29 protein-coding genes (1 of these 29 running past the window's edge) are annotated in these 57,671 nt (G+C 45.3%); 19 read left to right on the top strand and 10 right to left on the bottom strand.

Annotated elements, in window-relative coordinates; genetic code table 11:
- Positions 1–1,208: the 5' portion of a Gfo/Idh/MocA family protein gene (locus tag AAA938_RS16910; RefSeq protein WP_338229943.1), read on the bottom strand. 100 nt of this gene lie to the left of the window's left edge; only the first 1,208 of its 1,308 coding nucleotides appear in the window; its start codon is at positions 1,206–1,208; the stop codon falls past the left edge of the window.
- 199 nt (positions 1,209–1,407) lie between these two features.
- On the opposite strand from AAA938_RS16910, the gene AAA938_RS16905 reads away from it, so the two are divergent.
- Complete coding sequence (locus tag AAA938_RS16905; protein WP_338229942.1) at positions 1,408–2,340, top strand: hydrogen peroxide-inducible genes activator; 933 nt, start codon at positions 1,408–1,410, stop codon at positions 2,338–2,340.
- A gap of 3 nt (positions 2,341–2,343) precedes the next feature.
- On the opposite strand, the gene AAA938_RS16900 is transcribed toward AAA938_RS16905, so the two are convergent.
- Both AAA938_RS16900 and AAA938_RS16895 read right to left on the bottom strand, forming a co-directional pair.
- Entirely contained in the window at positions 2,344–2,811 is a 468-nt protein-coding gene (locus tag AAA938_RS16900; protein ID WP_338229941.1) for a copper resistance protein NlpE, read from the bottom strand.
- Between the two features lie 37 nt (positions 2,812–2,848).
- On the bottom strand, positions 2,849–3,301 hold the full coding sequence (locus AAA938_RS16895; RefSeq protein WP_338229940.1) for a hypothetical protein: 453 nt from the start codon (positions 3,299–3,301) through the stop codon (positions 2,849–2,851).
- Between the two features lie 195 nt (positions 3,302–3,496).
- Between AAA938_RS16895 and AAA938_RS16890 the strand changes: the two genes are divergently transcribed.
- The 3 genes from AAA938_RS16890 to AAA938_RS16880 are packed head-to-tail and all read left to right on the top strand — an operon-like array spanning position 3,497 to position 5,115.
- Positions 3,497–4,072 carry a hypothetical protein gene (locus AAA938_RS16890; protein ID WP_338220115.1) on the top strand — a complete coding sequence of 192 codons (576 nt, stop codon included), beginning with the start codon at positions 3,497–3,499 and terminating at the stop codon, positions 4,070–4,072.
- On the top strand, positions 4,065–4,346 hold the full coding sequence (locus tag AAA938_RS16885; RefSeq protein WP_338220114.1) for a winged helix-turn-helix domain-containing protein: 282 nt from the start codon (positions 4,065–4,067) through the stop codon (positions 4,344–4,346). The genes AAA938_RS16890 and AAA938_RS16885 overlap by 8 nt, the downstream gene beginning before the upstream one ends.
- A 43-nt stretch (positions 4,347–4,389) precedes the next feature.
- A complete protein-coding gene (locus tag AAA938_RS16880) occupies positions 4,390–5,115 on the top strand; it encodes a hypothetical protein (RefSeq protein ID WP_338229939.1) in 726 nt (241 codons plus the stop codon).
- Positions 5,116–5,170: 55 nt separating this feature from the next.
- On the opposite strand, the gene AAA938_RS16875 is transcribed toward AAA938_RS16880, so the two are convergent.
- Complete coding sequence (locus AAA938_RS16875) at positions 5,171–7,057, bottom strand: DUF4139 domain-containing protein (protein ID WP_338229938.1); 1,887 nt, start codon at positions 7,055–7,057, stop codon at positions 5,171–5,173.
- 142 nt (positions 7,058–7,199) lie between these two features.
- Between AAA938_RS16875 and AAA938_RS16870 the strand changes: the two genes are divergently transcribed.
- Positions 7,200–7,982 carry an undecaprenyl-diphosphate phosphatase gene (locus AAA938_RS16870; protein ID WP_338229937.1) on the top strand — a complete coding sequence of 261 codons (783 nt, stop codon included), beginning with the start codon at positions 7,200–7,202 and terminating at the stop codon, positions 7,980–7,982.
- A gap of 620 nt (positions 7,983–8,602) precedes the next feature.
- Positions 8,603–9,796 carry an ATP-binding protein gene (locus tag AAA938_RS16865; RefSeq protein ID WP_338229936.1) on the top strand — a complete coding sequence of 398 codons (1,194 nt, stop codon included), beginning with the start codon at positions 8,603–8,605 and terminating at the stop codon, positions 9,794–9,796.
- 65 nt (positions 9,797–9,861) lie between these two features.
- Here AAA938_RS16865 and AAA938_RS16860 read toward each other — a convergent pair whose 3' ends face one another.
- Positions 9,862–12,276 carry a S9 family peptidase gene (locus AAA938_RS16860; protein ID WP_338229935.1) on the bottom strand — a complete coding sequence of 805 codons (2,415 nt, stop codon included), beginning with the start codon at positions 12,274–12,276 and terminating at the stop codon, positions 9,862–9,864.
- A 131-nt stretch (positions 12,277–12,407) separates the two neighbouring features.
- Here AAA938_RS16860 and AAA938_RS16855 point away from each other — a divergent pair, with 131 nt between their 5' ends.
- Entirely contained in the window at positions 12,408–13,442 is a 1,035-nt protein-coding gene (locus AAA938_RS16855) for a DUF481 domain-containing protein (protein WP_338229934.1), read from the top strand.
- Positions 13,443–13,608: 166 nt separating this feature from the next.
- The gene (locus tag AAA938_RS16850; RefSeq protein ID WP_338229933.1) at positions 13,609–14,487 is read left to right on the top strand and encodes a hypothetical protein; all 879 of its coding nucleotides are present in this window, start codon (positions 13,609–13,611) and stop codon (positions 14,485–14,487) included.
- Positions 14,488–14,542: 55 nt separating this feature from the next.
- Here the strand turns inward: AAA938_RS16850 and AAA938_RS16845 are convergent, their stop codons facing one another.
- Positions 14,543–16,159, bottom strand: a complete 1,617-nt coding sequence (locus tag AAA938_RS16845) for a helix-turn-helix domain-containing protein (RefSeq protein ID WP_338229932.1) — start codon at positions 16,157–16,159, stop codon at positions 14,543–14,545.
- A gap of 147 nt (positions 16,160–16,306) precedes the next feature.
- Here AAA938_RS16845 and AAA938_RS16840 point away from each other — a divergent pair, with 147 nt between their 5' ends.
- The 5 genes from AAA938_RS16840 to AAA938_RS16820 all read left to right on the top strand — a co-directional run bounded on the left by AAA938_RS16840 (position 16,307) and on the right by AAA938_RS16820 (position 47,022).
- Positions 16,307–16,876, top strand: coding sequence for an outer membrane beta-barrel protein (locus AAA938_RS16840; protein WP_338229931.1), 570 nt, complete (start codon positions 16,307–16,309; stop codon positions 16,874–16,876).
- Between the two features lie 66 nt (positions 16,877–16,942).
- On the top strand, positions 16,943–17,524 hold the full coding sequence (locus tag AAA938_RS16835) for a hypothetical protein (protein ID WP_338229930.1): 582 nt from the start codon (positions 16,943–16,945) through the stop codon (positions 17,522–17,524).
- Between the two features lie 26 nt (positions 17,525–17,550).
- The gene (locus tag AAA938_RS16830; RefSeq protein ID WP_338229929.1) at positions 17,551–43,539 is read left to right on the top strand and encodes a DUF7507 domain-containing protein; all 25,989 of its coding nucleotides are present in this window, start codon (positions 17,551–17,553) and stop codon (positions 43,537–43,539) included.
- A gap of 100 nt (positions 43,540–43,639) precedes the next feature.
- Positions 43,640–44,614: a PorP/SprF family type IX secretion system membrane protein gene (locus AAA938_RS16825; RefSeq protein ID WP_338229928.1), complete on the top strand. Its 975-nt coding sequence runs from the start codon at positions 43,640–43,642 to the stop codon at positions 44,612–44,614.
- A gap of 2 nt (positions 44,615–44,616) precedes the next feature.
- Positions 44,617–47,022, top strand: a complete 2,406-nt coding sequence (locus AAA938_RS16820; protein ID WP_338229927.1) for an OmpA family protein — start codon at positions 44,617–44,619, stop codon at positions 47,020–47,022.
- 66 nt (positions 47,023–47,088) lie between these two features.
- On the opposite strand, the gene AAA938_RS16815 is transcribed toward AAA938_RS16820, so the two are convergent.
- From AAA938_RS16815 to mfd, 3 genes are all read right to left on the bottom strand, one after another.
- Complete coding sequence (locus tag AAA938_RS16815) at positions 47,089–47,697, bottom strand: YdeI/OmpD-associated family protein (protein WP_338229926.1); 609 nt, start codon at positions 47,695–47,697, stop codon at positions 47,089–47,091.
- A 46-nt stretch (positions 47,698–47,743) separates the two neighbouring features.
- A complete protein-coding gene (gene gldJ / locus AAA938_RS16810) occupies positions 47,744–48,967 on the bottom strand; it encodes a gliding motility lipoprotein GldJ (RefSeq protein ID WP_338229925.1) in 1,224 nt (407 codons plus the stop codon).
- A gap of 179 nt (positions 48,968–49,146) precedes the next feature.
- Positions 49,147–52,497, bottom strand: coding sequence for a transcription-repair coupling factor (mfd, locus tag AAA938_RS16805; protein ID WP_338229924.1), 3,351 nt, complete (start codon positions 52,495–52,497; stop codon positions 49,147–49,149).
- A gap of 115 nt (positions 52,498–52,612) precedes the next feature.
- On the opposite strand from mfd, the gene AAA938_RS16800 reads away from it, so the two are divergent.
- Both AAA938_RS16800 and AAA938_RS16795 read left to right on the top strand, forming a co-directional pair.
- Positions 52,613–53,227 carry a cytochrome c oxidase subunit 3 gene (locus AAA938_RS16800; protein ID WP_338229923.1) on the top strand — a complete coding sequence of 205 codons (615 nt, stop codon included), beginning with the start codon at positions 52,613–52,615 and terminating at the stop codon, positions 53,225–53,227.
- 73 nt (positions 53,228–53,300) lie between these two features.
- Positions 53,301–53,750, top strand: a complete 450-nt coding sequence (locus tag AAA938_RS16795; RefSeq protein WP_338229922.1) for an SRPBCC family protein — start codon at positions 53,301–53,303, stop codon at positions 53,748–53,750.
- Here the strand turns inward: AAA938_RS16795 and AAA938_RS16790 are convergent.
- Complete coding sequence (locus AAA938_RS16790) at positions 53,728–54,207, bottom strand: Fur family transcriptional regulator (protein WP_338229921.1); 480 nt, start codon at positions 54,205–54,207, stop codon at positions 53,728–53,730. The genes AAA938_RS16795 and AAA938_RS16790 overlap by 23 nt on opposite strands.
- A 288-nt stretch (positions 54,208–54,495) precedes the next feature.
- Here AAA938_RS16790 and AAA938_RS16785 point away from each other — a divergent pair, with 288 nt between their 5' ends.
- The 4 genes from AAA938_RS16785 (at position 54,496) to AAA938_RS16770 (ending at position 57,502) form a co-directional block, all read left to right on the top strand.
- Positions 54,496–55,668 (top strand): pepsin/retropepsin-like aspartic protease family protein, encoded by a 1,173-nt coding sequence (locus tag AAA938_RS16785; RefSeq protein ID WP_338229920.1) that lies wholly within the window; start codon positions 54,496–54,498, stop codon positions 55,666–55,668.
- A 103-nt stretch (positions 55,669–55,771) separates the two neighbouring features.
- Positions 55,772–56,362: a LemA family protein gene (locus AAA938_RS16780; protein WP_338229919.1), complete on the top strand. Its 591-nt coding sequence runs from the start codon at positions 55,772–55,774 to the stop codon at positions 56,360–56,362.
- Between the two features lie 5 nt (positions 56,363–56,367).
- Positions 56,368–56,802: a TPM domain-containing protein gene (locus AAA938_RS16775; RefSeq protein WP_338229918.1), complete on the top strand. Its 435-nt coding sequence runs from the start codon at positions 56,368–56,370 to the stop codon at positions 56,800–56,802.
- Positions 56,783–57,502 (top strand): TPM domain-containing protein, encoded by a 720-nt coding sequence (locus AAA938_RS16770; protein ID WP_338229917.1) that lies wholly within the window; start codon positions 56,783–56,785, stop codon positions 57,500–57,502. The genes AAA938_RS16775 and AAA938_RS16770 overlap by 20 nt, the downstream gene beginning before the upstream one ends.
- Positions 57,503–57,671: the final 169 nt, after the last annotated feature.

Raw genomic sequence — 57,671 nt, 5'->3', positions numbered from 1 at the left:
CTACCCAAGTCCTGGGTGATATTTCCAATTGTGCAACTCGTACAGGTGCTATGTCCTACTTCTACCGGAACGATCGGGTCTTTTCGCTTGCGTATACAATCAATGAAGTCCACATGATGGGCTCCAAAGCTGAAGTTTTCAGGCTCTTTGCCCAATTGCAGCTCCTCAATGGATGTATCATAACTTCCTCTTGAAACTTTGATCCACCCCTTTTCTCCAAAGAATTTCACTCCCTGTCTTCCTTCATCAAATTTGGTGATCAGCATCTCCACCCCGTTGGCAAACTTGTAGGTCAAAGATGAATCTCCCGAAGCAGGAATGATTTCCACAGGTCCATTTCGGTCCATGCCTAATCCCCACTGGGCCACATCGATCATATGGGCTCCCCAGTCAGTCATCAAACCTCCCCCTGTTTCCTTGTACCATCTCCAGCCGGCCCAGGCTTTTTCGTTTTGCTCTGGGTTGATTGAAATTCCCGGATTGAGTTCCTCATTGAAAGGCAAACTTGGAATCGGTCCCAGCCATTTTTCCCAATTTAAGCCATCCGGAATAGGCTGAGCGGGGTGGTTGTATGGTTTGGGGAAGGGATTGTCGCCCACATGGACCAAGACCTGAGAAATTTTCCCAAGCTTTTCTCTTTGCACATGCATTGCCGCTGTTTGAAAATTGACAGCAGCTCTTTGCATGGATCCGACTGCTAATACCACTCCGTTTTGACGCACTGCTTTTACGAGTTCCTGACCTTCTTTGACTGTAAATGTCAAAGGCTTCTCTAGGTAGATATCCTTTTTGGCCTTGCAGGCATCTATTGCCATCAGTGCATGCCAATGGTCAGGGGAAGCGATGACCACGGCATCTACTTCTTCGTTTTGAAGTAGCTCGCGGTAGTCTTCATATAGCTTGGGTGCTGCAGGGGATTTGGCTGCCTCACTTAAGTTTTTTTGTACCCGTAGTGCAAATCGTTCTCGTTTGACCGCATATACATCTGCTCCTGCGACCACTTCCACTCCGGGTATTCGCATGAAATTGTTCAATAATCCCAGGGACTGCCTTCCCAAGCCAATGAATCCCAGCCTCACCCTTTCATGGGCTGTTTGGAAAAGTGGGGTAGCGGAAGCAAATGAAAGGCCCGGTATCAAACTGGCCCCTGCAGTGGTCAAAAGACTGGCGCCGAGGAATTTTCTTCTGGAGAATTTTGAATTGTTCATAAGAGCTATTTTGGATTTGTTTTTTCTAATCAGGGAGAAATAAATTACTGTTTTTCTGCGGTTAAGGAAAATTACCTTTCCCCATTTTGATAAGCGTCCTGTACTTGAAGTTAAATGGATGTCTGTGCAGGCTTTATGGGCTGGGACCGAACTCTTTTCGATTCTTTTTACTTTCTTGTGATAGAAAATTTCTATCAAAATGACGATCCAACAGCTCGAGTACCTGATTGCAGTAGATAAGTTCAGACATTTTGGACAAGCGGCGGAGTCTTGCTTTGTCACCCAGCCTACATTAAGTGCTCAATTGAGCAAATTGGAGAAGGAGCTGGAAGTTATTCTTTTTGATCGGAGCAAAATGCCCGTCATTCCTACCGAAATCGGCGTACAGATAATCGCTCAAGCCAAGCGGGTGGTCTCAGAAAGTAAAGGGATCTATGAATTGGTCGCCCAGCTTAAGGGGGACATCTCAGGCACGATCAAACTCGGCATTATTCCCACTTTGGCACCTTACCTGTTGCATCTTTTTATCCGGAAGTTTTTGGAAAAATATCCGAACGTAAAGCTGGAAGTACAGGAAATGGTCACGGAGGAAGTCATTCGGCATTTGAAAAATGATGAATTGGATCTTGGGATTGTGGTGACCCCATTGGATGAGCCCGGGATTTTGGAAAAGCCCATGTTCTATGAAAAGTTCTACGCTTACTTTTCCAAAAATCATCCGCTGCTCCAGAAGAAAACGGTTCGTCCGGAAGAGTTGAAGTCAAATGAACTCTGGATTCTTCAGCAAGGTCATTGCTTCCGGGATCAGGTGGTCAGTTTTTGTGATCAGTCCATGGCCGGACACTCTAATTTCCACTATGAAAGCGGTTCTTTGGAAGGACTTAGGAATATGGTCAATCGCTATCAGGGAGTGACTCTCTTGCCCGAGCTGGCTACTTTGGAACTAAGTGAGGAAGAGAAAAGCCGACTTCGCTCATTTGAGGGACAGGCTCCCATCCGGGAGGTGAGTATCATTCTCAATAGAAGTTTTCTGAAGCAAAAACTGGTCGAACTTCTGTTCCGGGAAATTACCGAAGCCATTCCTTTTGCCATGACGTCTAAGGCCCATGGGAAGATCGTAAGATTCAAATAGTGGTTATTGCTTTTGCAGAATATAAAATTCGGCTAAGTCCCCTTCGATTCGGTTCCCATCCTGATCCAAATGCCAGATCCGGTTTTCTCCGACCTTATATTTTCCGGGAGCATTTCCGATGAGACCTGTAAGCTGAACCATAGATCCTGTAGGATCCCATTCGAAAGTACCGGTGAAAATCTCCTCACGAGCATCATTCAGGCCCAGATAATTGGTCTTGAGTTCAAATGTTCCGTCGGCATTGAGAGTAACCCAGTTTTCAATTCCTTCGCAGCTTGCGCAGGGCAATACTCCAAAATAGGTTCCCGGCCAATCCAGTGAGGTTTGGGAATTGTCTCCTACTGGAAGCGATGAATTTCCTGCTTCTTGGGTTGATTCTTCATCGTTGGAAGAATTATCACTGCTGCTTCTAGTGCAGGAGTAAATCAAAGTCAGCAGCAAAAGGGGAAAATAAAAAACAGATTTTTTCATAACCATTCAATTAATGTTTAAAACGCATACCTAGGGACTAAACTCCAAACTGGGTCAAATGATGGTCCAAATGCTTGTAAAATAGATTGTTCCATTCCTGAGAGGTCATAGGACCAAAGGAAAGGGATTCTTTACCTTCAAAATGATCTGCTCCAAGAGAAAGCGTATGCTCCAGATATTTGATGAGTCGGCTTTTCTCTTCCTCAAAGTTTCTGCGGTCTGCAATAATAAAAACCGGGGCAGTCCGTGAATTTTTTGGATAAGGAACCTCATTGACCACTCCTTTTTTTACAAAAGCTTTCAGCAAAAACCGCATCAAAGCATTGGGCTTGGGATGCTTGTTGGTGTAGGCCATTTCATAGGCCACACAGCAATGGGCAAGCATCTGATCCACCGACATTTTTCCCCAAAGGGCCGGTGACTCAGGTTTGAGTTGATTGATTCTCTGAATCAGCTCATTGGTTACAGCAGGATCAAATAGGTTTTTCATGACGTTTGAGTAAGAAATGGCAGATCAAATATAGAGTTGAAATACGGACTGATCCTTTGGTTTTCAGCTCTTAAGACTCAAAAGTTAGGCAGATGAGGTTAAAGGCAAGAAAATTTTTGGGAAAAAATTGAAATAAAATTGTTTATAAAATAAACCTATTTATATTTGATCCGTTGATAAGACAAAAAACAGTTTATGGAAAAACAATTAAGCAGTTCGGAATCCTTGGCCCTGATCACGGAGATGATCAAAAAGGCCAAAAAGGAAGCCGCCGGAGATGGAAGCTTTCAGCTATTGCTCTGGGGTTGGGTTATTGCCTTGTGCAATTTTGGGCATTATTTCTTGGCCAAGTCAGGATATGAAATGCCCTATGTCGTTTGGTTGGCGGTGATTCCTGCCGCTATTTGGAGCTTTGTCCATGAATATCGAGAAAAAAGAAAAGCTAGGATAAAATCCCATTTGGATGAACTGCTGGGGCAGCTTTGGATTACGGTTTTTTCCGGGATGATCATCGTTTTGTCATTTATGGGGGTCCTTGGTTTCAATCATAATCCGGTAATCCTCATTTTGGCAGGAATAGGGGTATTTTGTTCCGGAGCGATAATCAAAGACAAATCCGTCAAAATAGGAGGACTGGTTTTGTTCCTGGGTTCAATAGTCGGATTTTTGATGCCTATGGAAGAGCAATATCTAGTAGGTGGAATAGCCATGATTTTAGGTTACCTCATGCCGGGCTATGTGTTAAAGAACAAATTCAAAAGCCGTGTTTAAGCCACTTGATCCCCTTCTTCATTCCCAGCTGAGACTGGCAATCATGTCCCTTTTACTTGGGTTAGAAGAGGCGGAATTTACATTCCTCAAAGAGAAAACGGAATCCACAGCCGGCAATCTCAGTGTGCAGCTCGACAAGCTCGAAAAGGCAGGATACATTACCATCCAAAAATCTTTTCGGGACAAGAGACCTCTCACTACTTGCCAAATCACACCCAAAGGGATCCAAGCTTTCGAGGAATATGTAGAAAATCTGAAAAACTATTTACCCTAAAAAATTTTCAAAATTAAGTTTACAATATAAACCAATTTACATCATGAAAACGAACTCTAGAATCTTCGCACTCCTAATGATGGTCACTTTGATGGCTATGGGTTTTCCTCAAGACCTCAAACGACTCAGCTATCAGGCATACCTCACCCAGGACAAAAATTCCTGGAAGCAAAATGTGGCACTTGCCACTCAGGCCCATCAGACTCAGCCCAATGAAAGGACTTCTTTTGACCTCGCCCTGATGGAATATGGTCTGATCAATGCTACGATGGTCGATCAGGATGAGCGCCTATTTGATGCCTATGTGGACGGCTTGGAAAAAAGACTTAAAACCCTGAGTTCATCCAAAACTTACGGGGCAGAGGCTAAGGCTCTTCTTTCTTCCCTCTATGGGTACAAAATTGCCTACAGTCCGATGAAAGGAATGTTTCTGGGACCAAAGAGCTCAGGCTTGCTGGAGGAAGCCTTTGCCCAAGCTCCCAATTCTCCGATCGTACTGAAAATGATGGCCGGGAATAAATATTTCACTCCGGAGACTTGGGGAGGGGACAAAAACGAAGCTCTGGCGCTTTTCCAAAAGTCAAATCAGGCTTTCGAAAAATCCGGAAAGGAGCAGGATTGGATGTATTTGGACAATATGGCTTGGATGGGAATGATCTATCTGGAGAAGGAAAATGAAGCCAAGGCAAAAGAAATTTGGACGGAAGCGGTGAAGCTTGAGCCTAACTTCCACTGGGTAGCTAAAGGCTTACTTGCGGATTTGAATTGAATTAGAGGTTTTACCATCGAAAAAGCAGCGGTCAGTGGCCGCTGCTTTTTTGGGTTTAGTCTAAAATTATCCGTTCACTTTTGGGATACTTGACTTCATATTGGAAAGAAACTTTCTGCTGTGCTCCCGGAGCCAAGCTTATTTCCCAAGTAATTATTCCCGTTTGTGGATCTAGTTTTCCACCGGTGAGTTCCCCAGGGGTCACTGTAATGTTTGAATTGACTGAAACCGGAATCTGATCCTTCACCAGGAGAGTGACGGGTTGGGATTTATTGTTTTTCAGGTTGATCTCATAGCCCCGGCTTTCGGTGATATTGGAGCCGATGGTTCGTTTTTTGGAGAATTGATCCACTTTTTCCCGCTGCATTACGATCGAGCGATCCCGGCCCATGGAGATTTGAAGCGTATCCTGAAGTGCGGCAGCATTGAGAATAGACCGACCGACAAAACCCTCCTCAAAGTACAGATTGCTTTCTCCCTCGAGCAGGCTGTATTGACTCCAATCGGTGATTTCCGCCAAGAGGAAGGCATCTTTGTCCAGTTTGGGGATAGCGGTGTAGCGATAATTTGCCGGTATTTCGTAGTTTTTCAAATCCACCAAAGTCCGCTCCCCGTTGGTTTTGATCGAATAGGGTTCGGCTACTTCGATTTCAACGGTGGTTTGGTTTTCGACAAAGCTGGTCAAAAGTGGAGCGGATTCTCTATCCTTAGTATTGCTCCCCGTAACCGAAACTCCTGCAACTCTCCCTTGAAGGCTTTTTTTTGCTTCTTGGCTATATCCTGTTACCAATACCTCTTGGAGTGCATAAACATCTTCTTGCATACTTACACTGACTGTGGAGCGCCCTTGGATAGCAATCTCTTGAGTAGAAAACCCTACAAAGGAAAAAACAAGGCTCTGAGCCGTCGAGGGTATGGTGATTGAATACCTCCCGTCCAAGTCAGTGGAGGTTCCGATGGTGGTTCCTTTGACCAAGACAGTGGCTCCGGGGATGGGCTCTCCATTGGAATCCAGCACCACTCCGCTGACCTGACCCGGTACGGGTGGCAAGGCAAACTTATTGACTGTCGTGTAGCGCGCATAGTTGAGTTCCCATTTTTCCAGAAGGGGTGCCTGTCCACTTTGGTTGGGGTTGGCATTGGAAAATCGAAGCTTGACATTTTTCCATTCTACCCCGGTGTTTTGGAATACCTCCGCTTTGTAATTGATTATCAAAGGATCGTTGATGGTTTTGACACGCACATCGTACTTGGGGTACCATCCTGCATTGGCTACCAGATAGTTGATTTGGAAATTGCCGTTTCCTGATGCAGGAGCTTTTACTCGTATCCGGATTTCGGACGTTGATTTATTTTGGCTCTCCTGCATGGCTAGAATCTGATTGCGAATGCGCTCAAGCTCCTTTTCTCCTTCGATAATTTTGGATTTTACTTCCAGTTCTTCGGCGGTGATTTTGGTGAGCTCAGCATCAAAAAAATCCAATGCGGTTCTTAATTCAGCCATAGTTGGTCCAGACTGAGTTCCGCCAAGGTCTTTATTGGCAGAAAGCAGGCTTGCTTTGTTGGATAGAATCTGAAGTCTGTTTTGGGCCAATGTGATAGACTTTTCAATGGATTCTATCTGTTTTTGAAGGTCTTTAACTTTTTCTCCGACCTCTTTTTCACTTAAATAATCCAATCTCTTATTGACTGCCTGGATGGAAAAATTGCCCTGAGCTTTTACCTGAATGCTTTTTTCATCGATATAAGGAGAAAGGCCCTTGATACTAATTACTGATTCGCCCGTAGGGATAGTCCCGCTGGCTGTTTCAAAAACTTGAGCCCCTGAGAGAAACAGCGTTACTTCCTTGATTTGGCTGTTCAGTGTTGTCTCTTTGATATCTTGGGCCTGAGCGATTGCGAGCAAGGAAAAAGCAATAAGTGAGGCAAAAATTCTTTTCATGTGTGGCTAGTTTAGTTTAAAAAGAACGAATTTTTTTCATCAAAAGGCAACAGAACAAGTATTAAAAATTGATTTCTATTCTTTCATTTCCCGGATTCCGGGTGAGATTGTTAGTTTTGCCGGATCAAATAATCTCCAATACATGTCTCTTTTTCAAAGTATCATCATTGCCATCATCGAAGGCCTCACCGAGTTTTTGCCGATATCTTCTACCGGACATATGATTTTGGCTTCGGCCGCTATGGGAATCCATGAAGATGAGTTTGTCAAAACCTTCGAGGTTTTTATTCAACTGGGAGCAATTTTGGCTATTGCGCTGATGTATATCAAGCGGTTTTTCCGAGGACTGAATATCTATTTCAAGCTTTTTGCAGCATTCTTGCCCACAGCAGTCATTGGTCTTTTGGCCTATGATTTTATCAAAGGCTACCTTTTTAATCCCATAGTGGTTTCCGTTTCCTTGATTCTTGGGGGCATCATTTTGATCTTCATTGACAAAAAGGTGGTCAATCAAGAGACTACGCTCAAGGAAGTAGAAGACATTTCCTACAAAAATGCCTTCTTCATCGGCCTTTGCCAGTGCCTTTCCATGGTGCCGGGAACCTCCCGCGCAGCAGCGACAATCATCGGCGGGGTGTTCAATGGACTGGACAAAAAGCAGGCGACCGAGTTCTCCTTCCTTTTGGCTGTGCCCACGATGATGGCTGCTGGAGGGTATGATCTGATCAAATCCGATTTGGCCTTCACTTCTGAGCAATTGAGCATGTTGGCTATTGGTTTTGGAGTAGCTTTTATTTCGGCTTGGTTTGCGGTAAAACTGTTTTTGAAATATGTCTCCAGCCATGGATTTACGGCTTTTGGTTGGTATCGAATAGTGCTGGGGATCCTGTTTTTGATCTTTATGTGGGGGTCGGATTTGGGATGAGTTTTTTGCTCACAGATTACACGGATTTTCACAGATGACATTATCTGTGTTCATCTGAGGCATCTGTGAGAAATAGAAATAGGCTGTTTTACCTCTAGCTGTTTTTTAGAAAAGCTCACAGAGAAACTGTTTTTGAAATACACTTCCAATTATGTTTTTACCGCTTTCGGCTGGTATCGAATAGTGCTGGGGATCCTGTTTTTGATCTTTATGTGGGGGTCGGATTTGGGATGAGTTTTTTGCTCACAGATTACACGGATTTTCACAGATGACATTATCTGTGTTCATCTGAGGCATCTGTGAGAAATAGAAATAGGCTGTTTTACCTCTAGCTGTTTTTTAGAAAAGCTCACAGAGAAACTGTTTTTGAAATACACTTCCAATTATGTTTTTACCGCTTTCGGCTGGTATCGGATTGTGTTGGGGAATGTATTTTTGATCCTGATGTGGGGAGCGGATTTGGGCTAAATTCCTTCACAAAAACCCTAATTTATTTCAAAGGGCTTAACCACCAACATATTTTCAGATCAATTTTGTAAAATTGAATTTACAAATTGTTTCAAAATTTGTAAAATGTGATTTACAAAAAATGTATTTTTGTGTAAAATCTATTTTACAATATGGAAAAGCTATTGACCAATTCCCAAGCAAAAATTCAGCGAATTTCACTGGATTTCAGTCGCTTTCTATTAAATAAGATCGATTGGAAGCAGAGGCTGATTGCCGTCACGGGTGCCCGAGGAGCCGGAAAGACCACCCTGTTGCTTCAATATGCCAAAAAGTACCTTAAGCCAGATGGAACGAACCTCTATATCTCTTTGGATGATCTCTATTTTATGGAGCATTCAATGGTAGAACTGGTAGACCAGTTTTATCTGAGTGGAGGAAGGGTTTTGCTTTTGGATGAAATTCACAAATACCCGAATTGGTCCAGAGAACTCAAATTGATTTATGATGATTTTCCCGAACTCAAGGTGGTATTTACTTCCTCTTCGATTTTGGAGATTTACAAGGGAGAGTCTGACCTCAGTCGAAGGGCCGTCAGCTATCTTTTACCTGAACTTTCCTTTCGGGAATTTATCGAATTGGAGACAGGAGTTACCTTTCCCGTGATTTCATTTGAACAGGTTCTTCAGGAACATGTCAGACTTGCTTCCCAAATAATCTCCTCTATCCAGCCGATAGCGCTTTTTCAGAAATATGTGAAATGGGGAGCCTATCCATTTTTTAAAGAAGGAACTGAAATCTATTCCGAAAAGCTCCGAAAAATCGTTCAGTTGATTCTGGAAGTAGATCTTATGGCAGTGGAAAACATGGACTATGAAACCGTATTTAAGCTAAAGAAGTTGATTCGGCTGATCGCCACCTCAGTTCCTTTTACCCCAAATGTGTCTGAACTCAGTCAAAAAGCGGGCATCTCACGGCCCAGCTTGCTTCGAGCGTTTGAGTTGCTCCATCGTGCCAGAATCCTGCAAATCCTCCATAAACCGAATTCTGGAGTTGGGGCTCTCACCAAGCCTGAGAAATTATACCTAGGAAACCCTAATTTGCTTTATGCTCTGGGAGAGGAAAATGTCAGTATTGGAACTATTCGGGAAAGCTTTTTTGCCAATCAGCTCAAGGCTGTTTCTACTGTTCATCTTGCCGAGAAGGGAGATTTTTTGATCAATGAAAAATGGAGGTTTGAGGTCGGAGGAAAAAACAAAACGAGCTATCAGATCAAGGATCTCCCGGATTCCTTTTTGGTCAAAGATGATATTGAAATCGGAGTTAAGAACACAATTCCACTTTGGCTTTTTGGTTTTTTGTATTGAAAAGGCCCTGCCAGTTTTTGAAAATCTGGCAGGGCTGATTATTTATTAGGTCTTTAAAACCTGCATTACTCCCTATTCTTCACATACTTTTCCAGCCAGGTATCCATCTCCCAAAGGGTGTGGAGTACGGATTCTTTGGCCGCATACCCGTGACTTTCATGTGGGAGAAATACCAATCGGGTGGTGGCACCGTGACCTTTCAGGGCATTGTAGTAGCGCTCGGACTGGATTGGGAACGTACCCGAGTTATTGTCGGCTTCTCCGTGGATCAGGAGAATCGGAGTTTTAACCTGATGGGCAAAAGAGAACGGCGACATATTGAAGTACACTTCAGGTGCTTCCCAATAGGTACGCTGCTCGTACTGGAATCCAAATGGAGTCAAGGTCCGGTTGTAAGCACCGCTTCTTGCGATTCCTGCGGCAAAGAGGTTGGAGTGCGAAAGCAAATTGGCCGTCATAAAAGCCCCATAAGAGTGGCCTCCCACAGCGATTTTGTTTCGGTCTCCGATGCCCATTTCTACAATATGATCGATCGCAGCCTCTGCATTGGCTACCAGCTGCTCGATAAAGAAATCATTCGGCTCCTGATCTCCTTCGCCTACGATCGGCATTTCGGTTTGGTCCATGATGGCATAGCCTCGAGTCACCCAATAGATCGGAGAACCCCAGCTAAGACGGGTGAACGTGTACTTGGAACCTCTTACCTGAGCGGCATCAGCTGCTGACTTGTACTCACGTGGATAGGCCCACATCAGGACAGGCAGTCTTCCGTCTTTGGCAGGATCATATCCCTCTGGAGTATAGACTACGGCAGAGAGATTCAGTCCGTCTTTTCTTTTGTACGTGACCAGTTGCTTATTGATCCCTTTGATGGACTCGTAGGGATGAGCAAAGTTGGTCACCTGCATCGGAGCAATTCGCTTGCGGGTATTGACCAGCCAATAATTGGGTTGGATGTCAGTGCTTTCTTTCAACGTCACAAATTCAGTAGCATCGGCATTCATGACTTTGACTACCCGCTCGTAGTAAGGGGCCTGAGATCTCCAGAGGATTTTTTGCTCTTTGGTAGCGGTATTGAAGGTGGAGAGGAAGGGCATGCTTCCTTCCGGACTTCCGCCTTCGGATCGCATGTAAAGCAAGTCTCCTTTTCGCATCAATACACTTCTTCCAAACTGATTTTCGGTGTAAATCGGATCTCCGGGATCATTGTACAAATCGTCTGAAGATCGTTCGATGATGACCCTTGGAGCTTGGGCAGGATTGGATGGATTGATGACTGAGCGCTTTTCTGTGCGGCTGGCAAACCATCTTTCATTCAAAATCGCAAAGGAATCATCAGACCAGGCAATTCCTCCATATCGGAGTGAAGTAGCGGCCAGCTTTTGTTTTTCTCCAGAAAAAGGAGCAGCCAAAGTATAAACGATGTCCCGCTCAGCTACTTCTGTACGAGGATTTCCCCCGTCCTGTGCTTCTACCCAATACAAAGTGGCTCCCTGATCTGCTCTCCAGTTTACACTTCTAGGCCCGGTGACCGTAGCATCGAAACCCGTCGGCCGCACTTCATCCAAAGGAATTTGGGCCAAAGTCTTGACCATCTCTCCGCTGGATTTCCAGATTTCTACTGAATAAGGGAATCTGCTGGCGGGGACGAGATAGGAAAACGGCTTTTGGATGGATTCGATCAACAAATAACTTCCATCAGGGCTCAGATCCATGGATTTGATCATGGCTGGTTTTCCGACAGGAGTTTTGCTTCCATCCAATCCAACTTTCATCAATTGGGAGTCCATGAAGTAGGCAAAAAGCGCCTCATCGTAGGGGTTGCTCAGCAAGTCTTGGTACGTACGGCTGGGTGCGGCATTTCCGGAAGTTTCCTGAATGACCGGACCGGCAGGTGCTGCTGGAGCTTTGGGCATGGAGCCTCTTTGGGGATTTACCGCTTTGATCAAGATGGAATTGTCCGGCATCCAAGCCACGGAGTTTCCAAAAACCTGATTGAGAATAGGCTCCGTAAGCTTTTTCGCTTCAAATGTGGATAAGTCCACCACCCAAAGGCTGATACCTGTTGCTTCTGTATTCGTGAAAGCCAAATATTTTTCATCTGCAGAAAGCGAGAAGCCATTCATTTTGGGATTTTGTGGCAACCCTATGATTTGTTTTTCCTCTCCGCTTCTGGTGTTTTTGATTTTCACATTGTAAAAACTTCCCGATCTGCTGGGGCCTGAGGTAGCTGGATTGATCCGAATGCCTCCGATTCGGAGTTCGGGTTGTGCCAGATCTTCAATGGAAGGGGCCTCGGATCGTTCCAAAACCATCATCATCGATCCATCCTTGTTGAAAGAGACGGAGGGAGTGGAGGGTGCATTGAATAGGTCTGCGATGGATGCGGGGGGAGTTTGGTAGGTGGTCTGGGCAGTCAGGCTCCAAGCGAAACTGCACAAATACACCAAAAGAGAAAGTTTTTTCAAAAATGGGTTCATATCTCGAATGATTTTTTTGGGAAAATAAAAAGAAGAATAGATTCTGCCCAAAAAACTTGGTGTACGGCTTGAGGATTCCCTAAAGGAGTGAATTCATTCTTTTGACTATTTTTGGAAATAGGTAAAATGAAATGAATAAACTATTCTTCGGGCTAGGCTTCTTTGGATTTCTGTGGATAAGTGTATTTGGCAAAGCAATAGCTCAGGACAGTTTGTACACCAAGTATGGAGATCTTTTGCTGGGTAAGATCGAAAAAATCACAGCTGAGAAAATCTACTTCAAAACTGCCTATCGAAGCGCTGCGGTAGATATCAAATTGAGTGAAGTGGCTAAAGTATCCAGTCCTGAAGGATTTTTGCTCAATGATATCCGAAACAAAAACTGGAGAGGTCAGCTGATTTTGGATTCCACCCATCAGGATATGGTGGGGATAAGAATGGCCGATTCGGTTTATTTTTTCCGTCAAAAAGACATTTACGCCTTAGGAAAGGACCAAAAAAAGAGGTTTAAGGACCGGTTTAAATTGGGAATCGACTTGGGATTCACTCGTGCCAAATCTGAAAACTCTCTTTCGCTTTCTGCAGGGATGTATTCCCGGTATCGTACCCGCAGATGGGATACCAATTTTGACTTCCAGAATTATGCAGCCATCATCGGGCCTACCGTGATTGGCAGATCCAGCTTTACCTACAACTTGTCCTATATTTTACCCAAAGAATGGTTTTTTAATGGCAGGTATCTGCTCTTTTCCACTACAGAACAGAATTTGGATCTCAGAAGGAATTTTTCGCTCAGTATGGGAAGATACCTTGTTCATCGGGATGACAAAGTTTTTTCCCTTAGCGGAGGCTTGGTTTCAAACAGGGAGCAGTATTTTGAAAATCCCCAGATTTTCAAAAGTGTGGAAGGAAATCTGAGTACACACCTCTATGGGAAGTTTGGGGAAAACTTTGACGGGATGGCCGACTGGAGTTTTTTCCCCAGCCTGACAGAAAAAGGAAGGATCAGAAACACGCTGAGCCTGGATTTAAAATACCTTTTTCTCAATCACTTCAATATCGGGATTCACTATGTATTGAATACGGACAGCGATCCTCCACTGGAAACCGAAAACCGGGATTTTATTTTAGAGTTGAAGTTTGGATGGACTGTTCACAGGAGGTAAACCCACTTATTGTGCAGGACTCAAGCTTCTTATCTTTTAGAAATTACAATTGAAATAACAGGTTGTAATAAAAAAACTTATCTCCTGTTTTATAATAAAAAGAACCAAACTTGGGCTTACTGTTGTATTCAGGTTTTTTTGGGGAAATTAATAGCCTTCCAGCCTCATGAATATCAAGTTATTGCTTCCTGTTTTTGTCTTTGTGGTAATTTCCGGTTTTACTGCTTTGGCACAAGACAAAAAGGTAGATACCATCCTCAAGATCAACGGGGATGAGCTACAGGGCACAGTAAAGGAAATCAGCCCAAGTTCAATCAAATTCTCCTACGCAGGAGAAGAATTGACCTATGAAGTCCCAAAATCAGACATCATCAAGATCACCTTTGCTTCAGGAAGAATTGAGTTTTTCAATAAGCCCAACTTGAGCAGTGAATCAGGAAATGCACCTGCCGGAGCAAAGCCCGGCCCGGAGTTCAATCAGCCTCAGGATCATCACAATAAGGTGGCCATACTACCTTTTCACTACCTGATCGATAAGCAAAATGCGAGTGAAGAAATAACCTATCAGGTTCAGATGGAGGCATACAGCTATTTAAACCGCCACATTGGTGCCTTGACTCTTCAGGATGTGAATGAAACGAATGCTCTGCTGATCCGAAATGGAGTAAATGAGGGCAATATGAGAGGTTTTACTATGGGAGAGATCTGCAATATCCTCGGAGTGGAATATGTGATCCAAGGGACAATCACCCAAGACCGGACTACCGTCACGAGTAGTAGTTCCAGTTCCTACAGTCAAAAAAGTTCAACTTCATCTGATTCCAAAAATAATTTTATCGGGGCTATCAACGGATCGAGCAAGGGAAGTGCGAGTACTTACTCTTCTTCCCAGCAGAACTATTCCACGGCTATATCCATGAATATTTACACGGACAAAGGAGAAAACATCTATTCTCAGTCCCATACAGGCTTTTGGCCGACTACTGATGCCTATAAAATCACGCTCCAGTACCTATTGAAACGAACGCCGATTTACAGAAAATAAGAGTTGAGTTTGGACAGATTGGCAAAAAGCTGAAGGAAAATCCTTCAGCTTTTTTTCATTTTATGAGTTCTTTCTTGATAAATGCGGTCGAGTACCCCGTTTTTTTGGAGATTTCTTCGATATCCATTCCCTCACTGAGAAGTTTGGAGGCCAATTCCAGCTTGATTTTTTTGAGGTATTTGCCGGGAGTAGTGTCGAAATTTTTAAAGATGCGGTTGAGTTGGACGGTATTTGTGTCAAATTTCTCAGCTATTGAATCGACCGTGGAAAGATTGTTTTCCAAAATGGCCAAGCGAAAATCTTCCAAGGTCAATTCATTTTTTAGGGGTATTAGCGTTCCCGTTTCTTTCTGCCCGTAATATTTCCTCCATAGGACCAAAGTGACCATGCCTAGAATAAATATTCCTCCCAATAATGCCCAAAAGGCATTTTTGGAGCGAAAATCAAGAATCGTCAAAGTGGCTGCAATGCCTGGGATAAATTCCTTCTTTATTTCATAGGTATTGACCTGATAGAGCCCATCTACGGCCCCGGCATAGAGGATTTCTTCTTTGAGAAAGATAGCATCCCGATTAAATTCCACTTGTGGGATTACGAGAAAAGGATCTTTTCCAAACTCTTCATCGACTACATAAAGACCATTTTCACTGGCTATCCAGAGATTTCCAAGTCCATCGATCTGCAAAGCAACCGAATACGGGATCGAATACTCCAAGCTTATGGTTTCTTGTTTGAGTTCATCCAGGACATAGACTCCTAGGTCCGAAGCCAAAAAAACTTGCTGCCCAGCCACATAAATATCCCTAATTCGGCTAGGGATTTGTGCAATAGGGTAGATTTTCTCTCCATCCCATAATAAACAGGTGCCTGAAATGGTGCTGATCAAGATTCCTTGATCTCCGACTATCTCCATATCCAGGTATTCGTCCCCTTGATGAATGGGATGGAGTGTAAACTCTTCCTCTACTTTGCTGACTGAGAGTGTATTCATGGAATAGATATCCCCTTTCCACCTCAGGATTTTTCGGGCTTTTCCTGCGAAAGGGCTAGTTCCGTCAGGGATTATTACAGAAGAATCCGGAGGAAAAAACTCACTCAATTCATCCCAAGGGAGGAAATATCGATTTTCGATCCTCACCATGGGTCCATTGGTATAGGTGGGATAATCCAATAAAATGGAATCGTTGACAAAAATGCCGGAATAAGTAGAAACCACTTTTAGACCCGGTTCCCAATAAATATCCCGGATGGATTTGTTGTGGTAGGTTTTGGTGTAATGCGGTCGGATTTCATATTCAAAAAGTGATGATCCAATGGAGATAAATAGGCGATCACCTTTCCGGGCGCCTGTGGCAATAAACACCCCTCGCTGAGGGATCAAATCCTGAATGGGTTTGGTGTCGAAAAGTTTGGAATTGGGAATAAAATCTGATTCATAGAACTGTTCTTTAAAAAAAACATAGGGTTTTTGAAATGTTATTTCCAGTTCTTCCCACTCATTTCCTTCCAGTTGATAGAGTTTATCTCCTGTTTTGACATACACTTCTCCGTTTGCTTCGAAGACATTTCTTACCGGAGTGGAAAAGGAATGCTTGGCAGTAAAAAGCGTGTCCTGCCCGAAAGAGGGCAAGAAAATCACTAGGAAAATGAGAAAAAAGATGACAAATCGCATGATTCACGAAATATAACAGCTAAAAATAACAGCTTTAATAAAATAACAGGGGTTTGTAATTTTTTTTAAGCCAAAGAAAAAAAGGATGCTCAAAGGATTGGTGAAATTGAACTAGGAAAATTTTATCAAAACCAAAATTTAATTCCTATGAAAAAATTTCTATTCGCAGCCTCCCTGTTTTTGGCAGGCTTAGTGGGACTTCAGGCACAGACTCAGATTAAGCCTGGAATCGGTGTAAACATGACCAATATCACCGGTGAAGGCACAGATGCCTCCGGTCAGGTGGGTTGGCAGATTGGCGGATCCGTCGCTTTTGGGGAGAAATTTTACGTAGAACCGGGCCTGTTTTATCAGACCAGTTCCGTGGAATATTTTACATCGACCTCCTCCCCGGTGACGGATCTGACTTACAGTGGTCTGAGAATACCCGTGGCAGTAGGGCTCGATGTCTTGGGTAATGCGGATTCATTTGCCGGATTGAGAGTATTCGGAGGGGCTTCAGGCTTGATAGTGACTGGGACGAGCAGTGAGTTTTATGACAAGGATGAAATAGAATCTCCACAGTGGGGGGTATTCGCAGGCGCGGGCTTGGATATTGCTATTTTCTATTTGGATCTATCCTATCAATGGTCGCTTTCCAATGTGCAAAAAGACATTGATCAGATAGATTTAGGTAAATCCAAAGGAATTTTTATTACTGCCGGATTGAGATTTTAAATTATTTTGTAGTTTAGGGAGAGAATAAAATTTTATTCTCTCCTTTTTGCCTTAAATTAATCAGAAATGCCTAAAAAGCTTTTGACCGCCCTTCTTCTAGCTTTTTTGGGTTGGAGATGTCAGCCAAAGGCTGATTCTGTGACCGAGGATCTTTTTGCAGATTCATTGGTCTCTGAGACTGATTCAGTTGACTTTACCCCCGAAGATCAAAGCAATATCCAGCGATTGATTCAGCTCACCCTTCTGGATCAATTCAAGGAGGACCTGGACTTGGGCTTGATTGATTCCCTTAGCCGAACTTACAAATACAATCAGGTAGATTTAAACGGAGACGGAGATCTGGAAATATTGGTCGGGTTGACCGGCCCTTTTTTCTGCGGATCAGGAGGATGTACCGTTTTATTGCTTACCAGCCATGGAGATGTGATCACCCGCTTTTCTGTGGTAAAATATCCCGCCTATGTGGATGAAGAAAGCTCCAATGGCTGGAGAAACCTGGTTTTGTATAGTGGAGGAGCCAATCGGGTGGCCCAATTTGATGGAACTTCCTATCCTTCCAATCCTTCTACCCTTACCACTTACAGTAAATCCATTGATCAGCTTCCCAAATTATTGGATTGGGAAAATCAAGAGGCATTTACTTATTAAAGTATATTAAAGCCTGAGTAGTTAGCATGACAAAATTTTACGCTAAGCCCCTTTTCTTACTTTTTTGTATCCTAGGGATTTTGTTTGAATCCTATGGTCAAAACCGAATTATTGTAAATCCATCTTTCGAAACAGGTTCTGGTATTCCACACACAACTGTGGCTTACCTTGCTTCACAAGCTGGTCCAAACCCTCAAATCGATGGGTGGTATTCTACCCATCCGGTCTTTAACAATACTCAATTTCCAATAGAACATTGGAGATCAGGATTCAATAGTGTACCTGCACAGCAAGGGGATTACTTTGTAGAATTAAATGTTTCTCAATCTTCTCGATTATACCAAATAGTTTATTTGGTGAATGGAGAAACCTTTAATTGGGAATATTACCATCGCCAACGGATTGCTGGCGCCACAGAGCAAATTGAGTATTCCATTTATAGCCAAAATGGAAACACAAAGCTCTTTACACTAGATACTCATACTGCAACAAGTACCTCCTCATGGGATCGCAGATCTGGAACCTTCACTTTCACAGGAACTACTGGAGTATATCAAATTGGGTTTGAAGCTACAACGGCAGGTGGCTCAGGAAATTTTTTGGATAATATCACAATCGGGTTGACTGCGCTTTCTGAATTTACCAGAAGTGCTGTGACCGTATCAGAAACAAATGGGGCTTACAGACCTTACCTTCGAATTAATGGAGAAGTTAAAACTGCCTCAACTGTCACATTTGAAGTTTCAGGGGGTAATGCGTCCGAAGGGGTTGAATATAGCTTTCCAACAAAAACCATTACCATTCCAGCAGGAAGGTACAGTTTGGCGGATTCCATTCCGATAGGACTGACACTTCTTAATAATCAATTTAACCGTGGTACCCGAAATCTAACCCTTCGGGTTTCACAGGTTACAGGGGATCTATCAAATCTGGATGCCAATGGGGATGGATTTCAGCAAAATTTGACGATCACCATTCAGGATGATGAATCCAATGATTTTGATGGGGATGGTGTACCAGACAATCAGGATGAGGATGACGATAATGATGGAATCTCTGATATTGATGAAGGATTTGGAGGAGTAATTCCGGCAAATCCTAGTTCTACCGTTTCCTATTCAACTTCACAAACAGCGGCCAATGGCCCATCTATCAGCAGCCCTTCATCCGGGTACGCAATTACAAGTAATAATTCAACTGGTAGGTTTGCTTTTACCGCCACAGCACCGGGCGAAAGCGGAAGCGGTGGAGGAACGGGGACGGTCAGCCGGGTGAATATCAATGTGGATTTTGCTCCAGAAGAGGTGGTGACCAACGTCCAGGTAAATCTCACCACGGGAGCTTTTGATGATGGCCTATACATCGAGGTAGATGGTGTAGTGATTGTAAATTTCAATTATTCAAATTATAACAATGAAGTTATCCGAGCTAAGTTTGGCGGGGGAAGTACTAGTTATGCATGGGCTCCATGGACAAATCAAGGCAATCCACAATTAGAGCTTGATTTGATCAACCGAACTGTCCGCTTAATGGTGGATGTAACGGATGGTAGTTCTCCAGCAAGACAAGATATTTTAAGTTTCATTTCTAATTCAAAACCAAACCCTGTTCCATTAGTGGATTTTGATTCGGGAGTAACCATAGGTTCTGGTTTCCAAAATCAGGATGGACCGGGATCGATAAGTACCCAAACGCTTACCTTCAGTGCTGATGTAAGATCCCATAAAAATTCAACTTCTGGTTCAAATGTACCTGGACAATATGACTTTAGAAATCTGGATAGCGATGGGGATGGTTGTTTTGATGTGGTGGAAGCAGGATTTTTGGATCCTGACGGGGATGGAAAGTTGGGCCCGATTCCTGTTGTAGTTGATCCATCAACAGGAAGAGTCACCAGTGGAACTGGATATACCACTCCAAAAGACGGAGATGGAAATGGAATTTTTGATTTTCAGGAAGCGGGAACAGCAAATACAATTACTACACAGCCTAATTCCACAATAGGAGCTGAGTCAACGGGATCGGCAGTAATCTCCGTAGTTGGAGCAGGCAACAATTTAACTTATCAATGGCAAGTATCCACGGATGGAGGGGCAACTTTTACGGATTTGGTAGATGGGACTAATTATGCCAACACCCAAGCGGCAAATTTAACCATCAATAATGTTCCAATTTCTTTTAATAATTATCAGTACCGGGTTATTGTTGGAAATTCGGCATTTGCCTGTAATCCAGTTACATCGTCGGTATCAACATTACAGGTGAGAACTATTCCAGGGGTTTCGGGAACCAACCTATGGCTAAAAGCAAATGCAGGCGCTACCAACAGCGGTGCGAACCTAACCGGCTGGACAGACCAGGCGGGAATCAATACCTTTACCGTTACAGGAACACCTGGCTATAAAGCCAACGCCATCAATTTTAACCCTGCTGTAACCTTCAACAATACCGATGCCGTCACAGCCTTGCCGTCCAATCGTCTTAATGGTAATACCAACATAACCTATGTAGATGGTTTTGCTGTTTACAAGCACACGGACAATAACTCCAATTTTCTAGGTGCTACCGCCCCTAGTGGAGCCTACGGAAAAGCCATTTTTGCCAGTGCCGGAGCTAATACCAGTTGGGTCGGCAATGGAGAGTTTTTAACTTATTCATCCTTTACGGCGGCAGGTCTTACCAATTCCTATGGTTTGGTCAACATGGATGTATCATTGGTAGCCTCTCCTTTTGCCACCGGCCGATATAATGGAGCCAATCAAACATTAACAGCAGGCTCGGGAAGTGATTTTGCCAGTCTGGTCTTTTCGCCTATGATTGGAGGTACGAATAATGCTGGGTCACAACCTGCCACCGGGTGGGCGCATGCCAAAGCAGAAGTAGCGGAAATAGTATTGTATCCAAGCAGCCTTTCGGCTGCCGATAAGCTGAAAGTGGAATCTTATTTAGCTATTAAGTATGGTATTCATTTGGCAGGAAATTACGTAAAAAGTGATGGTACAACTATTTGGGATGCCTCTGCAAATGCATCATACCATCATGATGTCTTCGGTATTGGAAAAGACGATACCAACGGACTAAATCAATCTTCATCCAACAGCATCAATACAGGAAGCGGAGATGGCAGCGGACAGGCCGGAAAAGGGAATTTGGTAATCCAAGATCCAACCAATTTAGACAACGAAGAATTTTTGTTAGTAGGTCATAATAATGGGCCTTTAACTGAACAAAGTACTGATCTTCCGATATTCTTGCCTGGAGGAAAAAGACTGGGTAGAGAATGGAAAGTAAAACAAACAGGAAATGTCGGTGCTGTCACTCTTAAGTTTGATCTGACCGGGTTGACTGTTTCGGGGACCACGGCGGTTAATTTCCTTCTCTTGGTTGACCGAGATGGCAATGGTGACTTTACCAATGGTCAGGTCGATGGAATTTTTGCATCTTCATTCAACTCCAATGTGGTTGAATTTAATCAAATCAACCTGCCCGATAATGCAGTCTTCACTTTATTGACACTTCGACAGGATGCAGGTGGTGTTTCACAAAGTATTCTATGGTATGCTGCGGATAAGGCTGTCGATTTCACTGGAGGATCAGTCAACCAATGGGCCAATATCGGTAGCCAATTTACAGCCTTAGCCAATGCCTCGGGAAATGCAAGACCAACACTTAATACTAGTGGTGTAAACCAAATCAATTTCAACAGGAGTGTTTCTTTTGATGGGGTAGATGACCGAATGATTACCCAAAAATTACCAGAGGTATTAGGATTGTCGGGTTCATCACAAACTTCAACTCAGTTTGCCGTTTATAGAGTCAAAGGGTCTGGAGATGCGATTTATTCCATGGATAATGGTTCCGGCCAAGTCAAAATTTCCATTCAAGATAATGGAGTTGCCTATCAGAATACTTTTTCAGCAAGTCCTTCTTCTAGCCCCGGAAATGGTCAAATTATCCTTACTGATATGGTTTCCACTACTAATTCTAATGGTACCAAATCACTTTCCCTGAATACCAATGGTATTGCAGGACAAACTGAAGCTGGTTCTTATAGCTCACCGGGTGATAGTCTCGCTTTTGTAATCGGGGGATATAGCAACACTTTTAATGAAGTAGATATTTCGGAACTAGTAGTATATCCTAAGGTTTTGACTGATACGGAAAGGAAAATTGTTCAATCTTACTTGGCTATTAAATATGGGATTACCCTTGGAAACCGATTAAATCCTTTCGATTATATCAATAGCCAGCAACAGCCAGTTTGGACGGGAACTGTAAAAACTAATTTCCAGTACGATATTTTTGGTATCGGAAGAGATGATAAAGGAGGGCTGCTCCAAGCATCCTCCAATAGTATGAATACAGGAAATGGAGATGGTACCGGAATTTCAGGAAAAGGAAATATCGTAATCCGGAATGCCTCATCCCTAGATGATGGGGACTTCTTGATGATTGGGCACAATGCTGATTCATTGACGACTCTAACTACCAATATACCTGCAAATCTGGGTTCTTTTCGCTTAAAAAGGGAATGGAAAGTACAGCGAACCGGTGATCCAGGAACAATTCAGTTAACAGTTGATCTATCAGGAATATCGATTACTGCTACCCAAACAAATGAGATTAAGCTACTCATCGATATCGATGGAAATGGGGACTTTACGGATGGAAACCCATCAGTATTGGATGCCTCTTCCTTTAATAATTCTATTGCGGTATTTAATGGAGTCAACCTTCCTAATGATGCAGTCTTTACAATAGTTACTGGTCCAGGTAATCCCTCATGGACACTTACCAAAACTTCCAGTACCCCAAGCTTTAATGCAGCTGGAAATCCCATAGATTACAAATTTGTTTTGGAGAATACCGGCAACGTTGCTATTTCCAATGTAAACCTCCAAGACCTTTCTATCAACCAAAGCCCAACTCTAGATCCAAATTCAGATACAGGATCAGATCAGATTTTGGGAATTGGTGAATCTTGGACCTATTCTTTGACCTATCAGGTAACCCAAGATAACCTTGATGCAGGTTCGTTCCAAAATATTGCAACTGCGACAGGAACCTCAGCTGCTGGTGCCCCAACTCCCGCATCAGATACTGTAACGGTTAATGCCATTCAAAGCCCAGCTTGGACTTTGACAAAGTCAACATCGGCTACGGATTATTCTCAAGTAGGAGAGGTGATCCTTTACGAATTCCAATTGTCCAATACAGGAAATGTCAGCATTAGCAATGTCAGTTTGACTGATAATTTATTGTTATCTCCACCAGTATTGACTAGTGGAGATGGAGGAGCTGCAGGAAAATTAGAAGTGGGAGAGACTTGGGTATATGGAGGCTCATACACCATCACCCAAGTAGACATCGATGCGGGTAGCTACAGTAATACAGCTACAGCCAATGGAACTCCAGCCGGGGGATCGTTAACTCCTGCGGTTTCCAATACGGTCACGGTAAATGCAGTTCAGAATCCTTCTTGGACTGTCACCAAATCGACGAACACATCGGATTACGACCAAGTCGGTGATGTGATCAGCTATCAAATACTAGTAGAGAATACAGGAAATGTCAGCGTCACCGGGGTGACGCTCACCGATCCGAATACGACAATTTCAGGTACGATACAGGGAGACAATGCTCCTACGGGAACCCTGGATGTAGGAGAGACCTGGACTTACAGCGCGACATATACCATCATCCAAGCAGACATCGATGCGGGTAGCTACAGCAATACGGCCACAGCTAACGGCACTCCTGCAGGAGGTATCTTAGCTCCAGGAGTTTCGAATACGGTCACTGTGGATGCAGTTCCTGATCCGGAATTGACCGTCCAGAAAACCAGCAGTAGCCAACCTTACAGCCAGTTGGGTCAGGTATTGAATTATACAATTCGTGTGACCAACTCCGGAAATGTCTCTATTACCCAAGTAGTAGTTTCAGATCCGGGAGCAGATGCCCCTGGTCCTGCCTATGCCTCCGGGGATTTGGGTAACGATCAGGTGATGGCTCCGGGAGAAACGTGGGTGTACAATGCCAAACACACCATAGTCCAAGCCGACTTGGATGCGGGAAGCTATACCAATATTGCTACAGCCACAGGTAATCCCGCACAGGGAATCCTCACAGATGCTACTGATGATGAGACGATTCAGGCAGTTCAGGTGCCGAATTACAACGTAATCAAGCGGGCTGATAAGACTGGATACAGTCAGGCCGGAGAAGTGATCACCTATGGTATAGTGATTATCAATTCTGGAAACGTCACACTGACAGATGTGGAGATCGATGATCCGTTGACCGGTTTGATGACGACCATTCCTAGCATTACGCCTAGCCAAACAGTCGTAGCGACCAGTACCTATACCGTCACTCAGACAGATATTGAAAACGGAAGCATAGCCAATACCGCCTCTGTTTCTACAGATGACCCCAAAAATCCAGGGTCTACCATTGATAAGGTTGGGAACCTTACCATCAATGCTGCCCAGACACCAAGATTTGATATCTCCAAATCAGCAGACAAAACCACCATCACCACCGCAGGGGAGGTGATTACTTACACCATCTTGGTAGAGAATACCGGCAATTTGATTTTGGAAAATGTGGAAGTCAATGATCCTCTTATTTCAGGTTCTCCTCTGACTTTGACTTCCGGGGACACCAATACCGATGGCAAACTCGACCCGGATGAGATATGGACCTATCAGGCTTCCTATTCTGTTACTCAGTCGGATATTGATCAAGGAGGAGTTACCAATTCGGCCACCGTTTCCGGGGAATCGATTTTGGGGAATCTCCAAGATGACAATGCCAGTATTTTTGTTCCAGCAGATCAGATGCCTGATTGGACTATCCAAAAAACAGTGGACAGTCCAGGCACCTATGAAAACGCTGGAGATGTCCTTAGCTATACCATATCGGTTGAAAATACCGGAAATATCAGCATCACAGATGTTTCCCTCTTTGACTTGAAGACAGCCAATCCGGTTTTGGTTTCGGGAGATGTATCCAATCCGGGAACTTTGGATGTTGGTGAAACTTGGGTTTACACCACCACCTACACCGTAACTCAGGCCGATGTGGATGCGGGAAGTTTTACCAATTCTGTCAGCGCCACTTCCAAATCCCCTGCAGGAAACCTTCCTGAAATTTCTGATGATGCTACGGCCACGGCTACACCAAATCCTTCTTGGACTTTGACTAAGAGTGCCGGCACGGCAACCTACGATCGGGCAGGTCAAACCATTACCTATACCTTGTTGGTAGACAACACCGGAAATGTATCCATTGATAATCCGGCAGTTTCAGACCCTAAAGCTACCACCGGTCCTAGTTTCGTTTCCGGCGATACGGATTCAGACGGAGACTTGGATCCCAACGAGATTTGGACCTACACAGCTACCTATTCCATCAAGCAGGCAGATTTGGATGCAGGATCCTTCACCAATTCAGCCACTGCTTCCGGTACACCTCCAGGAGGAACCCTTCCGAATGCCACTGATGATGAGACCATCAATGCTATTTTTGATCCTTCGGTTGAGCTTACAAAAAATGTGAGTCCAAGCACCTATTCTATGGCAGGTGAGGTGCTCACCTACACCCTGGTTGTCACCAATAATGGTAACCTTAGCCTGTCCAGTTTAGAGCTGACAGATCCTTTCTTTGGAGCTGGGGTTTTCCCTGTAAGTGACCTTGCTCCCGGACAAACTTTCACCTATAGCAATACCTACACGGTCACCCAAAATGACATAGATAATGGACCTGTAACGAATACTGCAACGGTCGAAGGGAAAGATTCTCAGGGAGGAGATGTCACTGACTCCGATTCTGCAACCTCCACTCCGGTGAAGAATCCTTCCTTTGAGGTCAATAAAACCACCACCTCTACGGGCTTTAATAGTCCGGGTCAGGTAATTACTTATTCCATCCAAATCCAAAACACAGGAAATGTGACCTTGGACAATGTTTCGGTTGACGATTCCATCATAGCCGGAAGCGATTTGAGTTTGGTATCCGGTGATGGACCTACTGTCGGGAAATTGGATGTGGGTGAGACTTGGGACTATCAAGGCACTTATACCATTACTCAGGATGATGTAGATAATGGCAGGGTTCAAAATGTGGTCTCAGTTGAGTTAACAGACCCTGATAATAACACCTTGACCGATTCGGATACGGTAACGGTGAATGGCTCGAAAACCAATTCTATCAGCTTGACCAAAGTAGCTGGTCAGCAAGGATATGATACGGCTGGGGATATTCTTACCTACACCATTTTTGTCCAGAATACAGGAAATACCCGAGTGGATAATGTGCAGGTGACTGATGATTTGATCAGCCTTACCTATATATCCGGGGATTTGTCTCCTCCATCCGGTCCTGGCAGAAATAATATTTTGGATCCGGGAGAAATATGGACCTTCACTGGGGCCTACACGGTCACACAGGATGATGTGGATAATGGTACAGTCACCAATAATGCTACAGTTACCGGTACCGATCCGGATAATGATACTCTAACAGATACAGATACGGACATCGTAACCGGCTCTAAAAATCCATCCATTGACGTAGTTAAATCTGCTCAGCCTAACAGCTTCAGCAATGTGGATGAGGTGATTACCTATACAATAATTGTCAGAAATACTGGCAATGTTTCCATTTCGGATCTAGTGATAGATGATCCTTTGATCAATCCGCTGACCTTCCTTGGGGTGGATACTGACAATGATTCCAAATTGGACCCTACCGAGATTTGGACCTATCAAGGGACATATACCATTACTCAAGCTGATTTGGATCGGGGTAACCTAACCAATACCGTTACGGTCACAGGAAAAGATCCGGATGGAGGAAACGTGGGAGATGGAGATTCCAATGTGATTGGTGGAGCGGCTAATCCGAGCATTGATCTAGAGAAGACTGCACTTGCCTTCGGCTATTCCTTCGTTGGGGAAATCGTTCCTTACGAATTGAGGGTCAGAAATAATGGGAATGTCGATTTGGAAAATGTGGTATTGGAGGATTCAAGACTGGGATACACCAATATCATTGGAGATATGGCCCCAGGTGAAGTTCAGGTATTCACAGTAAATTATTCTATAACTCAACAAGATCTGGATGAGGGAAGAATCCTAAATATTGCCGAAGTAGTTGGCGACGCTCCTCTATTACCTTCCAAGGTCAGGGATATCTCGACCGTGGAACTCAATGGCTCCCAAAATCCAAAAATCGACATTTTGAAGTCAGTAGCAGAAAAGGGATATGATTCCGCAGGAGACCTACTGAACTATACCATCATTGTCCTCAATACCGGAAATGTGACGCTGAATTCTGTACAGATTACCGATCCTCTTACTGGATTGGATGTCAATCTACCGGTCTTATCTGTTTCTTCAAGCCAAACCTATACGGAAACTTACACAGTCACCCAAGACGATCTGAATGCAGGAAGGGTGATCAATACTGCGGAAGTCAATGCCAGAGGACCGTTTGGTCAACCTATCAAAGATGAGCAAACAGTTACTGTAATTGCCTCCAAAAACCCAAGTATCCGATTTACCAAAACAGCCACTCCGGCCAGTGTCAGCCAAGTAGGTGACGTCATCAGCTACTTGTTGAAAGTAGAAAACACCGGTAACCTATCCTATTTCGTGGTCAATACGGATGACCCGCTGACAAATCTGTCTGAAAGTGAGCCTAGACTCGATCCGGGCCAAACCATCACCTACACCACTCAATACACCGTTACCCAAGTAGATTTGGATCGGGGGTATGTGGAAAATGATGCGGAGTTGGTCGCGCAGGTAGATGGAAGTAAGGTCACCCGAAATCAGACAGTAAGAACCCCTGTCAATCAAAATCCAAAACTGAAGGTCACCAAGACCCCGAGCATCAGCCAATTTGCCGCTCCTGGGGTCCTCATCAATTACACGATCACGGTAGAAAATACCGGAAACATCACGGTTACCAACCTGTCTGTATCCGATCCGAAGACAGCTGCTCCTCAATTTACCGGCGGAGATACCGGAAATGACGGCATTCTTTCTCCTGGGGAAATATGGACCTATACTACCTCCTACACCACTACCCAAGCCGATGTGGACAATGGTAAATTTGAGAACACTGCCACAGCTACCGGCACTTTGCCTAGTTCGGCTTCTATCTCTGAAACCGGAAAAGCTACTGTCAATGCGACCATAAATGCCCGATGGACGATCAATAAGACTGCTACGAATAATCCGAAAAACTTCCGCGCTGTCGGTGAGATTTTGAATTACCAAATTGTCCTCGCGAATACCGGAAATGTGACCATTAAAAATGTGGTGGTTTCTGACCCGGGAGCAAGTGTGGGCCCTACCCTTCAATCAGGCGATACCAATACCAACAATCTCCTGGATGTCAATGAAACTTGGACCTATTCGGCTTCCTACACGGCGACCCAGGCAGATCTCGATCGGGGAAGATATATCAATGAAGTAACCGCCTCTGGTCAACTGACCTTCGGAAACCTTGCCAATGTCAAGGATACCGAAGATGTACCGGCATTGGCCTTGCCAGGCTGGAAATTGGATAAGATAAGTACTACTTCTCCGAATAATTACAATCGACCTGGTGTCGCCCTGAGCTATTCCTTGCTCCTGACCAATACTGGGAATGTGACCATCAGCAATATCAATGTGGTGGATCCGGGAGTGTCTTCAGGCCCTACCTTCCGAGGTGGTGACCTGAACAATAATGGTAAACTCGAGCCTAGGGAAGTATGGTCTTATACTGCTAACTATACGACCAAACAGCAAGATGTAGACAATGGAGAATTTGTCAATGTGGCCACTGCAACTGGGACTCCTACCCAAGGAAACCTTGCACCAGCCATCGGAAGAGACACGATCCCTGCTATAGTCAACCCTGTCCTTACGGTCAACAAGAGAGCACAACAAAGTGGCTATAATGCCGTCGGAGAGACCCTTACCTACACTATTGAGATACGAAACGATGGCAATGTTAACCTGACTGATATCGCAGTCACAGACCCGAAGACAGGACTGAATGACTTTATCCGCTTCCTGGGAGTGGGTCAAAGTTTCACCTATACTGAGCAGTATCTGGTGAATCAGAATGATATTGATGCTGGCACCATTGTCAATACCGCTGAGGCAGTTGGCAAAAAACCGGATGGAGGTTCTATTTCAGACAGCGATACCGAGACCATTAATGGGGCTCAGACTCCGGGATTGAACTTTGGAAAAGGTGTCCAGCAAAGTGGGTACTTCCAACCGGGAGAGGTTATTACTTATAACCTATATGCTCAAAACAGCGGGAATGTAAGCATTTTCGATCTCAGAATAGAAGATCCTAAAGTAGGGCTGGATACCTTGATTCCATTGTTGTCACCGGGAGAGTTCTTGGCCTTTGATGTCCAATATCTCACTACCCAACAAGATGTAGATGTAGGAGAATTGATTAACGTAGCTACTGCCACCGGACGTGACCTAAACAACAACATTCTATCGGCCACCGATAGTAAGACCCTTTTGGCGACCCAAAACCCCAAACTCAAGGTAGCTAAGTCCTCCTCTACACCAAATTATGATGCCGTTGGTGATGTGATCAATTATACATTCTTAGTTGAGAACGTAGGTAATGTGTCCTTGTTTGATGTGATCATAACGGATCCCAAGGCAGAAATTGACCCGACTGCCAATCCTATACCGGTTTTGGCTCCGGGGCAATCAGTAATCGTCAATGCGGTCCATACTGTGACTCAACCTGACTTGGATGCAGGTAGGTACGAAAATATTGCCGATGTAGAGGGTAAGGAACTGGATGGTACATTGATTTCCAGAAAAACCAATAGAGTCACTGTTCCTGCTGTTCAGCGACCGGATTTCACCCTGACCAAATCAAGCAGTACAGCTTCTTATGATGCCGTCGGAAATGTTTTGAACTATACCATTTTGGTTCAAAATACCGGAAATGTTACCCTGACAGCTTTGTCGGTTTCGGATCCTAAGGCCGTTATCAATTCCGGTATACCTATCCCGATCCTTTTCCCTGGTCAGGTGGCCACAGTGACTGCATCGCACACTGTAGTCCAGGCTGACCTTGACGCTGGACGCTATATCAATACCGCCTCTGGTACAGGCTTGGATCCGAACAGCAAACTGCTGTCTCGCAACTCAAATACAGTGACCATACCTGCTTTGCAAAATCCGGTATTGGAAATTGTAAAAAGTGCAAGACAATCCACTTATGACCGAGTTGGTGAGCGAATTACTTATGATTTGGTGGTGACGAATAGGGGTAATGTCACGATCAGTAAAGTCGTGGTTACCGATCCAAATACAGTAGTTTCAACCGGTCAGTTTAAGCTTTCTCCCGGACAAAGCAAAAACCTAACAGCTACCCATGATGTAACTCAGGCAGACCTAGATGCGGGAGAATACCGCAATGTGGCTACCGCTACAGGTCGAACCCCTCAGTCTGTCGCAGTGCAGGATTTGTCCAATGAGGTGGTAATTACTGCTATTCAAACTCCTGGAATCGCAGCTTCTAAGTCGACAGCAACTTCCTCTTACAGTGCAGTTGGACAGGAAATCCAATATGTAATCTCTGTGGAAAACACAGGTAATGTGACTCTTTCCAACATCAATATCACTGATCCTAAGGCAGAAATTCTTGGGACCAATCCAATACCTTCTCTCGCTCCTGGTCAGGTAGTCGATGTTCCGGCAAGGCATGTGGTCGCACAGGTGGATTTGGATGCAGGGAGCTACTCCAACACGGCTACAGCCTCGGGTGTAGATGTGAATAGCAATACCCAAGAGGCTATCACTAACCAGATTACTGTTCCTGCCGCTCTAAATCCGGGTATTGAGGTGGTGAAGACACCAAGTCAAGGAATTTATGACCAAGTTGGAACTATAATTAATTATGACATCGAAGTAACTAATACTGGAAATGTCACTCTGGATCAGGTGGAATTGGTCGACAATGAAACCAATCTGACTGTAATTGTGGGAACACTTGACCCGGGGCAGACCGAGGTTTACACTACCAGTTATACCATCCAGCAAGCAGATTTGGATGCAGGTTTGTTTGTCAATACTGCTTCTGTAACTGGAGTAAGTAGAGATCCATCAGCTACTTCAGTTAGTGATGTCGGTTCGGCTACCGTTAGAGCGATCCAAAATCCTGAAATTGCACTACTCAAAACGACACCGAACGGCCCATATTCTGCGGTAGACGAGGTTATTGATTACGAATTGGTTGTAACAAATACCGGTAATCAGACTTTGGAGAATACCCAATTGGTGGATAGTAAACTAGGCCTGAATGTGTCCATTGGAGAGCTGCAGGTAGGGGCGAGCTCCACCGTTACAGGTATCTATTCCATTACTCAGACCGACTTGGATAATGGTTCTTTGGTTAATACAGCCACAGTCACTGCAGTATCTCCCGCAAATCGTCTTATTTCTGACATCGATTCTGTTGAGGTTCTTGCCAACCAAATCGAGCAGTTGACCTTTACCAAACAAGGAGATCGATTCTTCTTCTTTGCTCCAAATCAACAAGTAACCTACGATTTGGAAGTCAGCAATACAGGTAATGTGACGCTTAGCAATGTAGTAATCAATGATCCAAAGCTGAGTTATACCAGCCCAACTCTTACTTTAAATCCAGGTGCAAGCACTGTAGTTCAAGTTACCTACGACTTCACTCAAGTAGATTTGGACAACGGCGATTTTATTAATACCGCCACAGTCAATGCAGAAAGTCCTTCCGGTAATCCGCTTCAATTGCAAGACAGTTGGACCGTTCAGGGAATTCAATTGGGAGGAATTCAAGTTAGAAAGCTGGTTACCCCAAGAATCTTCCAAGCAGACGGAGATCTGCTGGTTTATGATTTCATTATCACCAACACAGGCAATGTAACCCTGGATCCTGTTCAAATCAGCGATCCTCGAATCGGCTATTCCGAAGACTTGGGATTGATGGCTCCGGGAGCATCCATTACCCGATCCTTTACCTACACAGTACAGCAAAGTGATGTGGACGATCCTACTGGAATCATCCGAAACGAGGTAACCGTTAATGCCACTGAACCCGATCAAACAGTCATCAGTGCGAAAGACGTTGCCTTTGCCATCTCAACCGGAAGACCAGCTGTAGAGCTCGATAAGTTTGCAATCGGCAAAAAATCCGGATATGCAAATCCTGGCGATCAAATCATTTATGAATTGATTGTGACCAATACAGGAGATGTCACATTGATAGATCTTGTATTGGAAGATAGCAATACCGGGTATACTGAGACGATTGGTACCCTTCCTGTAGGTCAGTCTGTGGTACGTTCGGTTACTTACACGGTGGATCAGGATGATATAGATGCTGGAGAAGTAGTGAATATCGCTACCGTCACCGGAAGAGGTGAAGGTGGAGGAATCAGTGGAGCGAGTGTACGTCAAGAAGCTACAGAGATTGTTCAGGGAATTCAAAATCCAGTTATCCAGATTACCAAGACGGCAAATAAAGCCCAAATAGGTGCCGCCGGGGAGGTAATTCAATACACCATTGAGGTGGAGAACGTAGGAAATCAAACCTTATTCCAGGTGAATACGGTGGATCTACTGGTAGGTCTGGATGAAACGGTAGCGGCTTTGGCACCTACGGACCCACCATTGATTTATACCAGAAATTACACGGTAACTCAAGCGGATATTGATCTTTTGGTCATCCCTAATTCGGCCACTGCTACCGCAGAAAATCTCAATGGTGTTCAGGTATCCGATCAAGCTTCGCTCAGAATTCCGGTGCTCAGAAATGCTCGACTTACCTTGGATAAATCCGCGGATGTCAGCACGGTGAATGATGCCGGGGATGTAGTCAACTACACGTTGGTCGTTTCTAATCCTGGAAACCTCACGTTGACAGGAGGATTCGTGGTAGATGCAAAAATCAACCTGGATGAAAGGAATCTAAATCTTGCACCGGGGCAGAGCCTTACCTTTACTAAGCCTTACACTGTCTCTCAGGATGATATCAACCGTGGATTCATTGACAATACAGCAGGCAGTATCTTCTTTACACCATTTAGACAGCCAATTTTTGCAAATGATTCCCTGCGAGTCTTGGCAAATCAGGCAGGTGATTTGACGCTGACCAAAACCGTCGATAAAGTCAGATTTGCCCAAGAGGGTGAAGAACTGGTATACACCTTCATCGTCACCAATACCGGAAATCTCACCTTGGATCCGGTCAATTTGGAGGATCCGTTGCTAGGTGTCACTACCAATCTGGGACTCCTACAGCCTACCCAATCCGCAACATTTACATCTAGCTATTTTGTAAATCAAGGGGATTTGGACCGAGGATTCATCCGTAATGTGGCAAAAGCAGAGGGCACAGGTCCAAATCAGGTTGTTTACAGTGATACAGACCGGGCTGTTTCCTTGGTTGATGCCAGTCCATCCCTCAGTCTGATCAAATTTGCAGATGTGACAGATTTTGATGCGGTTGGGGATGCGATCAATTACTCATTGGTCGTAGAAAATACCGGAAATCTTACCCTTTCCAATGTGGTTTTGGCAGATAACCTACTCGGAATCAATCAAAATCTCGGGGATTTGGCTCCTCAGGATATTCAAACTATCACAGGTATTTATTCTGTGGATCAAGCTGATCTGAATGCAGGTGAAATTATCAATATTGCACTGGTGTCAGGAGTAAGTCCGTTTGGAAGGACTGTCAATGATCAAGCTACTTTGACGATTACCGGCACTCAATCTCCTGATCTTTTCTTCGAGAAAACGGCAGACAAGACTCAGGTAAGCACCTTGGGTGAACTGATTGAATACACACTAGATGTAAGAAATACCGGAAATGTGACTCTTTCGAATGTCACGGTGATTGATCCTTTGACCAATCTATCTGTCAATGTAGGTAGCCTGGCTCCAAATGTTGGAAATGCCAGAACGACTACCCATGCAGTCACTCAGCAGGAATTGGATGCTGGATTTGTGATCAATACCGCCACAGCAACAGGGGTAGATCCTATGAGCGCCACCCTGGAAAGACAGTCCACGGTAACTGTGACAGTAGTACAGAATTCGATGATTGAGTTGGTAAAAACTGCCAATAAATCCACCTACACCACGGCGGGAGAGGAAATTGAATACACCCTAGACATCAGCAACACCGGCAATGTGACCCTAACCAATGTAGTGGTGAAGGATCCATTGACAGGCCTCGATCAAAATCTCGGTACTTTGATACCGGGCGAGAGCATTCAGGTGACCAGTATCTACACCGTGGAGCAGGCCGACATCGACTTTGGGTTTATAGACAATATTGCCACAGCGACTGCTTTGGATCCGGGCAATCAACAGATTGAGGATCAGGATAATCTGACTATTTCAGCTAATCAAAATCCGGGATTGACATTCCAAAAAGTTGCTTTAGTCAATCAATTTGATGCGGCTGGAGATGTCATTGATTATACTTTGACGGTGACCAATGCAGGAAATGTCACCCTTACCAATGTGGTGGTGACAGATCCGCTTACCGGAACCAATCAAAACTTGGGAACTCTTTCCCCAGGTCAGGTAGAAGTGGTCACTACTAGCTATACCACCAATCAGGTGGATATGGATGCAGGTGTGGTAAATAATACCGCTACTGTAGTGGCGACGGAGCCAAGAGGTCAAATCCTTCAGTTGCAGGATTCTGAGACCGTAACAGGTATCATCATCGGAGAAATCACTGTAATCAAAACTGCCGATGTAAGTGAATTCACTCAGGCTGGAGATTTGATCACCTATTCTTTTGAGGTAAGTAACACCGGCAATGTAACTTTATTCTCAGTGGATATTCAGGATCCTATCCTGAATTTGGTATTGCCTATCGGACAAATGGCTCCTGGACAAACTGAGACCAGAACAGTAACTTATACTGCTACCCAAGATGATGTGGATCAAGGAGGAAAGATCAACTTGGCCTTTGCAGAAGGTTTCGATCCCATATTTACTTTTGTATTTGATTTGGACTTGTTGTTCATACCTGCAATCCAGAATCCGGATATTGAAATCGTCAAAAGTGCACTTACTTCAGACTATGATGCCCCTGGAGATGTCCTCGAATATGCTATCGAGGTTGAAAATACCGGCAATGTCACTCTGAGCAATGCAGAGATCATCGATCCGCTTACCGGTACGGATGTGACGGTAGGTGATTTGGCTCCTGGACAAACGGCTTCCATTTCCACCACTTATACAGTGACTCAGGCAGATGTGGATGCGGGTAGCGTCACCAACACTGCGACAGTGGAAGCCACTGATCCTACTTTGGCAATCATCTCGGATACAGATGATGCCCTAGTCAACGCCATTCAGACTCCGAGTATTTCACTTCAGAAAACAGCCGATCCATTAACCTTCGATGCGGTGGGCAATGTGATTACCTATACTCTGACTGTGCAGAATACCGGTAACGTAACCCTCGATCCGGTTACCTTAAATGATCCTATCGCTGGAATCAATGCTCAAGTTCTGGGTTCATTTGCTCCGGGAGACAGTCAGGTGATTACCGCGACTTATACTATTACCCAGATTGATATTGATCAAGGTCAAGTCATTAATCAAGCTACAGTCACAGGAACTGATCCAAATAACACGGACCAAATTGCCACTGCAACAGCAACGGTGACGGCTATCCAGACTCCTGACTTGACTTTGACCAAAACCGCAAATCCAACCACTTATCAAAATGTGGGAGATAACATACGTTATGAATTCGTAGTCACGAATTCGGGCAATGTGACTCTGGATCAGGTTAGTTTGAATGATCCTTTGGCCGGTATTATCGGACAATCCTTGGGTACACTTGCACCTGCGGAAAGTAAAACCCTCAGTGGAATTTATCCGATTACCCAAACGGATCTGGATGCCGGCTTGGTGATCAATAATGCCACAGCCACAGCAGTGGACACCAATCAAAATCCATTGGAAGCAGCTGCCACAGCGACGGTGACGGCTATACAGCTTCCTTCCATCATTCTTGAGAAAACTGCCGATGTATCAAGTTTCGATGCAGAGGGAGATTTGATCAATTACCAGCTAGTGGCTACCAACAAGGGGAATGTCACTTTGGATAATGTGACCTTCAATGATCCAATCGCAGGAATTACAAATTCAAACCTTGGATCATTTGCTCCTGGCGAAACCTTGACAGTCACTGGTAGCTATAGCATACAGCTAGCTGATCTGAATGCTGGGGAGCGTGAAAATACAGCGACAGTGACCGCTACCGGTCCTCAAAATCAAAACTTGGAAACAACGGATCAATTGATTGTTCCGGCGGATGTTTTGCCGGCTATTCAATTGGTGAAGGTGGCCGATCCACAGTTCTATTCCATTGCCGGAGAAGTAGTCACCTACTATCTCACGGTCACCAACGTGGGTAATGTCAGCCTGAATTCCATTGCCTTGCAAGACCCGCTGATTGCTGCCGCACCAATTGCCATTTCTGATTTGGATCCCGGACAGAGTGAGGTTCAGACGCTCACTTATACCGTCTCGCAAACAGATCTTGATTTGGGACAAATAGAAAATACGGCAAGTGTTACCGGAACGGATCCATTTGGTACGGTGGTCGGAGAATCGGCAATCGAATTGATTACAGCGGCCCAAAATCCTGTGGTAGAAATCACCAAAACTGCGGATAGGACTTCCTTCCAGTCTGTGGACGAAGTGATCACTTACACACTGGAAGTAGAGAATATCGGAAATCTTACCTTGACTGATGTAGTGGTGACTGATAACCTCACTGGCTTCACTTCGGCTCCTGTTATTTTAGATCCCGCTCCTGCTTCGGGTACCTCGGTTAGTTATACCACCACCTATACCGTGACGCAGGTAGATTTGGACAGAGGATTTATCGAAAACTTGGCGGAGGTAAATGCCACCTCTTCAGCTGGACCTGTTATGGATCAGGATGATGTAAGAATTAACGCTCTCACCAATCCTGCCATTGAGTTGGAAAAATCAGCCAATCCTACTGTTGTGGTAAATACCGGTGAAATTGTCACTTTCACCTTTGTAGTGACCAACGTGGGTAACATCACGGTAGAAGATGTGGAAATAGATGATCCTCTGATCAATTTCAACCAAGTGGTAGGAGATCTAAGCCCAGGTGAGTCTTTCACTGCATCGGCCGCGAGAACTGTTACTCTGGATGCCTTGCAGCAGAGGATATTTATCAATTTGGCTACTGCTACTGCAGTAGCAGTAGACGGTACTAACCTGACAGCTACTGATAGAGCGATTGTAGTTTCTGTGGATGACGCTGGTCTTGAATTGATCAAAACTCCAATTGAAAAAACCTACAGCAAGCCCGGAGATATCATCAACTATGAATTGGAGGTAGTCAATATTGGAAACTTCACCCTCGAAAATCTCCTGTTGAATGACCCATTGACTGGAACTGTTGACTTAAGCCTGTCAAATATTTTACCGGGGTCATCCACTGTGGTGACAGTTAGCTACACGGTAGATCAAGATGACCTTGACCAAGGTTTTGTAACCAATACCGCAACGGTAACAGGGAATGGCATTGGCTCTATCAATCCTTTGAGAGATGAGGATTCGGCCATTGTCACGGCAAGTAGAAACCCGTCGATCACATTGAACAAAAATGCTCTGGTGAATACTGTAGTCCAAGCAGGTGATGTGATTCCATACGAATTGACCGTAACCAATACAGGTAATGTCACCTTGGTCAATGTGACACTCAACGATGCGCTGACAGGAATTAACAACTTGAATCTGGGCACTTTGGCCCCTGGAGCTAGTACGGTGATTCCAACTAGCTACACTACCGATCAGAATGATTTTGATACCCAGATTTCTATTCCAAACACGGCCACTGTAACCGGCACCACCACTGCTGCTATTCCAACTGTGGTCACGGATACAGATGAGGAGAGGGTATTTACGACTAAAGCACCTAAAATTCAGGTGACCAAGACTGCCCAAACCCAGATTTATATCTTCAGAGGTCAGGTGGTGAATTACGAGATTGTAGTGAAAAATGTAGGCAATCTGACCTTGCTCAATACAACCGTACTGGACGACCTTACCCAATTACAGGAAACCATACCATCCCTTGCACCAAATGCCAGTGTGACTTATACTACTTCCTACACGGTAACTCAGTCAGATGTAGACAATGGATCCATCGTCAATACAGCAGGAGCCATAGGATTTGATCCATTTAGAAGGCCGGTAAAAGACGACGCTACCGAGACCATCAATGCTGTTCGGGGATCAAGGTTGCTTCTTTCAAAGGTTCCAACTCCTGCTACCTACTCCAAAACCGGAGACGTGATCGATTATGAGTTGACGGTGATCAATGTGGGCAACCTTACCATTACCAATGTGACGATCGATGATCCACTGATTATCCTCGGCCCAGATAAGGATGTGGGCACCTTGCTTCCATTTGAAAATGCAGTGGTGACAGGTAGCTACACCATAACTCAAGCGGATGTGGATGCAGGGGAGTTTGTCAACATCGCATCAGCCACCGGATCTAGCGTGATCAATGCAAATATCACTGCTGGGGCTTCGGCTACCGTTACTGCCATTCAGTCTCCGGGAATCGGACTTCAAAAGATAGCCAGTCCGACTACCTATGACCAGGTAGGTGATGTCATTAGCTATGACCTCATTGTGACCAATACCGGAAACCTGACATTGAATCCGGTGATCTTGGAAGATCCATTGGTGAATATTTCTTCTCTGGATCTTGGTTCATTTGCTCCAGCAGACGTCATCACAGTTTCCAGAAACTATGTGATCGACCAGCAAGATCTGGATCGCGGATTTGTAATAAATGTGGCTTCGGTGACCGGATTGGATCCAAATCAATCCTCCCAGTTCGCAGGAGCGACCGCTACTGTGACGGCTGTTCAGACTCCGGGTATTTCCTTGACCAAAGTAGCAACTCCGCAGACTTACGATCAGGTAGGGGATATCATCAATTACAACCTGGAAGTAACCAACACAGGAAATGTCACCTTGGATAATGTGACGGTTACTGATCCATTGACCAGCCTCAATGTGAATATCGGAAGCCTTGCACCAGGTCAGGATAGATCGGGTGTGGTCGTCTACACGATTACCCAAGATGATGTGGATAATGGTCAAGTAGTCAACATTGCCACTGCCGCAGGAACAGATCCAAATCAGTTGGATATTGAAACCACTGCTAATGAGACCATTTTGGCAATCCAAAGACCTAGCATCGAGTTGACCAAGAATGCGGATTTGAACATCTATGATGCAGTGGATGAGGTAATCACTTACACCTTGACTGTCACTAACTCTGGGAACTTGACCATTGAAAATGTGGTCTTGACAGATCCATTGACTGGATTGTCCGATGACATAGGTACTATGGATCCGGGTCAGGTAGAAGTAGTGACTGCAACGTATACTGTTACTCAAGCGGATTTGGATAAGGGTTCTATAACCAACGATGCTGAAGTAACGGGAGTGGCGAAGAATCAGACACCTGTAAGTGATCAGGCTCAGGTGGTCACACCTTCAAGTTCTAATCCTGCCCTCAAACTTACAAAAGTGGCTAATCCGACCACATACAATGCAGAAGGAGAGCAAATCACATATACGCTTACCGTTTCTAACGTAGGTAATTTGACCATCGCAGACGTGGTGGTGGAGGATCCTTTGACCGGCACATCGGTAAATGTGGGCGACTTGGCTCCGACTGAATCTCAAGTGATAAATGCGAATTATTCAATCCTTCTATCTGATATCGATAAGGGGACAGTAGTGAATGTGGCTACTGCCACAGGACTTGGGGCAAATAATCAGTCCGTAACTGCAACTGCCACTGCAACGATTAGAGCAATTCAGGATCCTGCATTGCGATTGCAAAAGACAGCTAATGTGATCGAATACGACAGAGCGGGTCAAGTGATTGGCTATACTCTCGAAGTGACCAATACTGGAAATGAGACCCTGTTTGACGTTACGGTAGTTGACCCATTGACCAATTTGAATCGAAATATCGGTCAGCTCGTGCCTACCCAAGTCGTCTTTGTTCAGGAAAACTACACAGTGACCCAGCAGGATGTGGATAATGGTAGCATTCTCAATGTCGCTAATGCAAGAGGCAGGGATTTGAGTGATCGAGTGGTGAGCTCCACGGATAGATTAGAAATACCTGCTATCCAGACTCCGGGCATTGCCTTGACCAAGACAGCGAATCCAACGACCTACGATCAGGCCGGTGATTTGATCACCTATACCCTGATCGTAACCAACACCGGAAACGTGACCTTGACCAATACCACGGTTACGGATCCATTGACCAATGCGAATGACAATGTGGGCAACCTGCTTCCAGGCCAGTCTGCTACGGTCACGACCAATTATGCGGTCAACCAGACGGACGTGGACAACGGTAGCGTGGTGAATACGGCTACGGCGACAGGCACCGCTCCAAACCAATCCGCACAAACTGCCACGGCAAGTGCTACGGTGACTGCTATCCAGACTCCTGGCATTGCCTTGACCAAGACAGCGAATCCGACGACCTACGATCAGGCCGGTGATTTGATCACCTATACCCTGATCGTAACCAATACCGGAAACGTGACCTTGACCAATACTACGGTTACGGATCCATTGACCAATGCGAATGACAATGTGGGCAACCTGCTTCCGGGCCAGTCTGCCACCGTCACGACCAACTATGCGGTCAACCAGACGGATGTTGATAATGGTAACGTAGTGAATACGGCTACGGCGACAGGCACCGCTTCAAACCAATCCGCACAAACTGCCACGGCAAGTGCTACGGTGACTGCTATCCAGACTCCGGGCATTGCCTTGACCAAGACAGCGAATCCAACGACCTACGATCAGGCCGGTGATTTGATCACCTATACCCTGATCGTAACCAACACCGGAAACGTGACCTTGACCAATACCACGGTTACGGATCCATTGACCAATGCGAATGACAATGTGGGCAACCTGCTTCCAGGCCAGTCTGCTACGGTCACGACCAATTATGCGGTCAACCAGACGGACGTGGACAACGGTAGCGTGGTGAATACGGCTACGGCGACAGGCACCGCTCCAAACCAATCCGCACAAACTGCCACGGCAAGTGCTACGGTGACTGCTATCCAGACTCCGGGAATTGCTTTGACCAAGACAGCGAATCCAGGAAATTTCAACGAGTTGGGGGATTTAATTACCTATACCTTAATTGTAGAAAATACTGGAAATGAAACTCTTTCCGGAATTCTATTGACAGATCCATTGACTCAGCTGAATCAACAGCTAGGTACTCTGATGCCTGGATCGACCTCTACAGTCAATACTACCTATACTATAAATCAGGCAGATATCGATCAAAATTTTGTATTGAATATTGCCACAGTGACAGGAGTTTCCTCTTCAGGATCACAAGTATCGGATGTGGCTGAGGCATTTGTTCAGGGAACCGTAGGGGGAGTAGTCAGATCCAAACTTGAATTGACGAAAACGGCAAATCCAGACACTTATGAAAAAGTCGGGGATTTGATCACCTATACCTTTGTAATTCAAAATACTGGCATTACTACACTGAGAGATGTGATTTTAGAGGATCCGATGCTTTCTATTTCAAGTAATCTGGGCATTTTCTCTCCGAATCAGTCTCAAACTTTGAGTGCAGTATACACGGTTACTCAACAAGACGTGGACGCAAAACAGATCGAAAATATTGCGACTGCGACAGGTTCTGGACCTTCTTTGGAATTGGTTTTGGCTAGGGATACTGCCATCGTGAATTTGGATCTTTCTGCTTTGAGGCCTGAAATTTCCATCACCAAGTCTGCAGACAAATCATCCGTGGAAAGCGAGGGAGAAGTAATTACCTATACACTTGAGGTACAAAACACCGGAGTGGTGGATTTGATTAATGTCCAAATTACGGATCCATTGACAGGACTTGATTCATTGCTTGGTGACTTGAAAGTGGGTGAATCGGTAAGTTTGAATACGGTCTATACCGTTACTTGGGATGATATTTTGGCACAAGTTCCAATTACCAACATAGCTACCGTAACGGGAATTGACTCACAAAACCAGTCTGTTGAGGATACAGATTCTGCGGAAGTACGGGTTGTCTGTGCCAATTCAACCTTGCTCACGGGAAGAGTGATCAATTTGGTGGATAATTTGGGTCTTGCCAATGTTCCGTTGATCATCACTTATCCTGATAACTCTCAGCGATTGACCCTTACCGATGCAGATGGAAGATATTTCCTCAGAAATATTCCTACAGGTGCTTACCGAATTGAGGTATTTGACCGAAACCTCAACAAGGCCCAGAACTTGTTTGCAGTAAATGGAAATACGGCTGAGGTTACTATTGCGACTTGTAGATATGTAAATCAAGACTTTGAATATAATCTTGGAACGGAAGCCAATGGCCTACTCCATATCCAGGGCTTTGTCTGGTATGACCTGAATGGGGATGCGGAACAAAATGAATGGTATGATGCCAATGGGGATGATCAGGTAACCCAAAATCCTGTGAGTCCGGGTCTTTCTATTGATTTGAATCAGTGGGAATGGATAGACCTCAACGGCGATGGCAGCTTCGAGGGGCTGGAAAACTTTGGTGAATTGAACAAGGCAGGATTCGGTAACCCTTCAGGTGCCAATCTGGAAATTCAGGGGCCAAACGGATACCAAGCCACAGAGTCAATCGGGGCATTTGGATTCTGGAAGCATCTATTGCCTCCGAATCAACCATTGGGTGAATTTACCATCACTCTTAACCCTGATGATCAGTTTGCCCAAAACGGATTGAGTTTAGTTTCTACCGGATTGGTAAAAATCCTTCCAAATCAGGGAGGTAGAGTCCAAGAACCAAGATTCAAGGTAGTGTGTGAATTTACTACACCTCAGGTTCAGACTAAGATATTTGAGTCTCAATCCATCGTCGACTTTGATTACGGGATTACTTGTAGGCAGCAATCTGACAAAGAAATCATCGCAAATGATGATCTATTCGGACCAATCTCTGTCAGCTTTGGAGGAACCTTAGGAAACATCCTAGCCAATGATCTATTGGATGGTGAAAGGCCTCTTCCTCAGGACGTCCTGATTCAGATTACTGACCTTGGCGGTATGCTGGGAGTATCTGTAGATGAAGAAGGCAACTTGGTGATTATTCCTGGGCTAAACGCACCGGGTACTTATCAGATAACTTACAGCTTACAGGAGGCAGACTTCCCTGAAAATGAGGACCCTGCGATTATCACGATCATTATAGAAAATGACCAAGTAGATCTTTCCATTTTGAAGGATCGTCTCTCTGATGAAATTTACGAAGGAGATGAATTTGAATACCAATTGACGATTACGAATGTTGGCGAAACTCCGGCTACTGAAGTGGTAATCACAGATATTCTCCCTTCAGGATTGACCTACATCTCTTCCAATGTGCTGAATGTGAGCAGTCCTCAGATCCAGGTTGGAAATCCTCAAGTTAATGGCGACACAGTGACTTGGAGTGTTCCATTTGTTCCTTCCGGTGGTCAGATTGTTCTCAGGATAAAAGTCAAGGCAGGTGACCCTGGACAAATTCTAAACATTGCCCGAGTCGAATCAGAGGAAGAAGATATCAATCCTTTGGACAATCAGGCGGAAAATCTAGGAGAAATCCTTCCATTCCGTATTCCGAATGTAATTACCCCTAGTACAGTAGATGGGGATAATGATACCTTCGAAATTCTGGGATTGGGCAAATTCATCAGCAATGAGATTGTGATCTTTAACCGTTACGGCGACCATGTCTTGGAAGCTACTGATTATCAAAATGACTGGAGTGCTTCGGGTCAGGTAGCCGGAACCTATTTCTATGTTCTAAAAGCAGTGGATAAGGAAGGAAGAACCCATGAATTCAAAGGCTGGATCCAAGTAATTAAGTAATGGTCCAGAGGTTTTGAATTTCAAAAAATTGCTTTTAGAGGACAAGATATAGGTCAGCTGGCTTTTAAAATGAATTAGAAAATCATCCTCGCTCTCACTTATGAAAACGACTTTTAAATTGATAGCACTGACCCTTTTGGTATCCCTTTGGGGTACCGGGGGTAGTTTTGGCCAGCAGCTGCCACAGTTCAGCCAGTACATATTCAACGGGCTGCATGTGAACCCGGGGTATGCTGGTTACAAGGGGGAGCCGTACATCCAGACGACTTACCGGAGCCAGTGGATCCGTTTTCCGGGCAGTCCGGAGACGTTCACGGTGACCGCGGACCTGAGTGCGAACGAGGGGACGATGGGCTTCGGGATTTCGATTTTGTCGGACAATCTGGGTCCTGCGCGTACGACTGGGGGATTGCTGACGTATTCGTACCGGATTCAGACGGGAGCGAGGAGCCACCTGGGTTTGGGCGTGAGTGCGGGAGTGACCGAGTACATGATCGATGGGGACCTGCTGGATCCGAATGATCCGAACGATGTGGAGATTCCGGAGGGACGTGTGAACCTGTTCACACCGAACCTGAATTCGGGTTTGTTTTTCCACACGCCGAAGTTTTATGCGGGCTTCAGTGTGTACAACATGATCGGCAAGAAGGCCTTGGAGCGTGAGGATGTGGCGTTGGCGTATCATGACTTCCACTACTACCTGACGGCGGGCGCCTTGCTGGAGCTGTCGGAGACGGTGTCGTTCAAGCCGAGCTTTCTGATCAAGGAAGTGAAGGGAGCGCCGACGAATTACGATCTGAACGCGATGTTTCTGTTTTACGACCGGATCTGGTTGGGGGGCAGTTACCGGAGCAACATGAAGATCTGGAACGACAATCTGGAAGAGAACCTGAGCAGCCGGAACGCAATAGCGGCGATCATCGAGATATTTGCCACGGACCGGTTGCGTATCGGGTATGCGTATGACCACAACCTGAACGTGCTGCAGGACTACCGGAGCAACTCGCACGAGTTTTCACTGGGCTTCTATATGATACCGAGGACTTCAATGATGAAAAACCAAAGATGGTTCTGATTATGAAAAAGACACTGACACTACTGACAATAACGGCAGGCTTGCTGATCGGGACCACGGGTATAGCGGAGGCACAGAAATCGAGAGTACGCTATGCTGACGAGCAGATGGAGCTGATGAACTACCAGCATGCGCTGGACGTGTACAAGGAAGCGTACGCGAAGAAGCCCAACTACGAGACGGCGCGGAAGACGGCGCTGGCCCAGGACAAGATAAGGGATTACCAAGCATCTTACGACTGGTGGAAGACCACGGTGGGCTACGAGGAAGCAACGGGCGAAGATTACCGGGAGCTGCTGAGAGCGGGGATATTAACCGACAACTTTGAGGAAGCGGTATCGATTATCCAGGCGAAGGGCTTGACAGCGGACAGCCTGGGGATCGAGAAGCGGGACATTCCGGAGAGTGCCAGGAAGCTGAAGCTGGAGAATGTGGAAGAGCTGAACAGCAGTGAATCGGACTTTTCGATGGTGGAAGATGGCCAGGGGAACAAGTACTTTGTTTCGGACCGGGGGGGCAGCTATCCGGACAAGATGCCGGGTATCCGGATCGACGGTCGGAACAAGCTGTTCAGCCAGGAGAAGAGCGACTACACCGACCGGGGATACTTCACGGTGTACCGTCAGGACGGGGAAGGCAACATCAGTGCGATGGTGAGCGACGTGCCGAAGACGAAGAGCTTTTCGGACCCGAGCTACTCGGTGAAGGAGAAGGTGCTGTTTTACACGGTGACCCGTGACCCGGGCAAGGTGAAGCCCAGAAAGGACACGGTTGTGGTTCAGGTGGAGATCTACTACAGCAAGGTGAATGCAGAAGGGAAGCTGGAAGGAGCGAAAGCCTTTCCGCTGAATGACTCGCTGCGTTACTCGGTGATGCACCCGTATGTGGATGAGGAAGCCGGCAGGCTGTACTTTTCCTCGGATATGCCGGGAGGTCTGGGCGGCTATGACCTGTACTACAGCGAATACAGCGTATCGGGAGACAGCCTGCTGTTCGGCAGCGCGGTACCTTTGGGCCCCGGTGTGAATACGTCGGCCAACGAGACGCATCCGTTCCGCAAAGGGAACAAGTTTTACTTCAGTTCGACGGGTCATGAAGGCTTCGGGGGGATGGATGTGTTTGAAGCGGACTATACGGAAGCCACTATCAGCAATACACGAAACATGGGCTATCCGATCAACTCGCTGGCCGATGACTTTGCCTACCGGGAAGACAAGGACAAGACAGTGTACCTGTCCTCCAACCGAAAGGGCGGCAAGGGACTGGATGACATTTACATGGCCAAGGAGATGTACAAGCAGTTTTTGGCCAGAGTACTGGATTGTAATGGCAACGTGATCACGGAGAGCTACCTGGCCACGTTCCGTGACAAGACGCAGGGGATCATGGTCCCTACCGCCAGAAATGGCAAAGGGGAGCTGACGGCCCAACTGGAGCCGGAGAGTGACTTCGGAATTACGATCAGTAAGCCAGGCTACTTCCCGCTGACTGACGAGACGATCAGCACGAAAGGCTTTGCCGGGGACACGGTGAAGCGGGAGTACCAGCTGGTACCGATCCCGTATCAGCTGCCGGTGCACGTGGACCTGGTGTACTACGACCTGGACAAGTTTGCGATCCGCAAGGATGCAATGCCGGCGCTGGACAAACTGGCCGAGCTGATGGAGAAATACAGCTTCCTGGACCTGCTGGTGGCCAGCCACACGGACTCCAGAGCGAGTGACGAGTACAACATCCGTCTGTCCAACAACCGGGCGAAGGCGGTGACCGAGTACCTGGGGGCGAAGGGAATCAGCTCAGACCGGATCAGGTTGGAGTGGTTTGGAGAGAGTCAGCTGGTCAACGACTGCGGGAACGGGAAACCGTGCTCGGAGGACAGCCATCAGCTGAACAGGAGATCGGAGCTGGTGCTGGAGGCGTTTCCTGACCCGACCAAGAGCTACGAGATTCCTCAGGAGCTGAAGGACATGGACTTCTGCCAGCCGGAGGATCTGTTTGAGAAGATTCAGGAGGAGATAGCGGAGATCCCGACGATCTACTTTGACTTTGACAAGTCGATGCTCAGATCGGTGTCCAAGCAGGAGCTGGAGCAGGTGGGTGCGATGCTGAGGAGACTTCCGAATCTGATGCTGTACATCGAGGGACATACCGACCAGCGGGGCAGTGACGAGTACAACGAGAAGCTGTCCGAGCGCAGAGCCGATGTGGTGAAGCAGTACCTGATCAACCGGGGTATCGAGGAAAACCGACTGGAGTACCAGTGGTTTGGGGAGACCCGGCCGGTTCACGACTGCAACAGCGTGACCTGCACGCCGGCGATGCACCAGCTGAACAGACGCACAGAGCTGAGAGTGGGCAAGAGCAGCTTCGGCTACACCGGAAGACAGAAGAAAGTGGATACGATGTGATCCGATAACCAAAAAACAAAATATCTAAAAAGGCCTCAGGAGTAATCTTGAGGCCTTTTTTGATAGTTATAGCTTAGGCTTTGGATAAGAATTGGCCCGGAAATTTTTTTCGGCTAAGAGCACGGTCTCTGTAATCCGTTTGGTTCGGGTTGCTGCAGTTTTGGCATTTAGAATCCATTCCAAAATTCCTCTTCTGGCAGATGGAGGGAATTTCCCCCAATATCCTTTGGCTGTAGGATTGGATTCTAAGGCTTTGGCTAGATCCTCGGGTTCCAACAATGAATCAACTTCATTTAGCGCATCCCAAGTTCCAGTTGCTTTGGCTAATTCAATCATTTTCCAACCGGAGGAGGTCATTTTCCCCAGTTTGATCAGATATTCAACTTTGTCCTTATTGACTTTGCTCCAGTTGCTTTTTGGCTTTCTTTGGGAGAAATAGAGATAGTAACTTTTATCATCCCTTTTATTGGGCTTGCTGTCTACCCAGCCGAAGCAAAGTGCCTCATCAATGGCTTCATTCACAGACAGACTGGGAACCTGACTGTCCTTTTTAAAAATTACCAGCCATACAGAGGATTGGGAGGCATGATTCCTCTCTAGCCAATCTCTCCAAGCCCGGGCCGAATCAGCATAAAAAACAGGGAATCCGTCTTTTTCTTCTTCCATTGTGACCATTAAAAAAGCCCGGTATCACTACCGGGCTTCATTTATATTTTTGGAATTACTTACCGCGTTCTCCTATCGAAATCATTGCACATCGGAAACCAATGTGATTGGTAGCCGAATCCTGATGCATAAATCGTCTGGTACCTGGAGCCAGCCAGTAGGCTACATCTTTCCAAGATCCACCTTTGTAAACTCTCAACTCATCGGTAAACATGGAGGTTTCATAAGTATCCTCTTCATCGTAAACCCCATCTTTTCTCAGAGGGTTGAGATCATCTGCATCTTGGAAAGTCAACGGTCGATACACGTCATATACCCACTCATTCATGTTTCCTGCCATGTGATATAGGCCAAAATCATTAGGAGCCATGTCATATACGTTGGTTGGAAGAATTTCCCCGTCATTTCTCTGATTACCAGAGATACCTGCATAGTCACCTCGGCCTCGCTTGAAGTTGGCCAAGAAGTCACCCTGCTTTCCTTTTCTCTTCACGTTGTAAGGATTTCTTACGCCTCTACCATCCCAAGGATAAATCCTTCCATATTCCTGGTTTTCATCCAAATATTGGGTTCCGATCATCGCTTTGGCGGCATATTCCCATTCTGCTTCATTTGGCAATCTAAAGTCTGCCATCGCAACACCTCTTTCAATCAATTGATTTTTGGTGAAGGTAGAGTCAATACCTCTCTCCTTTCTCACCAATTCCTGGACGTAAGCAGTTCTCCACTTGGTATAGACATTAGCTTGGGTCCAAGATACACCTGCTACCGGGTAGAAATTGAATCCAGGAAATCTGAAATAGTAAGATTGATAAAGGTCATTGAATGACATCGCACCAGACCAAACATTATCAGCTGGTTCCAATTTGGCCAAAGAATCAGCACTTACTTCTTTTTTCATGTTGAAAAGAAACTCCCTGTAATCGTTGTTGGTAATTTCAGTTTCATCCATGTAGAAACTTGCAATAGATACTGTTCTTTCCAAATTGTCTCGGAAAGCCATTACGTCATCTTCTTGGGAGCCTAAAACCATTCTACCACCTTGAATGAATTTCAAATTGGGTCCTGGAATTTGCTCAGCTTTTCTGGCGACAAAAAATTGAGTGGAATCTTGCTCATCAAATGAAAACTCAGCACCTGTGGTAGCACTTCGCTTTCCGGGGTCATTGGCTGTTCTCCTTCCATATCCGGGAGTCTTATTACAAGAGCTCAAAATTCCGGCTGAAAGCATCAAGAAGGCTGATGCCCACATTCCCCAAGATTTTCTGTTAAGACGCATATTTTTAGATTTTGGTCTAATTTCAACGGGCTAATATAATGGCATTGAAACCGACTTACAATGGATTATTTTATAAAATAGGATGCAAATATTTGCCTAAGTGTCAATTTCAAGCATAATCTGCAAAATTGATATTCGAAAACACAATATTTATGCCAGTTAAATTTTTTTAAAATTTCTCAAGAATTCATCTCCAAAAGTGTCTTTTCTGCCTTTTGGATCGTTTTGACTCCCTCGATCGTGAAAATTAAACGATTCTTATACTCTTTTATTTTGCAGACTTTCGGATGAAGCTGAGCGAATTTCATCATTTTCCCAAAAATCGCTGAGGAATAATAATCATCTCTGGATGAAGGCAGCAAGTGGCATTTCATCTGTTGTCCCTTTAGCACCAGTTTTTCTATACCCAGCTTTTCAGCCTGCCAGCGTACTTTGACAGTTTCCAAGAGATCTCCTACCGCTTCTGGCACTGGCCCAAATCTATCTAAAAGCATGGATCGGAATTTCTCCAATTCTGCCTCATTCTTGATCGCATCCAGTTTGGAATATAGGCCTAATCGCTCACTGATATTTCCAACATATTCTTCCGGAATCAAAAGCTCCAAATCAGTCTCGATGGTACAATCCTGTACCAAAACCTTCACTTTCTCTTTCAGATCCGTCTCAAAAAGTGCGGCAAATTCGTTTTCCTTCAGCTCCTGGACTGCTTCATCCAAGATTTTATGGTACATCTCAAAGCCCAAATCAGTAATAAATCCGCTTTGCTCAGCTCCAAGGAGATTGCCTGCGCCCCGGATATCCAGATCTTTCATGGCTACCTTGAATCCATCTCCCAAATCTGAAAATTCCTCTAGAGTCTGCAATCTTTTCCTCGCTTCCGGGGTCAATCCGGACATTGGGCTGGTAAGCAAATAACAAAAGGCCTTTTTGTTACTTCGGCCTACTCTTCCCCGCATCTGGTGCAGGTCACTAAGACCAAACATATGTGCTCGATTGATAATGATCGTATTGGCATTTGGAATATCCAGCCCAGATTCAATGATATTGGTGGAGACGAGTACATCGTATTCATGGTTGATGAAGTCCACCATGATTTTTTCCAGCTTTTTCCCATCCAATTGTCCATGAGCACCGACTACTCGAGCATCTGGAACCAGCTTCATGATCAGGTTGGCAATACTTTCTATTTCGCCTACCCGATTATGGACGAAAAACACCTGACCTCCTCTTCTCAACTCGTAGGCTACGGCGTCCCGGATGACTTCTTCCTGAAAAGTCTGAACTTCCGTGGTCACCGGTTGCCTGTTTGGAGGGGGAGTAGCGATGACTGACAGGTCTCTGGCACCCATCAGAGAAAAGTGCAGAGTCCTTGGAATAGGGGTAGCTGTGAGTGTCAATACATCCACGTTAACCCGTAGATTTTTCAACTGATCCTTGACCTTGACGCCGAATTTTTGCTCTTCGTCAATAATCAAAAGGCCAAGGTCCTTGAAGACAATTTCCTTGTTAACAATCTTGTGTGTACCTACCAGAATGTCAATTTCCCCGGTTTTGACCTGACTGATGATTTCTTTGATCTCCTTGGCCGTGCGAAATCGGTTGATGTATTCCACTTTCACCGGGAAATTTTCCAGCCGCTCCTTGAAAGTCTGGTAGTGCTGCATGGCCAAAATGGTCGTGGGAACAAGTACCGCGACTTGCTTTCGGTCATTTACGGCCTTGAACGCTGCCCTGACGGCCACTTCTGTTTTCCCAAATCCCACATCACCGCAGACTAGTCGGTCCATGGGATATCCTTTTTCCATATCCGACTTGACATCCGAGGTAGCCAAGGCCTGGTCAGGGGTGTCTTCGTAGATAAAGGAAGATTCCAGCTCAATCTGAAGCACTGAGTCTTGGGAAAAAGCAAAACCGGGAGCCGAACGCCGTTTTGCATAGAGATTAATCAAGTCTTTGGCAATATCCTTGACCTGCTTTTTGACCCGGGATTTTTTGTTTTCCCACTCCGGGGAGCCCAGTTTGGACATGGAAGGCATTTGCCCCTCCTGTCCGGAGTATTTGGAGATTTTGTGAAGGGAGTGCACATTCACATAGAGCAGGTCATCGTCTCTGAAGACGAGGCGAACCGCTTCCTGCATTTTCCCATTCACGTCGACTTTTTCCAAACCTGCAAAGCGCCCCACTCCATAGTCAACATGGACGATGTAGTCACCCGGATGAAGTGCTTTCAGCTCTTTGATGGTGAGCGCCTTGGATTTGCTCGCCTTTTTTCTACCCCGGTATCGGTGAAATCGCTCAAAAAGCTGATGATCGGTATAGCAGACAAGCTTTTGCTGTCGGTCCACAAAGCCCTCTCTCAGTCCGATCAGCATACTCTGGACCTTTAGCGTAGGGTCGAGTTCGTGAAAAATGCCTAAGAGCCGGTCGATTTGCTTTTCATTTTCAGCCACCACCAAATTGGTGAAGCCCATCCTCTCATTTTCCGACAGATTGGTGACCAAAAGGTCAAAGTTTTTATTGAATGAAGGCTGGGGCTGGCTGTCCCAGGTAAGCTGAAGGTCGGCTTTCAGATAAAACTGCCGTCCGAATTCAAGGGTGGTGAACTTCAAGACAGCGCCTTTGAAATCCACTCCCCGTTCAAAAAGATCTTGGGGCTTCAGGACCAGCTTGTCGGTCTGGCTTTGCTTTACTATTTGAGAAAAGGCTTGTTCAGCTTTGTGAAAACACTCGTCAATGACATCTACTGTGAGCTGGAAGTCTTTGATCCAGACTTTGGAATCTTTGGGTAGAAACTCCAAAAAAGACTGCCTGACTTCCTGCAGGAGCTTGGTTTGGACATTGGGTACAAGGGAAATTTTTTCTACCGTGGCCACCGAAAGCTGGGTCTCCGGATCAAACGTCCGGATGCTTTCCACTTCTTTTCCAAAAAGCTCCAATCGATAAGGATGCTCATGGGAATACGAAAAAACATCCAAAATCCCCCCACGGATAGAAAATTGACCTGGCTCATAGACAAAATCTGTCCGCTCAAAGTCATAACTGCTCAGCAGCTCGGACACAAACTCCATGTCCACAGCCTCCCCGACCCGAATAGAAAACGTGTGGTCCACCAATGAACGCCGGTTGATCACTTTTTCATAGATCGCCTCTGGATAGGTGATGATTATTTTGGGTTCTTCTTTGCGATCCAAAATCTCATTGAGGACTTCGGACCGCATGAGCACATTGGCATTATCGACCTCGTCGTATAGATAGGGGCGCTTGAAGCTACCCGGAAAAATGAGGAAGTCCTCGATCTCCAGTAAGTTTTGAAGATCTGTATTCAGATAGGCTGCTTCTTCTTTATCCTGGGCAATAATCAGATGAAAACCGCCCTTTTTTTTGAAATTGGAAGCAAACACGACCATATCCAAGCTTCCTGAAAGGCCTTTGAGCTGGATGCGTTGGCCCGGGGCTTTTTCTAGCTCTAGATTCAGGGTCTGGATCGAGGGGTCTGCTTGGTATAGGGAGAGGAATTCCGATCGTTGCAAGGTTGGTTAGGAATTTGAGGAGACAAAAGTAGGGCTTTTGCTTCTTTTTTGGGGGTTGGACTCAGGTATTTGCTATTTTTCTGAACCAAGGGAATTTTTAAATGTTTTTCCTTTCATGAAAAGATCCGAAGAATCACTCACTTGGTTTCAGCGCATAGAGCGGATGCATCCTTATGAGACTTTATTGTATTTGGGGATGCTGGGGAGTGGACTGATTTTCCTTTTTCTAGCAGTTGCATTTATCTTTTCGGGACTTCATCAGCTGGAGGGTTTCAACCGTCACATTCCTGTAGCCTTCCTGATTTCGACTTTTCTTTTGGTCCTTAGCGGTTACACAGCTTCCAAAATGAGGCTTTACTATCAGGAGGAAAAAATCCCCCAACTCGAATCAGCACTCAGGAATACCTTCTTTTTGGGCTTAGCCTTTACTTTGCTTCAGTTTGCAGGATGGAAAGAACTGGATAGTATGGGGGTAAATTTCACCGGGATTCCCAGCGGCAGTTTTCTTTTTGTGCTTTCAGGAATTCACGTTTTCCATCTTTTGGGAGCAATGATTTTTGCCCTCATTCTTCTGTTTCAGCTGCGCAAAACACAGGAGGACGGTATCCGAAAACTGGTCTTGGTGACCAACCCCTTCGAAAAAATGAGAATTCGCTTATTCACCGTTTACTGGCACTTTATGGACGTGATTTGGCTGATTCTTTTTCTGCTTTTCACCCTCAGTTTTTGAAAAAGGGAGTTTGTCTTTCCACTTATTCCTATCTCCTCTACCTAGCTTCCATCCACCATTTGACTATTGATCCATGAAACTAACCATAGAAACTCCCGTTGAGCAAGGCTACCTGGATGTAAAAAAAGGCTTTGATGAGTCGCTTTTTAAACGGCTTTCCCCGCCTTTTCCTCCGGTAAAGCTGCTGCGCTTTGATGGTTCGGAAAAAGGTAATCTGGTCAGTCTGGAATTGAACTTTCTGCTTTTCAAGCAAAAATGGACCAGTGAAATTACCGAGGATAAGACCACTGATTTGGAGTTTTATTTTATCGATGAAGGGACGGAGTTGCCTTTTTTCCTAAAAAAATGGAAGCACAAGCATCGGGTGATCTCCACTGGTATAGGCTCGATCATTCGGGATGAAATCACCTATGAGGCCCCATTTAGCTTGATGACTTGGTTGCTTTATCCCGCGCTTTGGTTGCAGTTTGCCTACAGGAAGCCGATTTATAAAAAGATTTTCAGACGAGATTCAGGTCTTTGAGATTCTCGCAGTTTTCGATCCGGCAGTCTCCGTAAAGGACCAGGGAGTGGCTGCTGATGGAGGATTGAAATTCCCTTCCCATGGCCTCCTTGATTTCGTTGATTTTCGGATCTGAGAATTCCCGGATCTTCCGGCATTGATTGCAGACATGGTGATCATGGTGCTTGTAGGTCAGGGCTTGTTCGTAGAGTGCTACTTTGTCTTTGAACTGGTGCTTGACCGCTAAGCCACTTTCTACCAGTAGGTCTAGCGTATTGTAAATAGTGGCTCTGCTGATCGTATAGCCTTTATTTCTCATCTTGAGAAAAAGACCTTCTACGTCGATGTGCTCGTCCTCGGGGAGGAGATAAAGCTCGTCGATTACAGAAAAACGCTCGGGTGTTTTCCGGCTTCCTTGCTTGGCCAGGTAGTTTTCGAAGATTTTTTTGGCTTTTTCGATCAGTACAGTGTCTGCCATAAGTAGGTGAAACTTGAATTTTTAAAGATCAAGTATTCTTAAAATATTGACAACTTGAGGTAAACAATGAGGGGTAATTTGGGATTGATCTAAATTAAAAATTAAAATCCTGGCATTTCTTCAACCTTTTCTGTGTAAATGTTGGTTTTTCCTTCAATGGCACTGCTTACAATTTCTAACTTTAGAATAAATCTCATCCCAAAAGAACCTGATTTGAAAAAGGCTTTTCTCCTTTTTTTGTTATTCCTATCCACAGCTCTGACGTGGGCTCAGGTTCCCGGATTTTTTATGAAGGAGGAAAAGCGCATGGTGAGGATTCCTTTTTATGCCTCTAATAGCTTGATTATTCTCCCAGTCTCTATCAATGGCAGTGAGCCGGTCAATTTCCTGGTGGATACAGGAGTGAAATCCAACCTGCTTTTTTCAAAAAAGTTAGGGGATGCTCTGGGATTGGAATACACCCGTAGAATCAATATTGTCGGGGCCGATGGAAGCACGAGTATCATGGCTCAAGTGTCTCCGATCAATACCCTGGATCTAGGCCCGGTGGAGGGCCGACTTCAAAGCTTATTAGTACTGGAAAATGATTTTTTTGAACTGGAGGCCGTGATTGGGGTGCCTGTCTATGGGGTGTTGGGATATGAGTTTTTCAAATACAACCCAGTTCGAATCAACTATGACGACGGCTGGCTGGATTTTTTCCGGGGAAAAGCCATGAAATGGAGGCCGCCATTTTATAGAAAACTTGGCTTGGAGGTAGACGATGGGAAATCCTACATCCAGGCCAGAATCAAACAGAAAAACGGTCCTAAGCTGAGAGCGAAATTATTGATAGATACAGGGGCTAACCATGGACTACTCCTGAACAGGGAAACGAGTGACTCGATCAAAATGCCGGACATTTTTATAGAGTCTGAGCTGGGACAATCTTTGGGTGGAGTGCTCTATGGCTTTATCGGTAGAGTCAATTCCCTTCATCTCGAGAGTTTGACCTTGAAAGAAGTGCTGACTTCCTACCCGGAGGAGACCGAATACAGCTCCGTAATCAAAGCCAGTGGACGAAAAGGTAGCTTGGGATCGGAGGTATTGGGCCGTACTCGGATGATTTTGGACTATCCCAGAGGGAGAGCCTTATTTCGAAAAGGGCAGACTTTTTACAATCCTTTTGAGTTTGACATGAGTGGACTCATTGTCAAAAAGGTGCCTGTGGATGAAACGAGAATCTATGTAGGCGATGTGAGAAAGGGATCACCGGGATATAAGGTGGGGATATTGCCATTTGATGAGATTCTTGCCATCAACGGGGTCCCTATTTTTCTTTGGGAGCTAAGTGAAGTATTCAAGCTCTTGAGGTCTGAGGAAGGTAAGGAAATTCAGCTCGAAATGAGGCGCTATCAAAACAACGATCTCAATCAATACCAGGATTATAAAGTGAGTATTTTTCTGAAAAAGCAGATATAAACCCGGGTCTGCAAAAGAATATTTGGGTAACTTTGGAATTATCTTCACAACCCCAGCGAGGATTTTGCGTGTATTTCTTTCGCTTTTAAATCAACTTCAAACTATGAAAAAATTTCTCGTACCGATTGCAATTATTGCCGTAGTGGGCATCTTCATCTACACCAAAGCGGTGGGTACCTACAATCAATTTGTGCAAAAAGAAGAGGTAATCAACGGACAGTGGGCAGAAGTAGAAACTCAGTACCAAAGAAGAGCCGATTTGATTCCTAATCTGGTAAATACAGTAAAGGGCTATGCGGACTTTGAGCAGGAGACCCTCACCGGGGTCATCGAGGCCCGATCCAAAGCCACTTCTGTTCAGATCGACCCAACCAACCTGACGCCAGAAAAGTTGGCTGAATTTCAGCAGGCTCAGGAGCAGCTTTCCGGAGCATTGAGTAGACTGTTGGTCACTGTGGAGCGGTATCCTGACCTGAAGGCTAATCAAAACTTCCTGGAGCTACAAGCCCAATTGGAAGGAACTGAAAACAGGATTTCTGTAGCCAGAAGAAATTTCAACACCTCCGTGCAGGATTACAATTCCAATCTGAGAACTTTCCCCAACAACCTTTTTGCCGGCATGTACGGCTTTGAGACCAAAGGTTACTTTGAGGCTGCAGCAGGTGCTGAAAATGCCCCTACAGTACAATTCTAAGCGACATGGCTGAAAGATTATTTTCTCAGGAGGATAGACAAAAAATAATCGATGCTATACAGGCTGCCGAAATGCAGACCTCCGGGGAGATCCAGGTCCACATCGAAAATCACTGCAAGGGAGAGGTGCTCGACCGTGCGGCTGAGGTGTTCGAAACCCTCAAAATGTATCAAACACAAGAAAGAAATGGCGTGCTTTTCTACTTGGCAGTGGTAGATCACAAGTTTGCCATTTTGGGGGATGGAGGAATCAACAGCCGGGTGGAGTCGGATTTTTGGGAGAAATCCAAAGATCTTATGGCTCAGCATTTTCGTCAGGGGCAGTTTACTCAGGGTCTAATCGCAGGCATCGAGCAGGCAGGCTTGCAGCTCAGCAAGCACTTCCCCTACAATCCTGACACAGACAAAAACGAACTATCGGATGACATTTCCTTTGGGTAAATCCCCTCTTCTTTTCTTTCTCCTTTTATTCACTTGGGGGACACTGCTCGCTCAGGACTTTCCTGAGGTGCCCACTCCCCCAAGGCTAGTCAATGACTTCACCTCCACGCTGAGTGCACAAGAGGTGAATCAGTTGGAGCAAAAGTTGGTGGCTTACAATGACAGCACCTCCACCCAGATAGCAATCGTGATGATTCGCTCGGTAGGGGATTATGACATTGCGGATTATTCTTTTCAGCTCGCAGAGAAGTGGGGGATAGGAGGAGCTCAGAATGACAACGGGATTTTGATTTTGGCGGCAACGGATGACCGGAAGGTCTTTATTGCCACAGGATATGGGATGGAAGGAGCTGTGCCGGATGCCTTGGCTAAGCGAATTGTCTCCAATCTGATCATCCCCAATTTCAAAATGGAGGCTTATTATCAGGGCTTGGACCAAGCTACCGATATGATAATCAAGCTGGCATCAGGCGAATACAAAGCCGAGGAAGTGGTCTCTGACGGCAATCATGGAGGTGCGATTTTCCTCTTGCTTCTCTTCATCGTGCTCTTTGTGATCTTGCCAATGATCAAAAACAAAAATGACAACGACAATCACATGGGGGGCCGAGGCGGTGGTGTGGATCTCTGGACTACGATCATGCTAGCCAACATGCTGAAGGGTTCTTCCCGGGGTAAATGGGGAGATTTTTCAGGATGACTTGTCCTGAATTGAGTTTACACAAAGTAAACTACTATGAAACGACAAAAAGAACAAAAAACAAGAGGAATAGGATCTCTGAGTTGGGCTGAACGGGAAGAAATGATCAAAGAGTATCTTTCGGGGAATTACTCAAAAGTTGAGATTTGGAAGAAATATACCGGTCAGT

Source organism: Algoriphagus taiwanensis (assembly GCF_036245645.1).
GTDB lineage: Bacteria > Bacteroidota > Bacteroidia > Cytophagales > Cyclobacteriaceae > Algoriphagus > Algoriphagus taiwanensis.
This window is presented reverse-complemented; position numbering and strand designations above follow the sequence as displayed.

Bases quoted from the DNA above. Each gene is read 5' to 3' on its own strand.
- AAA938_RS16790 (WP_338229921.1), bottom strand. From the start codon at position 54,207: ATGGCAGACACTGTACTGATCGAAAAAGCCAAAAAAATCTTCGAAAAC.
- AAA938_RS16855 (WP_338229934.1), top strand. From the start codon at position 12,408: ATGAATAAACTATTCTTCGGGCTAGGCTTCTTTGGATTTCTGTGGATA.
- AAA938_RS16895 (WP_338229940.1), bottom strand. From the start codon at position 3,301: ATGAAAAACCTATTTGATCCTGCTGTAACCAATGAGCTGATTCAGAGA.
- AAA938_RS16900 (WP_338229941.1), bottom strand. From the start codon at position 2,811: ATGAAAAAATCTGTTTTTTATTTTCCCCTTTTGCTGCTGACTTTGATT.
- AAA938_RS16780 (WP_338229919.1), top strand. From the start codon at position 55,772: ATGAAAAAATTTCTCGTACCGATTGCAATTATTGCCGTAGTGGGCATC.
- AAA938_RS16880 (WP_338229939.1), top strand. From the start codon at position 4,390: ATGAAAACGAACTCTAGAATCTTCGCACTCCTAATGATGGTCACTTTG.
- AAA938_RS16785 (WP_338229920.1), top strand. From the start codon at position 54,496: ATGAAGGAGGAAAAGCGCATGGTGAGGATTCCTTTTTATGCCTCTAAT.
- AAA938_RS16870 (WP_338229937.1), top strand. From the start codon at position 7,200: ATGTCTCTTTTTCAAAGTATCATCATTGCCATCATCGAAGGCCTCACC.
- AAA938_RS16840 (WP_338229931.1), top strand. From the start codon at position 16,307: ATGAAAAAATTTCTATTCGCAGCCTCCCTGTTTTTGGCAGGCTTAGTG.
- AAA938_RS16865 (WP_338229936.1), top strand. From the start codon at position 8,603: ATGGAAAAGCTATTGACCAATTCCCAAGCAAAAATTCAGCGAATTTCA.
- AAA938_RS16845 (WP_338229932.1), bottom strand. From the start codon at position 16,159: ATGCGATTTGTCATCTTTTTTCTCATTTTCCTAGTGATTTTCTTGCCC.
- AAA938_RS16825 (WP_338229928.1), top strand. From the start codon at position 43,640: ATGAAAACGACTTTTAAATTGATAGCACTGACCCTTTTGGTATCCCTT.
- AAA938_RS16795 (WP_338229922.1), top strand. From the start codon at position 53,301: ATGAAACTAACCATAGAAACTCCCGTTGAGCAAGGCTACCTGGATGTA.
- AAA938_RS16800 (WP_338229923.1), top strand. From the start codon at position 52,613: ATGAAAAGATCCGAAGAATCACTCACTTGGTTTCAGCGCATAGAGCGG.
- AAA938_RS16775 (WP_338229918.1), top strand. From the start codon at position 56,368: ATGGCTGAAAGATTATTTTCTCAGGAGGATAGACAAAAAATAATCGAT.
- AAA938_RS16815 (WP_338229926.1), bottom strand. From the start codon at position 47,697: ATGGTCACAATGGAAGAAGAAAAAGACGGATTCCCTGTTTTTTATGCT.
- AAA938_RS16850 (WP_338229933.1), top strand. From the start codon at position 13,609: ATGAATATCAAGTTATTGCTTCCTGTTTTTGTCTTTGTGGTAATTTCC.
- AAA938_RS16830 (WP_338229929.1), top strand. From the start codon at position 17,551: ATGACAAAATTTTACGCTAAGCCCCTTTTCTTACTTTTTTGTATCCTA.
- AAA938_RS16890 (WP_338220115.1), top strand. From the start codon at position 3,497: ATGGAAAAACAATTAAGCAGTTCGGAATCCTTGGCCCTGATCACGGAG.
- AAA938_RS16905 (WP_338229942.1), top strand. From the start codon at position 1,408: ATGACGATCCAACAGCTCGAGTACCTGATTGCAGTAGATAAGTTCAGA.
- AAA938_RS16770 (WP_338229917.1), top strand. From the start codon at position 56,783: ATGACATTTCCTTTGGGTAAATCCCCTCTTCTTTTCTTTCTCCTTTTA.
- AAA938_RS16820 (WP_338229927.1), top strand. From the start codon at position 44,617: ATGAAAAAGACACTGACACTACTGACAATAACGGCAGGCTTGCTGATC.
- AAA938_RS16835 (WP_338229930.1), top strand. From the start codon at position 16,943: ATGCCTAAAAAGCTTTTGACCGCCCTTCTTCTAGCTTTTTTGGGTTGG.
- AAA938_RS16860 (WP_338229935.1), bottom strand. From the start codon at position 12,276: ATGAACCCATTTTTGAAAAAACTTTCTCTTTTGGTGTATTTGTGCAGT.
- AAA938_RS16875 (WP_338229938.1), bottom strand. From the start codon at position 7,057: ATGAAAAGAATTTTTGCCTCACTTATTGCTTTTTCCTTGCTCGCAATC.
- gldJ (WP_338229925.1), bottom strand. From the start codon at position 48,967: ATGCGTCTTAACAGAAAATCTTGGGGAATGTGGGCATCAGCCTTCTTG.